Consider the following 54199-nt stretch of genomic DNA (forward strand, 5'->3'; position numbering starts at 1 on the left):
CGGGAACTCCGAGGTTCTGGCAACGAGTTGGCGCGAACCCTCAAGGACCACCGGTTCCGCGACCTGGATATGTCGCAGGCGACGTACAGGCGTTGGGTCGCCGGAACGGTCAGCCGGCCGACCGGCGTGTTCTCCCAGACGATTCAGCACATGTTCAACAAGCCGATCGCCGAACTCCTGGCGCCGCCGCCTGAGGGAGGCCCCACCGCACTATCCCGGCAAGACCTCGAAAGGGAGCTCGCGATGACCGCACGCGAAGCATCCGACCACGCTGCTTCCGTGGCGTCCGCCTTCCTCTCCGACCTCTCCATAGAGCAGGTCCAGGAAGATGTCCGCCGACTCGCCCGTACCTACAACAATCGGCCGCCGTTCGACGTGCTTCGTGAGGCCCGGCAGCTTCGGACGGACACCGAAGCCCTGCTGGACCGCACCCACATCCCCGAGCAGAAGCAGCACCTGCTGATCGCCCTCGGCCAGACGACGGCGCTGCTGGCCATGACCGCCTTCGACCTCGGGGCATTCGGCGAAGCCGGTCGACTGGCCCGCTCCGCAGGCATGTACGCCGAGATCACCCGCTTCACTCCGCTCGCCGCCTTCGCGGCCGGCACACTCGGCATGCTCTCCTACTGGGAAGGCCGGCCGAGCGAAGCGATCCGCTTCATCCGTCAGGCGCATTCCTTTCCCGGTGTCGGTACGGCCGGCCGCGTTCGAATCGCCGCCATCGAAGCCAGGGCCTATGGCCACCTTGGAGATCAGCGACGAGCCGCGGAAGCCGTCGAGCGCTTCCGCGACGTCGACACCGTCGAGCGCGACGATCTCCACGACGAGGTTGCGGGGGAGTTCCTCCACCGTCCCGAGCGGATCGCCCGTTCGCACGGTACGACGCTCCTTCTCCTGCGCGATGGCGCCGGTGCGCAGCGGCACGCACGGCTGGTGCTGGAACTGCAGGCGGGGCTGCCTGCCGGGCAGAGGACTCCCCGGATCGAGGCCGAGGCGCGGGCGGACCTCGCGTCGGCGCTGATCCTCGACGGAGAAGTGGAGGAAGCCGCCGACGTCCTGGAGCCCATCGCGGCGCTTGCTCCGGACCGGCGCGCTGCAGGCCTCGTCGAACGGGTGGTCCACGTCGGCAAGCTGCTGACCACGGAGTCCATCCGGACGTCGCAGGTGGCCAGGGAGCTTCGGGAGGTGCTGGAGGAGTACACCCGAGTCGCTGCGCCGAGGCAGTTCGGCGGCAGCGTCGGGCGACTGGCCATCGAGTAGGTCACGGCTACCCCAGCGGGGTGGGGCGGGCCGGCAGGTGCCGGTCCGCCCCACCCCGCTTTCCTTCACCGCAAGGAACTGGCAGCGGCAAGGATCGTTCGTTCCCGGTCCGCGTCAATTCCGTGGGCGGATGCCCGGGGATGCGGAACCGGCACATTGCCGGCCTGGAGCCACTCCCAGGTGTCCCGCACCGTCTCCTCAAGGGGACGGCAAACGAATCCTGCGGCGTACGCCGAGCTGGAGTCGACAAGCCAGACGCCATCGTTCGTCCGCCACAGCGGCAGCTCCGTCCACTGCCGGACGCTGTGCTCCAGCAGGACCCTGTCCGGAACCCAGCGCAGCTCGCCCCGGCCGCCCGTGGCCTCTACGCACGCCTGAAGGAAGCTGGCCATCGTGTCCCGTCCGATCGGTGCGGTCACGTTGTGGACCCCGCCGCCAGGGCGCTCGGCAAGCTCGACGGCGAAGTGCGCGACATCGCGGACGTCGACCGGCTGGATTCCCTTGCCTGCCGACCCGGGAGCCAGGATCTGCCCGCCGCGCTCGGCACGCCGAAGCCACCACGGGAGCCGGCCGACATACTCGCCGGGGCCGAGGATCACCCCGGGACGAAGCAGCCACGACCGCTGTTCACCGAAAGCTGCGAGCACCGCCCGCTCGCCGCCCGCCTTCTGGCGCCCGTAGTGAAGATTCGGGCCCAGCCAACCCTCCGGGTCCTTGCCGTACTCGCTGTCGGCGTCGGCAGGGCCGTCCATCAGCCGATCGCCCACCGCCAGCGGGTGGTCCGGCCAACCGGCGTACACCGACACCGTCGAGACGTAGACGTAGCGCTCGGTCGCGCTCTCCAGCGCCCTCGCCCCCGCCAACACCACCCGCGGCGGCTGCTCAGCGGCAGAGGTGTCGATCACTGCGTCCCACGGGCCCTGTGCCGCGAGTCGGGCCAGATCCTCGGACGACGTACGGTCGCCGAGCACCTGCCGCACACCGGGTAGCACCACACCGGACCGGCCCCGGTTGAACGTCGTCACGGCCCAGCCGCGTGCTAGCGCCTCCTCGACAACGGCCTTGCCCAGAAACCAGCCACCGCCGACCACCAAGATATTCATGCCCGGAATCCTGCCGAGAACAGGCGTCCGTTGGCCAGTCCACCACTGCGACGTAGTCGAGACACCGCAGGTCGCGAGCATGATCGTGGCGAAGATGACACCCCGGTGACACTCCCGTGCGAACAGACCGCCGAGATGACAGGCAGAGGGCATGGCCCTGTCACGAGCAGCTCGGAAGACTGGGGCGCTCGGCGGCCCGATCGGAGCAAGGCGCTCTCCGGCGCCCTGAGACGGTGCCGGACACGTCGTCCGTGAGGACCGCCGCGCTCCCTTCCGATTCCCCGGAAGGCCGAGCACGATTCAGCGAGAGGAGACCCGATGGAGAGCACCGCACCCACGGTTCAGCCGAAGGAGGAAGGCGGCCTGCTGGTCGCCGTCCGCGGCATCAGGGCCGCGCGTTCCCGGGCCGACGTACCGTCCGACAACACCGGCGGCCGGTCCGACCAGAACGACACCTGAGAGACCGCCCACGATGCCTGAGACCGCCTCGTGGGTGGCGCGCCTGGGTGGGGACCGGTTCCTCACCCAGGCGCTGCACCGCTCCTACGCCGTCTTCCCCGCAGAAGACGCCGACACCGCTCCACTCCTGTCGTGGGACGATCTGAACTCGATCCTCGCCACCCATCGTCTCGACCCGCCGAGGCTACGGCTGTCGATGGACGGGCAGGCCGTCGCGGTCGGCCGGTACTCGACCCCGAGCACCAACCGGCGCGGGGTGACCTGGAACCGGCTGCACCCCGCCCAGCTCCACGCCCAGCTCGCCGAAGGCGCCTCCCTCGTCGTGGACGCGATCGACGAGATCCACCCGCCGATCCGCGCCGCTGCCGAAGCGCTGGAGCGCTTCATCGGCACGTCGGTGCAGACCAACGTGTACGCCTCGTGGACCGAGCAGGAGGGCTTCGGCCGGCACTGGGACGACCACGCGGTGGTCGTAGTCCAGCAGTATGGGGCGAAGCACTGGCGGCTGTGGGAACCCACCCGGCAGGCCCCAACCTTCCGCGACGTGGAAGCCCCGCAGGAACCCGAGGGCGAGCCGGTCGCGGACTTCGTCCTCCACCCGGGCGACGTCCTGTACCTGCCGCGCGGATGGTGGCACAGCGTCACCGCCGACCAAGGGACCGAATCGCTCCACCTCACCTTCGGACTCGTCGCCCAGACCGGCGCCATCCTCCTCGGTTGGCTGGTGGACGAGCTGCACGAGAGCTCGGCCGTACGGACGGACGTCCCGCTCCACGCCTCGCCGACCGAGAAGGCCGCCTACCTGACCGATCTACGGACCGCGGTGCTCACCGCACTGTCGGATCCCGATCTGATCGACCACTGGGCCAGGTCCACCGGCACCACCCACTTCGGCCGCCCGGCCCCGTCCCTGCCCTACGTGAACTCGCTTCCCCCGGACAGGTCGATCACGGTCCGGATCACCGCCGCGCGCGCCGAACTCACCCGCAACCCGGGAACCGGAACCGTCACCCTGTCCGCCGCCGGTACCGCGTGGGACTTCGCCGAGCGCGCCGCCCCCGCTCTGCAGATCCTGCTGACCGGGGAAGCCTCCACCATCGGCGAACTCGCCGACGCCGCCGGCCTGAAGGCCGCGGACATGGCCGACCTGCTGAATGCCCTCGTCCGGGGCCAGGCCCTCGCCGTCGTCGAGGCCAGCCGATGAGCCCCGTCCTCGGCCTGGGGACCTACCGGGTGCGCGCCGCCGGCGAGGCGGCGCGCACCGCCCTCAGGGCCGGAGCCCGATGGATCGACACCGCCCCCAACTACGCCCACGGCCAGACCCATCACGACCTCGCTTCCGCCCTCGCCGACCACCCGGACGCCAGGGTGACGACGAAGACCGGATTCCACCCGGACGGCCGCCACAGCCTCGCCCCAGAGGACGTCCGCACCCAGACCGAGGAATCGCTCGCCGTCCTCGGCCGCGCCGACCTCGTCTTCGTCCACAACCCCGAGCGGTTGAGCCACAACCGGAAGCAGTTGCACCACACCCTCCGGGCCGCCTTCGCGGTGCTGGAAGAGTTCGCGGCCGCTGGCCGCATCGGGGGCTACGGCGTGGCCACCTGGTCCGGCTTCACCGAGCAGGCGTTCACCGTCGCCGAGCTGACCGGGTTGGCCCGGGACGCCGCGGGATCGACGGACCACCACCTCGCCGGTGTGCAGATGCCGGTCAGCCTCGTCATGGCCGAGCCTCTCGCTTTGGCCCTCGACGGTGACGGGCCGCTGATCCACGCGCGCGACGCCGGGGTCACCACCTTCGGGTCCGCCCCACTGCACGGCGGCGAACTGCCGAGCCTGATGACACCCGAACTGGTGAACCTGATCGCTCAGCGATCGACTCCACACGCCGCCGCGTTCCAGGTCGTCGGAGCGTGCCCGGCGCTGGACGTGGTCCTCGCCTCGACCAGCACCCGGCGCCACTGGGACGATGCCAGGGCGGCTCTAGCCGAACCGATCCCCGACGAGCGACTCAGGACGGTGCTCGATGTCCTTTCAACCGGATGACGAAACCCGGCACAGCCTTACAGCAGCACACCAGAAGGCCGCCGCGTTCCTCGGCCTCGTGTGCACCGGACCGCCGACCTTCGGCACCTCCGGCACCACCGTCGGCCGCCGGGCCGAGAACACCTGGCTCCGCGTCTCCAGAAGCAGCCGCCACCGGGCGCCCCGGCCGACCGGCCAGGGCGCCCTCGGCGCGGAACAGCTCGTCCCCGCCTCCGTTCCCCGACCCCGGCTCCACGACACCACGGACTGGACCGAAGCCGGCTGGTTCTACCAGGCTGACGTCTTCGACCTGGTAGACCCTGCGGTCTCCACCACCCAGGACCTTCGCCACGACCCCGGCCTGGACAACGGCTGGTGGACCGCGCTGAAAGACGCGCTGGCTGGCCTCGCACAGGCACCCGGCACGAAGACCACCCCGCGCCAGGCATGGGTCGAAGAGGCCTTCCCGAAGTACCTCGGCATCCCGGCCCCCGCGAGCATCGAGCGGGTCACCGGCCACGGCGACCTGCAGTGGGCCAACCTGACCGCCAGGCCGCTCATGATCCTCGACTGGGAACGCTGGGGCCTGGTCCCGGTCGGCTACGACCCCGCCGTCCTGTGGGTCAGCAGCCTTCTCGTCCCCGAGGCCGCCGAGCGGACCCGCGAGGAGTTCGCCGACATTCTCGACACCCCCGCCGGACGTGTCGGCCAGCTGATCGCCCTCGCGGAGATGCTCCAGGCCGCCGACCGCGGCTACTACCCCGACCTGACACCTCTGCTCGCCGACCAGGCACGCGAGCTGACCGGGATCACCCCGCCGCAGGCCGCCACCCCCGGACCCGTCCGGTAGGCCGTGGACCTACGGCACGACCCTGTCGAGCACGTACTGGTCCAGGCCGAGCAGCACCTCGACACGCGGCTGGACCGAACCGGTATGGTGCGCAAGCGCCGGACGGTCGGAGTGCCCACCGACCGAGGCAGCTGGGTCCGGGTGGAACGGCGGCCGTGGGCGCGAGCCCTCGAACAGGGCTGGGGCGGAGCAGAAGCCGCCGCAGCACTGGTCGGCGTTGCGATGCCCCGCTGGTCCGGGTCGGCAACGTGGCATGACCCACGAGACCAGGCGATCTGGCGGGTGGACGAGACCTCGCTGCTGCCGGACGGCCCGGTCGGGGCCGCGGTGGTGACCGTCGACCCGGAGCTGCCGGAGGGGTGGTGGTGCTCGCTGAACGCCTCGCTGAACGCACTTGCCGAGCGGCGCACGGCCCGGACGGCGACTCCGGACACCGAGCAGATCACCCGGAAGCTGATCGCCGACACGATCGGGGCTGCCTTCCCCGGAGAGCACGACACCAGGGCGGAACTGTGGTGCCTTGCCCACGCGGACTTGAACTGGGCGAACATCACCGGCCCCGACGAGTTCTGCCTGTTCGACTGAGAGGACTGGGGAATGGCGCCACGCGGACTCGACGCGGCGTCGCTGTACGCCGCCTCTCTCGCCGTACCGGCACTCGCGGAGCGAGTCAGGCGGTAGCGCCGGGCAGACCTTGAGAGCCGGGACGGAATGCTGATGCAGCTCTGTGCGATGGCGAAGATCGTTGGGCCGCACGCGGGCCCGCACGACCCGCGAGCGGGGCCCGCGCGCCGGGAGGCCGCGCGGGTGGTCCACGCTCTTCAAGCAGGTTGAACGCCACCCGCACCGTCGGAAGGAGTAGGCATGGAGCCCACTGTGCGCCCTCCGCGTAGGCACGACGCCGAGGACATCGCCAGCGCGAAGGAGCGAGGCTGGCGCGAGCTGACGCCCATCGACGCCGCCTACGAAGCGGGAGAGAGTCACCGAGTGGCACGCCGCTGTCCTGGACATCATCGGACCGGCCTACCGCAACAGCGACGACCCGCGGGCCCAGTCCAACCACAGGGCGACGAGGCCCGTTGGAGAAAAGCCCGCGGCAGGGGGCTATCTGTGGAATCTTCCGTTAGCGAGGCCGTCGGCGAAGTCGTTGATTTCGGAGGCTGCGAAGATCAAGGAATTTTTGCGCCGGTCACGGAAAGCGGTGATTGCGCGGGGCAGGAAGGCGGTCTCGATGCAGTCGGAGTCGTTGGTGCTCGCCGATTGCCACTGTGCTCCCGCAAGTTGCTGAGCCAGCCAGCCTCGCGGAAGCTCGTTTTTGGTGTCTGCCGTGATGGGGTCAGCGCACAGATGAGTAGCCATGCGGAGCTTGCCGTTGATGATGGTGTGGGCGAAATCCTCGAACTTCTGGTCAGAGAGAACGAGGGGCTCTTGCTGTGGGTTGAGCGAGTCGCGGATCGCTGTGATCGCCTGGGGCAGCCGGGCAACCTCAACGCAGTTGGAGCCGCCGGTGCTTGCGGATTGCCAGTGGGCTGCTGCGAGTTGTTGGGCCAGCCAACCAGCGGTGAGATTTGCCGTGACGGAGTCGGGGTGGTGGGGGGTCATGCGTATTCCTCGGCGAGTTGATCTAGGAAGGCGAGTGACTTCTCGGGCGACAGCGCGTCGTCTGTGAGGTGTTCGCTAACGCGCTGGTACTCGCTGACGACATCGGTCTCGTGGATGTGCAGGGCGGCGCGCCTGCCCTCGATGGTGACGCTCGTGCGGCCGGTCGGAAACGTCATCAACATGAACGGCCCGTCTATCCCGGCGTGCGCCCCGACAGAGAACGGGATCACCAGGATGGTGATCACAGGGCTGCTTCTGGCCAGCGTGGCGAGGTGTTTGATCTGTTGGTGCAGCCCGGCGCGTCCTCCGATCTCTTGCCGGAGTTGGCCTTCGGTGAGCACTGACGTGATCACCAGTGGTGGCTGTCGGGAGAGAACCCGCTTGCGGAGTTCGGAGCGCACGGCGACGAAGCGATCGACGTCGGACTCGTTGTCCCAGGCGCGGCCGGCCTCGATGATCGTGCGCTCGGTAAGCGTTTCCTGGAGTAGTCCGTGTGGTGCTGTCGGTGACCAGAGGAAGGCCGACGAGGCGAGTTCAATGTCGGTGTAGTAGTTCCCGAAAGGGTCATCGGCGTCGCCTGGGAACCGTTCCTTCCAGTCGCTGCTGTTTGCGCTGAGGACCAGCTCGTTCCAGAACGCCTGGGCAGCCGGGTCGGTGATCCCGAGGACGGCCAAGAGGTGCGGGAGCTTCTGGAGGGTGATCTGCTGGTCGCCGGACTCGATCTTGTGGACGGTGCTCGCTGATCTGTAGCCGAGCTGCGTGGCGGCCGCGTCCAGCGACCATCCGAGTTCCTGCCGCCGGTGGCGCACCTCCGCGCCGAGCCGCCGACGTCGGGGGTTGGGTTGGTCGGCCATCAGCACCTCCAGGGTCAGGTTGATCGTAGTGGGTAAGCCCCTCAGCTCTCATGCAGCCTGTCGAGTAGGAAAAATTTTCCAATCACGAAGACTTGCCATCAATCTGACGCAGCGCCATCATCGTGATGCGGTCAGTGTCTGCTCGGCGCAGGCCGCCTTGGCCAGTGGCGCACCTCCACTTCGGCATGCCTTGGTCCTGGCCCCTTCGAGTCAGCGACCCACCTGAAAGCGCTCTGGTCAGCCGCGCGGCAAATCCGGGCAGCGGCCGGTCCACCGCTCACCGCACATTCCCGACGAGGTGCACGGCTGGTCGCCCGAAACCCCCGTCATCTCCTGCGCTGTGCTGAAGCGGCTGACCGGTTCCGGCCTCCGTACGGAACGGCTGACGCGGAGCAGACTCGCCTGCGCCGGACCACTGGAACTGAGGAGGTACTCATGGCCCAGATTGCTGATCCCACGCGTGACGACAGGATCGGCTCGGCAGGCACCATAAGTCGGATCGCGTGGTGCGCCTTCAACGACGTCACTACCCATTCGCTGGAGGAACTGGAAGCATCAATTCCGCGGTTGGACGGCGTGGTCGGCACGGACTCGCCAACCGGGCTCTTGTTGCAAACCTGCCACCGCGTCGAGTGGTACGAGGCCGAGCCCGCGAAAGCGGTCACCGCGCCGTTCTCGATCCGGCTCAGCCGACGGATCGCCGGCCACGAGGCCGCAGCTTCCCGGTTGGCCCGGATCGCCGCTGGCGCGATGTCCCTGATCCTCGGGGAGCAGTTCGTCTTCCAGCAGGTTCACTCGGCCTTCGACCGGCTGCCCGCTGGCCACCCTCTTCGACCGGTGGGGGCAGAGGTACTCCTGCTGGCCAGTCAGGCACGGCGCCGGTTCGGACTCCGGGCCCGGCTCGACTACCGCGACCTTGTCCGAACGCTGCTGGACGCGTCGGCCACCCACTCGCGCAACCTGGTCATCGTCGGCGGCGGCATGCTCGCCCAAGCCGTCGCACATGAACTCGGCGACGACCGCCGAGTCTTCGTCTTGACCCGAAGCCCCAAGAAGCTTCGCCGACTCCTGCGGTCCGGCGCCGCCAAGGCGACCGTTCTGCGGATCACAGAACTACCCGACACCGTACGGGACAGCGGCTTCGACCTGGTGCTCGCGACCTCCGGGCTCACGCCCCAGTATCGCGACCACATCGCGCGCCTCGCGGATTCCGCAGCCCGATCGCTGGTCATCGACCTGTGCGCGACGCCCGTCCTGCACGACCGCTCGAACTACCAGCACCTGCACCACCCGGCCGTGACCGACCTCATCGAGGACGCCAACCGGCCGGCTGTCGAGGCAGCTCGCGCTGCTTCCTTCTGGATCGAGAACCAGTACGGAGGGCACAGTTGACCACGATCGTCGACACGCTGGTGATCGGCGCCGGCCCCGCTGGGCTGATCGCCGCCGATCGCCTCACTGAGAACGGGTCCCGGGTGTTGCTGGTCGATGCCGGCCGCACCCACCTGCGTCGCACCTGCCCGGTGGATCTCCTGCGCTCCTGCAACGGCTGCCAGGGCATCTGCAACGTGATCTCCGGCTTCGGCGGCTCGATCCACTACGGAGACGGGGTCAAGCTCTCGCGGTTCCCCAGCGGCCGGCGGCTGGCCGAACTCCTCGGCGCTGACCGAGCCGAAGAACTCGCCGATCGGGCGCTGCGGAGGCTGTGCGGCGAGGAGGACCTGCCCGCCTTCCACGGAGCCCTCCCCGCCCTCGGACCGTTCACGGTCAAGGACTACCCGGTGGCCTCGCTCAGCGCGGCGCACGTCCGGACGCTGATCGAACGGCTCCACCGTCGGATCACCACCGCTCCTGGCACCGAGTTACGGATGCAGACACAGGTCAGCTGCCTCCAGCCGCTCGGACAAGCGTGGCGGGCCGAAGTCGTCGGCCGGTCCGGCAGCAGCGAGTTTGTGCACGCGAGTTCGGTCGTGGTCGCGGTCGGACGGCGGGGCCAGCGCTGGTGGCAGCAGACCCTCCGCGGCCTCGGAGTTTCGTTCTCCGCACCCGCTCCCTCCGTGGGAGTCCGCTTCGAGGCCCCGACCGCACTGCTGCAGCGCGGGTCCGACATCCACGAGGACTTCAAGACCACCATCGTCACCAACGGCGTGAAAATCAAGACGTTCTGCTTCTGCGCCGGTCCGGGGGGCGGCCGGATCAAGTTCACGGACTACGGCGAGCACACTCTCCTCGACGGCCACGTCATCCCCGAGGCGAAGAGGGGCAGTACGGCGAACTTCGCCCTCCTCGCGCAGCTTCGAGCCTCTGACGGCAGCCCGCGCACCACCGCCTGGGTCGACGAGAACCTCCTCGTCCCGTACCGGGCACTGAGGACCGACCGGCCGGGCAAGCCCGTCCTCCAGTGGTATCCCGACTTCCGCAGCCGTTCCCTCGCCTGCAAGGAACTTGAGCAGTTCGCCAGACTCAGCGGCTTCCACCCCTCGCTGCGCGACTACCAGGTCGCCGACCTCGCGGGCATCCTGCCCCAGGACATCCACACCGCTCTGTGCGATGCCTTCGAAGACCTGATGGCCTACTTCACCGGCGGCGCACTGCCCGGCCGTATCGCCTCCCAGGTCGCGGTGATCGGCCTCGAGCTGGAGAACCTCTGGGACGAGCTGAAGCTCACCGACGGCCTGGAGACCACGGCCCCCGGTCTGTACGCGGCCGGCGACTGCACCGGCCTTGCCCAGGGCATCCTCCAGGCCGCGGTCGGCGGGCTTGCTGCAGCCGAAGCGATCACGGGCCGTCCTGGCCGTTCCACCGGGCTGGCCGCGTGACCGCCCCCCTCGCCGTCACGGAGGCCAGCCGAGCCGCCGTCGAGACCTTCGGCGGCAACCTCCTGTGCTCCTTCGTCGGCGGCTCGTACGCACGCGGCAGCAACAAGCCGACCAGCGACATCGACCAATTCGTCATCACCGTCCGCAGCGACCACGAGCGGGAACGGCTCTTCGCCGAACGCCTGCGCCAGGTCCACCAGGCCGCCGGCCTCGACTTCGACCACTGCGGAGAAATCCTCACCCTCGGAACCCTGAACACCCTGCTGGCCTTCACGGAAGACTGCATCGCAGCCGTGCCGGCGGTTCAGCGGTCCGCCTGTTACCTCGCCGACTGCCCCCTGTCGGTGTTCCGCAAGGGCGACGTGGTTCTCAAGTTCCTCGCCGACCCGAAGATCGCCGTCCACGACCCGGCGGGCCTCCTGCCGGCGCTCGAAGCCCGGGCTGCGGCCTACTTTTCCGCTTGGCCGATGCCCCGGATCCAGGAACACAAAGGCCGGCTGCGACTGCCTCCCGGCAGCCCCCAACAGCGGCTCGCCGACCTGTGGCAGTCCCGTGCCGCCACCGTGGCCTGGACCGACACACCTGTCGGCATCGGCCTGGAACGCTGGTTCGGCACCGAGCTGCCCGCCCGGTTCGAAGCCCTGCACCATGCCGGCCCCGTCACCTCCCCGGCTCTTGACGGCATCGGCTGCCCGCTGCCCGCCGCCGACACCCTCACGGCACCCCTGACCGCTCAGTGCCTCGCCTTCCTCCACTTTGAACCGGAAGGACACCGATGACCGCCGTCTCCCTCGGCATGCCCACCACCCGCCTGCCGATCTACCGGCAGACCCGCGAACGGTTCGTCTTCCTCTACCCCACCACCGCCTGCAGCCTGCGGTGCAAGACCTGCTACGTGGGCAACGACCGCCTCAACGCCGCCAACACCATGAGCGTCGAGCAGGCCGTCAAGATCATGGATTACTTCCGGATCACCGGAGGCCACGACAAGCTCTACCTCCTCGGCGGCGAGCCCACCATGCACCCCGAGCTGCCCACGATCGTCACCGAGGGCCGCAATCGCGGCTACCAGGTCACCATCAGCAGCAACGGCGACTTCGACGACGACCTGTTCGACAAGATCCCCCCGGGCACCCTGAACAGCTTCAACTTCTCCCTGGAGTCCGCCGACCCGCTCATCCACCGCAAGATCCGCGGCAACCCCACCAACTACGACAAGGTCGTTCGCCACATCGCCCAGGCCCGCGAACTCGGCTACCAGGTCCGCGTGATGTGCACCGTCTCGCAGACCAACCGCGAGCGTGCCCTCGACCTCGTCCCCTTCCTCGCCGAACTCGGCGCCCACACCCTCAGCTTCCACAACCTCGGCAAGACCGGCAACGGAGGCCGCTTCCTCCAACCGCTCAGCCCCACCGAGTGGATGGAATTCTGCGCCGAGATCGAAGCCTTCCCGCCCGAGCCGCGCCTGGCGGTCTACTATCCGCCGACCTTCGTGAAGGCGGACGACCAGGAGGCGTGGTTCGACCGCGGATACCCGGGCTGCCCCGCCCGCACCCTCGACCGCCCGCACGTCTACCCGGACGGCACCGTCTTCGCCTGCCCCGTCTTCATGGACGACGGCCGGCACTACGCCACCTTCGACGGCGACCGGCTCGTCCTCAACCCCGACCCGAACAACGAACTCAACGCCTACCTCATCGCCGACCCGGTGTGCACCGGCTGCCCCAACACGGAGACCTGCGGCGGCGGCTGCCCCGCCTACTCCCAGATCCCCGCCTACAAGGATGAGGACTTCTACTCCTGCGACCGCGACACCACCCCGCTGTGCATCCTGTGGACGGTCTCCGCCTGGGGCGCCCGCGAAGCCGACTCGCTGCACGTCCTGCGCTGACCAGGGAGACGAGACCGTGACCGACACCCTCGTACACGCCGCCGGGCATGCCACCGCGGCCAAGGAACCGTTCCTGTTCCTCTACATCACCGAGAAATGCCAACTACGCTGCAAGCACTGCTACATGGGGACCCGACTCGACGCCGAGCGGCGCATGACCCCCGCCATGGTCGAGGACATCCTCTCCAGCCTGCGCGTCGCCTACGGCCAGTACAAGGTCTACCTCCTGGGCGGTGAGCCCACCACCCACCCCCGGTTCGGCGACATCCTCGACATCTGCAAGAAGCAGGGCTACAAGGTGGTCCTGACCTCCAACGGCCTCATCCCCCCGAAGACCTGGCCCCTGCTGCAGGGCTGCCTCGACTCCTTCTCCTTCTCCATGGACGGCGCCCGCCAGGAGACCCACGAGCAGATGCGCGGCGAGAAGACCTGGCGGCCCCTGCTCACCAGCATGAAACGCGCCGTCGCCGACGGCTTCCAGACCCGCGCCATCTTCACCGTCACCACTGCGAACCGGGCTGACGTGTTCGACGCCATCGACCTCGCCGACTCCATCGGCCTGGAGATGCTCTCCTTCCACTACTTCACTCCCACCGGTCTGGGCCTGGACAAGCCCCACCTCCAGATCCCCCCGGACGAGTGGGTGCAGCTGTGCCGCCAGATCCGCGAAGCCTCGGCCGGCCGCCGCGTGCGCGTCTTCTACCCGCCCGCGTTCGCCACCGCCGACCAGCTCCCCGCCCTGCGGGCCGCCGGCTACGGCGGCTGCACCGCCCGAAACCTCGAACGCCTCGCGATCTTCCCCGACGGCAGGGTGTACATCTGCTCGGCGTTCTTCGACACCGAACTCCATTACGGCGAATTCCGCGACGGAGCGATCCACCCCCGCCTCCAGGACGGGATCAGCGAACTCACCCTCGTGAACACCATCTCCGCCAACTGTCGCACCTGTTCGCACAGCTCCACCTGCGGAGGCGGCTGCGCGGCGTACGACCACCTGCAGAAGACCCTGACCAGCAGCGACTGCGACCGCACCACCATCCCGGTCTGCCCGCTGTGGTCCATGCCCGCCGACCCGAAGGGAACCGAGCACCGCCTCGTCGACCTGCGCTGAGCAACCAGACGCCGAACAAGGTCCGCACGCCCACCGGGGCGTGCGGACCTTCGGGCCTGAGAAAGCGTTGGGTAATTGATCAACTCCGTGGCGTGATGCACTGGCGGTGATCGTCGCGGGCGAGGCGTCCGCGACGATCACCGCCATGCGTGTCTGCGCGTGCAAGCCTTCCTGCGACTCGTCGTTGGCGGATGCCCAGTGGCTGGTGATCGAGCCTCTGCTGCCGGAGCGGGATCCGCGTCGGGGAGGGCGGTCGTTGAAGTTCCCGCGCAGGCTGGTCGTGGACACCGTGTTGTACGTGTTGGTCAGCGGGTGTGCGTGGCGGCTGGTGCCGCACGACCTCGCCCCGTGGGACGTGGCCTACCGGTGGTTCCGCGCCTGGACGGCCGACGGCATGTGGAACCGGGTCCACGAGTCACTGCGCGAGCGGGTCCGGGTGGCGGACGGGCGGGATCCGCGCCCTGGGCGCGGGACGGTAGCCCGCCTTCGGCGCGGCCGGCCACCCCCGCCGCTGACACCGTCCCCGATACCCGCCACGTGTGAGGCGAGCGGGTCGGCTGGCGGTCAGGCCGCGAGCGCCAGCACACTGCCCCCTTGGCCGCTGCCCCGGCTCTGCGTGATGGCGGGCTCGATCTTGTGTACGGATCGTCCCCGGCTGTTCCTGGTATGAGGTCAATCGTCGGCCAGCACGGTTCTGACCGTGCGATCCCCGGATCCTCGCATCCGGCAGGGCGGCGGGGGTCGTCATCCTCCGTGGGGTCGACCCGCGGTTCCGTCGTCGTTGGCGCCCGGTCGTGGGTCGTCGTCGTTGAAGGCGACGTCGACTTGCTGTTCGGGGCGGCGTTCCTCTTGGTGGGCGATCGCGCTCAGCACCTGTTCGTCGGCGTCGGTGAGCGGCGGCTGGAGCAGGCTGCGCGGCCACAGGCGGCGGGCGAGGACGACGTTGGTCTCGGCGGCGTACACGGTGATCTCCGCAGCCAGGAAGAGCCAGGAGAGCAGGCCGATCACGGTGGCGAAGAAGCCGTAGACCTGCCCGGCGTGGCGCAGCTCGTGCACGACGAGCAGGGAGCCGAAGGCCTGGAGGACGGTGAACAGCGGGCCCGCGACCGCGCAGCCCGGCCATAGCGCGCGCGTGGGGATCACCCGGGGGGTGAGCACGCGGAAGCAGGCCAGGCACAGGGCGGCGTTCAGGAGCGCGGAGACGATCAGACCGCCGATGCGGGCGGCGGGCCCGCCGAGGGAGGCAGCGACGACCGATGCGGCCCCGGTGCCGACTACCAGGCCGGAGCCGAGCACGAGCAGGAGCAGGAGGCTGCGGACCAGGCGCGGCCAGTAGCCCGGCCGGCGCACGCCGGGGACGTTCCAGATCTCGGCCATGGCGTGCTGGAGCACCTGCGCGATGCCGAGTGCTCCGTAGAGCATGAACAGCATGCCGACGGCCAGGGCGAACCCACTTCCCTGGAGGGAGTGGACGTTCTGGCGGAGTTGGTCGCCGATGATCGGGAAGTCGGCCAGGGCGGAGTTGAGGACGGACTGCTGTGCGCCGGGGCTGCCGTGCAGGACGAATCCGAGGACGGTGCTGAGCAGGAGGAGCAGCGGGATCAGGGAGAGGAAGCCGTAGTAGGTGATGAGCGCGGCGAGTAGTCCGCCGCGGTCGTCGCCGTACTTCTTGATCACGCCGAGGATCATGGCGGTGGGCCGGTGGCGCTGCTGGTAGCCGTCCACCGAGCGCAGTGCGCGTTCGACCGGGTTCATGTCGTCCTCCTCCGCGTGGCGGGCGCGCGGATCGGCCACGGATCGGGCCCGCGTGGATGCGTCTGCCCATTGGGCCGGTCCGTACACCGTGTGGACGTGGACGGCTGGTCAGCCGGCGCCGGGCAGTCGTGCCTCCAGGTGCCCGGAGAGCAATCGGGTCTCGAACACTGGCTGCGGCGAGGTGGCAGGGCCGCTCGCGACCTCGCCGTCACGCAGGCGGAACTCGCTGCCGTGCCACGGGCAGCGCAGGCAGCCGTCGGCCACTGTGCCGTCCGCGAGCGGGCCGGACAGGTGGGCGCAGCGCTCCGCGAGCACGTGGCAGCGCTCGCCCTCGCGGACGACGACCACGGGCAGGTCGCCGGCTATCCTGCGGACGGGTTCGCCCGGTGGGAAGTCGTCGACCGGGCCGAGTCGGCCCCAGTCGGTGGGCGCGAGTCGGGGCGCGGTGGCAGCCCGGTTGGGGCCGGCGGCCTGTCCGTAGGCCAGGTGGCCGCCGAGGACGCCGCCGCCCGAGATGGCGGCAAGCCCCGTTAGGCCGAGCAGTCGGCCGCGGGCGCGTCGACCCAGGCTTGGGCCCGTTGCTCGACGGCGTCGGCCTCCGGATGGATGGCGGCCGGGACGGGGCAGTAGAACGGCAGGGTGTCGAGGGCGGGGGTGCTCACGGTTCCTCGGTGCGCCGTGGCTGGCGGGCGCGCCGCCTCACGCGCTGCAGTGGACGGTGTGGTGGCGATGCGGCGCAGGACGGAGACGACCTCGGTGGGGTGCGATCAGTCGGCGGCGCGCAGCCGGGCGATGGCGGAGTCGATATCAAGGTGGTCGGCTTCCGATCCGGCGGGCACCAGGGTGAACGAGTCTGTGAGGAAGGCGGCCACGGCGTCCTCCGGGGCGCTGAGCACTGCCCGACCGTCTGGGCCCTGCAGGGTGATGAGGACTTCGCCGGCCGATCCGGGGCTGATCTTGACGTCCCCGGTGCCGGTGGGGACGTGGCGCCCCTCGTCCAGCAGGTCCCGGCTGAAGTACCAGCACAACTCGGCGTCGGAGCCGGTACAGCTGCACGGGGTCAGCGGGAACACCAGGCATGCCGCATACGGAAGGGTCGTGTCGAAGCGGAGCTCCACGTCGACCGGGACGTCGGGCAGCGGGCTGTCGGGGAACGTGACGGGCATCGGGCGGACAGCGGACTTCTGCATCGGATCACCCTCCTGCGACGGCTGTGTGCGTCGGCCTCCGGTGGGCCAACGCATGCCAACGCGCCTACCCCAGCGCCCACGCGCCAGTCGGCAGGCCGGATATCTGCACAACTCCCTTGCTTTCGAGGTGTGTTGCATGTCGCTGTCACGTAGGCGGAGCTCGGAAGGCCGGACAGGGCCGCGCGCGCCGAAGCCATCTGCAACGGTGCTTCTCCGCCTGCCGGTAGCGCCAGGAGCACACGGCCGGCGCGGACCACCGGCCCTGTCCGGCAGGTATGCACACCGGGCGGGGCAGGTCCTCCGGCGAACGACTGCTCATCACGGACCTGTGAGAAACGGCGGGCCAGAGCCGCCGCGCGGATCGTCTCCGACGATGTGTGGTGGCATGCTCGGATGATCGCGTCTCGTGTACGGAGGGAGTTTGCTGATGCTCGTGCCGTCCGCTCTGGAGCGGCGCCCGGACGGGTCACGGTGAAGGGCTGGGTGACTGGGGCTGTCGGCGAACCGGGTGAGTGGAAGCGGTTGCTGGTGGTGCTCACCGACGGTCGGCGGCTGGTGACTGGGGAGATCTCCGAGTGGGAGCGGGTGGAGCTCGGGGCGCTGGTCGCCGGGCTGCTTCGGCAGCCGCATCCGGGCGCGCGGTCGATGGTGCGCTGGTTGCATCCGGTGCTGGCCGTCATCGTCGAGCTGGAGGCCGGGCAGGTACGCCGGATCGTGTTGCCTGCGGAAAGCGACTGAGCGATCCGGCGGGGGCAGCGCGCGGTTGTGGTCCGGCGCCGCCGCAGCGCGAAAGCGCCGTTCAGAGTGGGGCCGCGGAGCGTTCGAGGGCTTGGCGCGGGACCGCCGAGGCGATGCCGCGTTCGGCTTTTGGGCCGCTGGCTGGCAGGGCGGTTCACCCGGTTGCGCCGCTTCCGATAGCTCGGAACCTTGTCGGTCCACTATCCGGCTGTTGGGCCCGGCGGCGGGTGGCCGCGAGTCGTCGTAGGTTGCGGGCATGACCAGTGATGAGACAACGATCCCGGCCGTGGGGGTGCGCCTGCTGGACGAGGTGTTCGACGCGATCGAGACCGCCAGTCGGCGCCCCCAGCCCTGGGGCGGGTTCGACCACGGGGTCCTGGGGGCCTACCGGTGGGCCACCGGAGCCCAGATTGCGGCACCGGTCACCGCTGTTGCCGCGCTCGGGGCCACCGGGCCGTGCCGGGCGCAGCTGCTGGCCGAATGCCAGGCCGCCGCGGTCCGTCTTCGCGATGCCCTGGAGGAACGTACGGACGCCGCGTACGCCCTGGGTACCTACCAGGCGCTGGCGTGGCTGTGCGGCCACCACGAGGACCGCCCCTGACCTGCGTCTCTCAGTAACCAGCGCCGGTCCTGGCCGCCGCCGCCTTCACCCCGCTCCATCGCCCCGCCCCATGGCGAGTAACTGCTGCGCGTACGGGTCCGGGCCAGCCGCTACAAGCACCGCCCGTAGGCGGGGAGGATTCGTTGACGAAGAACGACGGCGCACCGGGCCGGGACGAGACGCCCCAGCAGCGGGCCGACCGGCTCTGGAGCGAAATGCTCCAGGAAGTCCGTGTGTGCCAGACCGGCGCACAGATCCTCTTCGGATTCCTCATCGGCGTGGCCTTCACCCCGCGCTTCGCCGCCCTGCCCGACTTCGACAAGAACCTCTACGTCGCCACCGTCGTCCTCGGCGCCGTCGCCACCGGAGCCCTGATCGCGCCCGTGGCCTTCCACCGCCTCCTCACCGGCCACGGCATGAAACCCGAACTGGTCCACGTCGCCAGTCGCCTCATCGCCATCGGACTCACCACCCTGGCCTTGACCATCGCCGCCGCGCTGCTGCTCCTGCTGCGCACCGCCACCGGCAACCCGGCCGCCGCCTGGGGCCTCAGCGCGGCCTGTCTGGTCTGGTTCGCCACCAGCTGGCTCGTCCTGCCCCAGGTCGTGCTGCGCCGCACGGCCGCCGCGCGCCGGGCTGCCGTGTCCGGGCAGGGTGACCTCGGCGGCGGTGGCCGCCCCCCGCGATGACAGCCCCTGCAATCCCGGCCTGCCCGGGCTGCGGGTCCCGTCTCGGCGTCCCGTCCGGCCGACGGCGTCGCGCGGCCTCACCTCCCGCCCGTATCGGCCAGGGCCCGCTGGGCGCCGGCCAGGACGGGTCGCAGCAGCCGGCCAGTCAGGGCTCCCTGGGCGCGCAGCGCGGCGCGGGCGGCGTTCGCGCCGCAGGCGCCGTGCACGCCACCGCCCGGGTGGGCCGAGGCGGAAGCGAGGTAGAGGCGCTGGATGGGGGTCTCGGGCCGCCCCGTGCCGGGTACCGGGCGCAGGAGTGCCTGCTGGTGGAGGGCCGTGGTGCCGCCGTTGATCGCCCCGCCGACCAGGTTCTGGTCCAGGTGTTCCAGTACCGGCGGGGTGAGTACGCGCCGGGCCTGGATCCGGTCGGTGAAGCCGGGGGCGAAGCGTTCGACCTGTGCTTCCAGGCGCCGGGCGATGGCTTCGCTTTCCCTGTCGTCCCAGGACCCGGTGATGCCGTCGGGCCCGAGGTCGTCGGCGATGTGCTGGGGGACGTGGGTGTAGATCCAGGCCGACTCGGTGCCCGCGGGTGAGCGGGACGGGTCGGCGGTGGTCATCTGGCCGAGCAGCCCGAAGGGGCGGGCCGGCAGACGGCCGGTGCTGACCTGGAGTGCGTAGTCGCTCAGTTCCGTCCAGTCGGCGCCGAGGTGGACGGTGCCGGCCCGGTGCGCCTGCTCGGCGGTCCAGGGGATCGGCGCGTCGAGGGCCCAGTCGACTTTGACGGTCGCGAAGTCCCACTGGAAGCGGCGTACGGCGTCGCGGAATCCGGGCGGCAGGTGCCCTTCCTGGACCAGGCGGCCGTACAGGTGCGGGGCGGGCACGTCGGCGAGCACGGCTTGGCGCGCGCGGACGTAGTCCCCCTGGGCGGTGCGGACGCCCAGCGCGCGGCCGGCGCGGACGACGACCTCGCTGACCGGGGTACCGCAGCGGATCGTGCCTCCGCGCGATTCCAGACGCCGCACCAGCGCGCCGCTGAGGGCGCGTGCTCCGCCGACCGGTACCGGCCAGCCGTACTGCTCGCCGAGCATGGCCATGAGCCAGCCGAAGGCGGCGCTGCCCGGCGATTCGGGCAGCAGATCGGCGTGCAGCGCGCAGCCGGCCAGCAGCAGCCCCGGGCCGTCCCGGTCGAACTCCTCCTCGGCCAGTCGCCGTACGGGCAGCGCCGCGAAGCGGGCCAGCCGCAGCAGGCCCGGCGCCCGGAGACGCGAGGCCAGCGCCAGGCCGGCGCGTACCGGCGGGAACGGCGCGAACATCGCCCTCACCAGGTACGGGTCCAGGTCCTGCCAGAGCTGTGACAGCCGTCGCCAGGCGAGTGCGTCCGGCCGGCCGAAGTTCCGCCCGATGTCGTCGCTGTTGGCCTCCGGCCCGCGCTGCAGCAGGGCGCAGCGGCCGTCGGGCAGGGGATGGGCGAGCACGATCGGCGCGTGGCTCCAGGCGAGGCCGTGCTCTTCGAGGCGCAGGGCCGCGATCACCGGCGAGGCGGCCGCCAGCGGGTAGAACGAGCTGAACAGGTCGCTGACGTAGTCGGAGTGGACGCCGCGGTCGCTGCGGACAGCGCCGCCGGCCTGATCCTGGGCCTCCAGCACCTCTACTTTCCAGCCGGCGTCGGCCAGCACGTTCGCGGCGACCAGACCGTTCGGCCCGGCCCCGATCACGACGGCGTCGGCCATGACGGACCTCCCCCCGGCGCGGACGTTTCCAGGTCGGCCGCCCGGGGCGCCTGCTCGACCGTGCGGGCGAGGCGGGCGAGCAGCCGACGGTGGCGCAGATCCAGCACCAGGTCCGCGGGGGCCGTGTGGAGGCTCCCGCCCAGGCCCCGCAGCGGGTGCTCGTCGACGATCACCAGGGTGGCGTCGCCCCACGCGATCAGCTCGATGGCGATCCGGACGGTGCCGAGCCGTCCGGCGAAAGCCTCCAGTTCCAGCCGGTGCCCACTGTCGCACACACGTACGGCGGTGTGGCCTTCGAAGCGGAACGGGCCGGCGCTGACGGTGTAGCGCAGGCTCGACCCGACTGCAGGCCATCGGCCTTCACCCGGGCGGGTTCGCTCCGTGCCGGGCACCCACCGGCCGTACGCGGTCGGATCGCCCAAGACGCTCCACACCGCCTGCGGAGCCCGCTCGATCAGGACGTGTCTCACAGCCATCGGCTTCGCCTCCTCGTGTCCGGTCCCTGACGGACCACCCGTATCTCAAAAAGGCGCATACCCGGCGAATGGCCCTGAACGCGACACTCGCAGCCGCCTGTTCTCGGCCGTGGGGCTGGGCCATCCGTTCCACCGGAACCTCGACCGGTCGCCGCCGGGCCCCCGTCCGGGGCAGCGACTGTGCTGTGCCCGGCATGCCTGCCCGCGGCCTGCGGGCCGGCAGGTGATACTGCGCGGGACACCGGGCGGTTCACCCACGGCGGTTTCATCGCGGCGCGAGCGGTTAGCCGCTCTCCGGGGCTCGTCCGCCCACCAGGAGCCAGCCCGCGCTGTGGAGGAGTTCGGTGATGAAGGTTTCCGACTACGTGCTGGAGCGACTGCGCGACTGGGAGGTGGAGTACGTCTTCGCCTATCCCGGGGACGGCATCAACGGGCTGCTCGCGGCCTGGGGCCGGGCGGAGGACCGGCCGCGGTTCATCCAGGCCAGGCACGAGGAGATGGCCGCTTTCCAGGCCGTCGGGTACGCGAAGTTCTCCGGCCGCACCGGGGTGTGCGTAGCCACCTCCGGGCCGGGTGCGATCCACCTGCTCAACGGCCTCTACGACGCCAAGCTCGACCACGTCCCGGTCGTCGCGATCGTCGGGCAGACGGACCGCAGCGCCATGGGCGGCTCGTACCAGCAGGAGGTCGACCTGCTCAGCCTGTACAAGGACGTGGCCTCGGAGTTCTGCGAGATGGTCACCGTGCCGGCTCAGCTGCCCAACGTGCTGGACCGCGCCATGCGCATCGCGGCGACCCGCCGCACGGTCACCGCGGTGATCATCCCTGCCGACGTCCAGGAACTCGACTACGAGGCGCCGGCGCACGCGTTCAAGCAGGTCCCCTCCAGCCTCGGCGTCCCGCACTACGCCCCGGTACCGGCCGAGGCGGACCTCGCCCGGGCGGCGGAGATCCTCAACGCCGGGGAGAAGGTCGCGATGCTGATCGGGCAGGGCGCCCGCTCGGCCCGGGCCGAGGTCGAGCAGGTCGCCGACCTGCTCGACGCCGGGGTGGCGAAGGCCCTGCTCGGCAAGGACGCGCTGCCCGACACCCTGCCGTACGTCACCGGCTCGATCGGCTTGCTCGGCACCCGCCCGTCCTACGAGATGATGCGCGACTGCGACACCCTCCTCGTGGTCGGCTCCAGCTTCCCCTACACCCAGTTCCTGCCCGAGTTCGACCAGGCACGCGCGGTGCAGATCGACCTGGACCCGTCCATGATCGGGCTGCGCTACCCGTTCGAGGTCAACCTCGTCGGCGACGCCGGCTCGACGCTGCGCCGGCTGCTTCCGCTGCTGGAGCGCAAGTCGGACGGCACATGGCGCAAGACGGTGGAGGACAACACGGCGCGCTGGTGGGAGGTCATGCAGCGCCGAGCCGATGTGTCCGCCGACCCGATCAACCCCGAATACGTCGTCCACACCCTCGACGCGCTGCTGCCCGACAACGCGCTCCTTGCCGCGGATTCGGGGTCCGCGGCGAACTGGTACGCCCGCCACCTGAGGATGCGCGGCGGCATGCGCGGCTCGCTGTCGGGCACGCTGGCGACCATGGGGCCGGGGGTGCCCTACGTGATCGGCGCGAAGTTCGCCCACCCGGACCGGCCCGCGATCGCGATCGTCGGCGACGGCGCCATGCAGATGAACGGCCTCGCGGAGCTGATCACCGCAGCGAAGTACTACCGGGAGTGGGCCGACCCGCGCATGGTCGTCGCGGTGCTGAACAACCACGACCTGAACCAGGTCACCTGGGAGATGCGGGCGATGCAGGGCGCGCCGCAGTTCGAACCCTCGCAGAGCCTTCCGGACGTGCGCTACGCCGACATCGCCCGGACGTTCGGTCTGGGCGGCGTACGGGTGGAGAAGCCGGAGGACGTGGAGCCGGCGTGGCGCCAGGCACTGGCTGCGGACCGGCCGTTCGTCATCGACTTCCGCACCGACCCGGCGGTGCCACCGATCCCGCCGCACGCCACCTGGGACCAGATCAAGGCTGCCGCCCTGTCGGTGCTCAGGGGCGACAGTGACCGGGGATCGGTGGTCCAGCAGGGCGTCAAGGCGAAGGTCCAGGAGTTTCTGCCCGGCAGCGGACGGAGCTGACCGGTGTCCGGGCGCCAGGAGGTGGATCTGGCCGCACTCGAGCGGGCCCTGCGGACCGAGGTGGACGGCGAGGTCCGCTTCGACGCGGGCAGCCGCGGCGCGTACGCCACCGACGGCTCCAACTACCGCCAGGTCCCGCTCGGCGTGGTCGTGCCCCGCACGGTCGAGGCCGGCGCTGCCGCAGTGGGTGTCTGCTCCCGGTTCGCCGCCCCGGTGCTGTCCCGCGGAGGCGGTACCAGTCTCGGGGGGCAGTGCACCAACGAGGCGGTGGTCATCGACTGGACCAAGTACTGCAACCGCCTGGTCTCGGTGGACCCCACAGCACGGACCTGTGTGGTCGAGCCGGGCATCGTCCTGGACGAACTCAACCGCCGACTCGCTCCGCACGGGCTCATGTTCGGGCCGAAGCCGTCCACGCACAGCCACTGCGCGCTGGGCGGCATGATCGGCAACAACAGCTGCGGGGCGTCCGCCCAGGCCTACGGCAAGACCGCCGATAACGTCCACCGCCTGGAAGTCCTCACCTACGAAGGCACCCGGTTCTGGGCCGGCCCCACCAGCGAGGACGAGTACGCGCGGATCGCGGCCGAAGCCGGACCGCGCGCCCGGCTCTACCAAGGGCTGCGGGACATCACCGGGCGCCACCTGGCCGAGATCCGGCGTGGGTACCCGAAGATCCCGCGCCGGGTCTCCGGCTACAACCTGGACGCCCTGCTACCGGAGCACGGTTTCGACGTGGCCCGCGCCTTGGTCGGCAGCGAGGGAACCCTGGTGACGCTCCTGCACGCCGAACTGCACCTGGTCGAGGTGCCGGCGGCGGAGGCCCTGCTGGTCCTGGGCTTCGACGACATCTACAAGGCCGCCGACGCCGTCCCCGACCTGCTCGAGCACAGCCGCCCCACCCAGCTGGAGGCCATCGACGGGCGCATGGCGCAGCTGATGCGCGAGGAGCACGCCTACCTGGACTCGCTGGAGAGCCTGCCCGAGGGCGACAGCTGGCTGCTGGTCCAGTTCACCGGCGACACGAAGCAGGAGGCGGACGCGCGGGCGTACGAGCTGCTGGGGGCGATCGGCCGCGACGAGGGCGACCCGTCGGTGGCGCTGTCCGACGATCCCCCGCGGGAGCAGGAGATGCTCAGGGCCCGCGAGGCGGGTCTGGGCGTGACCGCCCGCCCGCCGGACGGCTCCGAGACGTGGGAGGGCTGGGAGGACTCCGCCGTCGCCCCGGAGAAGCTCGGTGACTACCTGCGCGACCTGGAGCGGCTGTTCGACCGGTACGGCTACCAGCAGGCCTCCCTGTACGGGCACTTCGGGCAGGGCTGCGTCCACACCCGGATCCCGTTCGAGCTGCGCGAGGGCAAGGGCATCGAGGCGTTCCGGGCGTTCCTGTTCGACGCGGCCGACCTGGTCGCCTCCTACGGCGGTTCCTTGTCGGGTGAGCACGGTGACGGGCAGGCCCGCGGCGAACTCCTGCCCCGCATGTTCGGCCCCGCGCTCGTGGAGGCGATGGGCGAGGTCAAGGCCCTGTTCGACCCGGGCGACCGGATGAACCCCGGCAAGGTGGTCCACCCCCACCGCGTCGACGAGAACCTGCGCCTGGGCGCCGGCTGGCGGCCCCAACCGCAGCGGACGCACTTCGCGTATCCCGATGACGGCCACGACTTCACCCGCGCGGTACTGCGCTGCGTGGGCATCGGCAACTGCCGCACCCACCAGGGCGGGGTGATGTGCCCCTCCTACCGGGCGACGGGCGAGGAGGAGCACTCCACCCGCGGCCGGGCACGGCTGCTGTTCGAGATGCTCGGCGGCCACGACGACTCCCCGGTCACCGGCGCATGGCGCTCCACCGAGGTCCGCGACGCACTGGACCTGTGCCTGGCCTGCAAGGGCTGCAAGTCCGACTGCCCGGTCGGCGTCGACATGGCCACCTACAAGGCCGAGTTCCTCGCCCACCACTACCAGGGCCGCGTGCGCCCGGCCGCCCACTACGCGATGGGCTGGCTCCCGCTGTGGGCACGGCTGGCCCGCACGGCGCCGGGCCTGGCCAATGCCGCCCTGCACGCCCCCGGCCTCGCACGGTTGGGAAAGCGGATGGCCGGCATCGACCCGCGCCGCGCCGCACCTCTCTTCGCCGCCGAATCGTTCCAGGAAATCCGGCATCGGCAGGGCTGGGCGGAGCCCGATCCGCGCGATCCGCGCACCGTCCTGCTCTGGCCGGACACCTTCACCAACCACTTCCAGCCGCACGTGGCCGACGCCGCCGTCCGCGTCCTGGAGGACGCCGGCTTCCACGTCGCCGTACCCGAGGGGCCGGTGTGCTGCGGCCTGACCTGGATCTCCACCGGGCAGCTCGCCACCGCCCGTCGCGTCCTCGAACGCACCATCCGGACCCTGCGCCCATGGCTGGAGGCCGGCACCCCGATCATCGGGCTCGAACCCTCCTGCACCGCGGTCTTCCGCGCGGACGCCCCCGACCTGCTCGACGGCGACCAGGACATCGCCCGCCTGGCCGCGCAGACGCGCACCTTCGCCGAACACCTCGTCAACCACACCCCCCACGGCTGGCAACCGCCCCGGATCGGCCGGGCGGCGACCGTGCAGACCCACTGCCACCAGCACGCCGTCCTCGGCACCGACCCCGACCGGGAGCTGATGCGCCGCGCGAGCCTGGACGCGAATGTGCTCGACGCGGGCTGCTGCGGCCTGGCCGGCAACTTCGGCTTTGAGCAAGGTCACTACGACCTGTCCCAGGCCATTGCCGAGCAAGGCGTCCTCCCGGCCGTGCGCGACACCGCCCCCGGCGCCTTCGTCCTGGCCGACGGCTTCAGCTGCCGCACCCAGATCGAACAGTCCTCAACCGGACGGCTGGCCGTGCACGTGGCCGAGGCCCTCGCCCTGGCGCTGGACGGGCCGCTGCCCGCCGACCATCCCGAGAAGACGATCCCGCGCCCGCAACCCCGCGACGCGGTGGCCGGCCTGCTGACCGCAGGTGTCGCGGGCGCGATGACAGGCCTGGCGGCGGCCGGTGCTGCCGCCGTGCGGCGCCATCGCGCCAGGAGGAGGTAGACCATGCGGTCCCTGCACGAGCGGCTCCACCGCGAAGCCCGCGCCTACACCGGCGACAACGACCGCCCGCTCGCGGCCTACACCGGTCTCATGGCCCTTTACGCCACCGCGGTGCTCGGCACCGCCGCAGCCGCCCGGGTCTTTCGCCGAGAGCTGCCCTGCCCGACTCCGTGGGACGTCGCCCTGAACGCGCTGGCCACCCATCAGCTCTCCCGCCTGATCGCCAAGGACCCGGTCACCAGCCCGCTGCGCGCGCCGTTCACCCGCTTCGAAGGCACATCCGGCCCGGCCGAGTTGGAGGAGGACGTGCGCGGCACCGGAGCCCGTAAGGCCGTCGGCGAGCTGGTCACCTGCCCGTTCTGCACCGGCCTGTGGGTCGCCACCGCAGGCACTGCCGGGTCCGTCTTCGCCCCGCGCGCCACCAGGCTCGCCACCGCCACCCTGGCCGCCCTGGCCGGCGCCGACTTCCTGCAGTTCGCCCGCGCCGCCGCCCAGCACGCGGCCGACGAGACGCCATGACCGTCGCCGACACCGTGGAGGCCCTGCACGTGCAGGTCCTCGACGTCCCCACCGACACTCCGGAAGCCGACGGCACTCTCGCCTGGGACTCCACCACCATGATCCTCGTCGGTGCCCGCAGCGGGGACACCACTGGCCTGGGCTGGACCTACGGCGCCCCCGCCACCGCCCAGGTGATCACCGGGCACCTCCGGGACACGGTCATCGGCCGCCCGGCGTTCGACGTCCCGGCCGCCAACGAGGCGATGAGCCGCACGGTGCGCAACGTCGGCCGCCCGGGGCTGGTCGCCGGCGCGATCTCAGCCGTCGACATCGCCCTCTGGGACCTCAAGGCCCGCCTGCTCGGCCTGCCCCTGGTCGACCTGCTCGGCGCCGCCCGCCGCGAGGTTCCCCTCTACGGCAGCGGTGGCTTCACCACCTACACCGACCGGCAACTCGCCGAGCAGCTCGCGGGCTGGGTCGAACAGGGCTTCCACCGATTCAAGATCAAGATCGGCGAGAGCTGGGGTCGCCGGGAACGGCGCGACCTGGAACGCACCGAGCAGGCCCGGCAGGCGGTCGGCGACGACGCCGCCCTGTACGTGGACGCGAACGGCGCCTACACCCGCAAACAGGCCGTCCGCGTCGGACGGGCGCTGGCCGGCCTGGGGGCGAGCTGGTTCGAGGAGCCCGTCTCCTCCGATGACCTCACCGGCCTCGCCCACGTCCGCGACGCCGTCACCTGCGACGTCGCGGCCGGCGAGTACGGATACGACCTGCCCTACTTCGCCCGCATGGCCTCGGCCGTGGACTGCCTGCAGGCGGATGTCACCCGCTGCGGCGGCATCACCGTTTGGCTGCGCGCAGCGGCCCTGGCCCAGGCCCACGGACTCCAACTGTCCGGACACTGCGCCCCGCACGTCCACGCACACGCTGCGGCCGCCGTGCCGAACCTGCGGCACCTGGAATGGTTCCACGACCACGTCCGGATCGAGAACCTCCTCTTCGAGGGAACCCTCAGCCCGGACGGGGGACTGGTCCGCCCGGGCCACAGCGGGGAGCCAGGCCTCGGCCTGGCCCTCCGCACCGAGGTGGCGGAGCGCTACCGTGTCCGCGCCTGAGGAGACCCGGCTCGCTCTCGACGACGGCCGCCGGCCTCCGCAGACCGTGCACGTTCCCGGCGCTCCGCGTCCATCCGGCCGCGGACACGCGGCCCGCACCGCTGTACCCCAGGAGACGAGAACGTGACCGCCCCCATCGAGGGCTCTCCCGCCCCTCACGCCCTGCGTGACTACGCCCTGCTCGCGGACGGCGAGCGCGGCGCCCTGGTCGGACCGCGCGGTGACATCGTGTGGATGTGCGCACCCACCTGGGACAGCGACGCCGTCTTCGCCACCCTGATCGGTGGCCCGGGCTGGTACACCGTCACCCCCACGGACCCGTTCGTCTGGGGCGGCTACTACGAGAGCGGCAGCCTCATCTGGCGCAGCCGCTGGATCACCATCACCGGCGTCGTCGAATGCCGCGAAGCCCTCGCCTACCCCGGCGACCGGCACCGTGCGGTGGTGCTGCGCCGGATCCTGGCGGTCGACGGCGACGCCCGCCTCGACGTCCACCTGCACCCGGCCCCCGGATTCGGCACACACCGGCTGCGCAAGGTGCGCCGGGACGGGCAGGGGCGTTGGACGGCACGGGCCGGAAAACTGTATGTGCGCTGGAGCGGAGCGCCCGACGCCCGGCCGGGCGATACGGCGCTGTCCGCCATGATGCGTCTGGAGACCGGTGAGCACCACGACCTCGTCCTGGAGATCTCCGATCGGCCCCTGCCCGAACCGGAGGCGGCCGACGTGCTGTGGCGGTCCACCGAAGCGGCCTGGACCGCGCGCGTGCCCGACCTAGCGAACACGCTGGGCCGGCGCGACGCCCGGCACGCCTACAGCGTCCTGGCCGGCCTCACAGGTCCCGGAGGCGGCACGGTGGCAGCGGCCACCACCAGCCTGCCCGAACGCGCCGAGACGGGCCGCAACTACGACTACCGGTACGTGTGGATCCGCGACCAGGCCTACATCGGCCAGGCCGTCGCCGCCGCGGGGCCGCACGCGCTGCTGGACGAGTCCGTACGGTTCGTCACCGCCCGTCTGCTCGAACACGGTCCGGCTCTCGCGCCCGCCTACACCGTGACCGGTGCGGCGGTACCCGACCAGCGCACCCTCGACCTGCCCGGCTACCCAGGTGGCTTCGACGTCGTCGGCAACCACGTCAACCGCCAGTTCCAGCTCGACGTGTTCGGGGAGAGCCTGCTGCTGCTTGCCGCCGCCGCCCGCCACGACCGGCTCGACCCCGACGGCTGGCACGCCGCGCTCACCGCCGCCGACGTGATCGCCACCCGGCATCGCGAGCCGGACGCCGGGATCTGGGAACTGCACGACGACCGGTGGGCGCACAGCCGCCTGATCTGCGCGGCCGCCCTTCGAGCGATCGCCGCCGCAGCACCCCGGGCCGGCAGCGGGCGCGCCGCCGGCTGGCAGGCGCTGGCGGATGCGATCCTCGCGGAGACCTCCGCCGACTGCCTGCATCCCACCGGCCGGTGGCAGCGCTCCCCGACCCGGACGGGCGTGGACGCGGCCCTGCTGCTGCCCGCCATCCGCGGCGCCCTGCCTCCCGAAGACCCGCGCACCATCGCCACCCTGCGAGCGGTGCGCGCCGATCTCGTGCAGGACCACTACGTCTACCGGTTCCGCCACGACAGGAGGCCTCTTCAGGACGCCGAGGGTGCCTTCCTGCTGTGCGGATTCGTCATGGCCCTGGCGGAGCATCAGCAGCACAACGACGTGGAAGCGGTGCGCTGGTTCGAACGCAACCGTGCAGCCTGCGGTCCGCCCGGCCTCTATGCGGAGGAGTTCGACGTCGCCCAACGCCAGCTGCGCGGCAACCTGCCCCAAGCGTTCGTTCACGGGTTGGTGCTCGAAGCCGCCGCCACGCTCGCACCCGGTCACTGAGCCCGTCGTGATCCGCCTGACCCGCACGCTGGAGCGCGACGATGCCGCTGGCGAGTCCCGGCGGCATCGTCGCGCCTGCCTGACGGATGGGGAGAGGCTCGCGTCACCGGCAGCAAGGCGACCGGAGTCGGTACGGCCGGCGTCGACGCCAGGTCATACGGAGAACCGGTGCAGGCACACGGCCTGAACCGAACCGTCCACGTGTGCGGCGCATGGCTGGTGTCGTGGCCCAGCAGGGCTGCGCTGCCTCCACGGGGCCAGTGGCTGGTTCGCTGGTGCCTACCAGTAGTGGCGGCGGCCGCCGACCTCGTGGCCGACCGCGCCCATGATCCACAGGATGAGGCCGATGAGGGCCAGGACGATGCCGATGGTCCACAGGATGCCGATTCCGGTGACGAATCCGATGACAAGGAGGATGACTCCGAGGACGATCACCATGACCTCCGTTTCTTCCCCCTCCTCCGATGCGGTCCTTCGCCGATGCGGAGGAAATGCTGCACTTGCTTTCGCGGGTGCCCGGTTTGGGGGCGGGATATCAGCCGCGATGGCGCGACTCCCGGGTTCGGCGCACTACCGAGGTGCGCACCAACCAGCGCGACGGCTACGGCCAGCAGGTGATCCACCCCGGGACGAGCTACGCGCCGAACTCGGTCGGCGGTGGATGCCCGGCCACCCTGGGTGGCGGCCGACTGTCCGAGGGTGTGTTCGAGCACTACCAGGAGCGGGGCGACGGCCGTGCGATCCGTCGCCGCAGCCCCAGCTTCGCCGACCACTACAGTCAGGCCGCGCTGTTCTGGCGCAGTATGGCCGACTGGGAGCGGGAGCACATCATCGCCGCGTTCTCCTTCGAGCTCGGCAAGGTCGGGGACCAGGCCGTGCGGCGCCGGATGGTTGCGAATCTGACCCGCGTGGACGAGGAGCTGGCTGTGGAGGTCGCCTGCCGTATCGGCGAGCCCGCGCCCGATCGGTCCCGCGAGAAGGGCGAGGCCGAAACAGCAGCAGGGGAGCGGGTCTCGCCCGCGCTGAGCCTGGAGAACCTGCGCGGTACGGGCATCCGAACCCGCAAGGTCGCCGTCCTGGTGGCACAGCGTGGACGCCGCCCAGGTGCGTGCCGCGCGCACCGGCCTGCAGGCCGAGGGTGCCACGGTGGAGACTCTGGCCCGGCACGGCGGAGCGTGGGCGGCAGCGACGGCCAAGACGTGGAGGTCGACCGAGCGTTGGCGACCACTGCCTCGGTGCTGTACGACGCCGTGGTCGTCCCGGACGGCACAGAGGACGCGCTCGTCGTGAATCCGGACGCCGTCCGGTTCGTCAACGAGGCACTGCGGCACGGCAAACCGGTGGCCGTGCTCGGCACCGGCGCGGCGCTCGTGCGGGCCGCAGGGGCCCCCGGCGCGGAGCACATCGCCGGAGTTGCCCTCGGTGGCCCGGACCGGCAGCCCGGCCCCTTGTACTGGGACGACTTCGTCCGCCTGATCGAACAGCACCGGTTCCCACAGCGCTGAACCCGAGCCGAATCGCCCGGGAGACCCGCCCGTCCTGGAGGAGTCCCGGTCCCGCTGCGCGGGCAGGCCTGGACGTTGGCGCCAACTGGCCGTCCGTACTCGTCGGGGCGAGGCCAGTGGGCTCTGCCCGTTCGCCGGCTTAACCCGTTTGCGGTCGAGTCCGGTGGCCGTGCGGCGCTGTCAGGGACCACTCGAAGGACCTTCGGCCTAGCGTGGTGGTGGCAGTGCCCGGGTGGCCGCCGCCTCCCGAACGGGGGAGGACGTTCACGAAGGAGCAGATTCCGATTGACCGAGTACGGCTACTTCCTGTCGTGTGAGGAGTTCTCCCCAGCGGAGCTGATCGACCAGGCCCGCCGTGCGCAGCGGGCCGGGTTCACCCGATTGGCGGTCTCCGATCACTTCCATCCGTGGAACGACGCGCAGGGCAACAGCGCGTTCGTGTGGTCGGTGATCGGGGCGTTGTCGCAGGCCGTCTCGCTGCCGGTCACCACGCTGGTGACCTGTCCGACGGTTCGGCTGCATCCGGCGGTGACCGCGCAGGCCGCCGCCACCTCCAGCGTTCTGCTGGATGGGCGCTTCGCTCTCGGTGTCGGGACGGGGGAGGCGTTGAACGAGCACATCCACGGCGATGCGTGGCCGTCGTTCGAGGTGCGGGCCGAGATGCTGGAGGAGGCCGTCGAGGTGATGCGCAAGTTGTTCACCGGTGAACCGGTCAGCCACAGCGGCCGGCACTACACCGTCGACAACGCCCGCCTCTACACCGCCCCCGACCAGCAGCCGCCGGTGTACGTTTCCGCCTTCGGTCCGAAGGCCGCCGAACTGGCCGGCCGGATCGGGGACGGGTTCGTCACCATGACCCCGGACGCCGACCTCGTGAGTGCGTTCCGGGAGGCCGGGGGCCAGGGCAAGAAGGTGGTGGGCGGCGTGAAGGTGTGCTGGAGCAGCAACCGGGAAGCGGCCGTGGACGTGGTGCACCGGCTGTGGCCGACCGAGCTGCTGCCCGGCGAACTCGCCCAGCTCCTGCCCACCCCGGCGCATTTCGAACAGGCAAGTCAGCTCGTCACCCGCGACATGGTCGCCGACGAGGTCACTTGCGGTGACGATGTGGAGGAGCACGTGGAGACAACGCGTGCATATGCGCGCGCCGGGTTCGACGAGGTCTACGTCGGACAGATCGGCCCCGATCAGGAGGTCTTCTTCGACGCCTACCGTGAGCTGGTCCTGCCCGCCCTGAACCGCTGACCGGGGCCGTCCAATCTATGGCGTCCGGCCCCGGCAGGTGCCCCCTTCGGGCGCAGACGCCTTCGGGAGGCCGAGGTGGTTGCGGTGGCACAGCAAGGTACTTCGCGGCGCCGGGACGTTCGGCGCTGGCCGGATGCCTCAGGTTCTGGCGCTTGACCGGCGTGCGAAGGCGTGCCCTGTGAGAGCGGCCTGGCACCGGTTGCGCTCTGTGTGTGGGCGCGCGTGGGGGCGCGGGCGGGAGATCGAGCTGATGCAGCGTTCGCTGGCCTTCGCCGCGCTGTTCTTCGTGACCCTGGTGCCGCTGCTCATGGTCATCGCGGCGGCCTCCCCTGCCCGCGGCAACGGGATCGCCCAGTGGATCACCGACGGCCTGGGGCTGTCGCCACGCGGTGGCCAGGCCGTCGAGACGCTGTTCACTTCACGCGGGCAGGTCCTCAGCACGACCACCGGGTTCAGCCTCGCCGCGTTGGCCTTCTTCGGCGTCTCGCTGACGGGTGCGATGCAGGGCGCCTACGAGCGGATCTGGGGCCTGCCGCGAGGACCGTGGCACCGGGTGGGGCGCCAAGTTGTCGCGCTGGCCGGGCTGACCGGCTATCTCGTCCTCGCGGCGTGGAGCGGCGTGCCGTGGCGGCATGCTGCCGTCCAACCGACCCTGCGGATCCTCGCCACGGTGCTGGGAGGTCTGCTGCTGTTCTGGTGGCTTCCGCGCTTTCTGCTCGGGGCCCGTGCCCCGCGGCGGGGACTGGTGCCCGGGGCGGTGGCCACGATGGTCGCCCTGGCCGGCCTCCGGCTGTTCTCCCGGCTGGTCTTCGCCCCGTTGCTGGTCTCCAACGCCGTCTCCTACGGCACGGTCGGCGCGGTCCTGGTGGTCCAGTCCTGGCTGATCGGGGTGGGCTTCACCGTGTACGGCGGAAGTATTGTGGGGTGGGCGCTGGCCGGCGGCGACCAGTCAGCCGCCGATGACGGTGGTGAGTGACCGGAGCTGGGCTTGTGGTTCATCCGAGTTCCGGTCAAACGCTCGTTGCTGTGGGCCGTCCAGCAGCAGTGGCACCCGGAACGTGATGCCCGCAAGCGGGCGAGGTCGGATCTAGAGAGCGGGGCGGCGAGCCGCCACGAGGTCGGATCCGGGCGCCTGCACAACGTGCAGTCCTGCGGCTTCGAGTTCCTCGGTGAGCCGCTCGGGCGGGGCAGGCCACACGTCGAACGCCTCCCGGGCCTCGCGCAGGAGTGCCCGCTCTCGTTCGACGCGGTAGGTGAAGACCACGCGCAGGACCCCGCGATGGGGCCAGCGGGTGACGTCGGCGCTGTACAGGTCGGGGCCGACCCGCACCGGACCGAGCCGTCCCGCCGCCTCGGACCCTCGCGGCAGGCCGGCGGGCGGCGGATCGAACAGGAGCAGGCCACCGGGCAGGAGGGCTGCCGAGATCGCCTTCCACGTGGCCCGCCTGGTCGGGGGGTCCAGACAGGCGATCACGTTGGAGGCGACGGCCAGGTCCGCCACGGCCGTCAGGCCTGCCGCCGCGAGGGGCTCGGGGTGCACGGTGACACGAGCGCGCTGGTCCGCCCCGAGGTGGGCCAGGCGCGAGAGCAGGGCGGCGCGCATGGCCGGGGCCGGTTCGACGGCGTGGACGGGCACACTGGAGGCGCGCAGCAGGACTTCGGTGGCAGTGCCGGTCCCGGCGCCGACATCAAGGACCGCGTGGCGGGCCCGCGTGGCGGCCGCGGCGAAGCGCCGCTCGGCCAGACGGCGGTCGGTCTCGGCCTGCAGGAGATCGTAGAACTCTGCGGAGACCGCGTACCCGCCGTCGGGGGAGTCGTCCACGGCTGTGCGCTCAGCCGCGTACGGGCTGGAAGTGCGTCGGGTCCGCGAGGGCGCTGGAATCGAGGCGGGCGAGGAGTTCGCCGACATCGGTGTGCACCTCGAGGGCTCCGGCCGAGCGCAGGGCCCGCTCGCCGAAGCCGCCGGAGAGCACCGCCACGCAGGTGACCCGGGCCCCGGCGGCGGCCTGGACGTCCCACGGGGTGTCGCCGACGAACAGCGCCTCGCCCGGCCTGGCGCCGGACGTGGCCAGAGCAGCGTGGACGAGGTCGGGGGCGGGCTTGCTGGCCTCGACGTCGTCCGCACAGGTGGCGTGATCGATCGCGTCGTCGGCGGCCAGCACCCTGCGCATCGCTTCCAGGTCACGCCCCGAGGCAGAGGAGGCGAGGGTGATCGTCCAGCCGCGCCGTCTCAGTTCCCGCAGCAGGTCGCCGGCGCCGTCGAACGGCCGCAGGCGCGGCCAGAACCGGGCGAAGAGCGCTTGGTGCGCCGCGCTGATCGCCTCGTCCTGGCCGTGGTCGCGGCGGTCGCCCAGCACGTGGTCGAGGAGCTGGTCGCCGCCCATGCCGATCGCCCCGTGGACGCGGGCCATCGCCGGGGTGTGGCCGAATTGGGCGAGCGCCTCGGTCCAGGCGACGGTGTGCCAGTAACTGGTGTCGAGCAGTGTGCCGTCGACATCGAACAGTGCTGCGGCCGGCATCGAAGCCTCCCTGACTCACGCCCCCGGCATGTCCACCCTATCGACGCTACGGCTCGACGACCGGCCACGCACGTGGCGTCGGGCCGTTTGCCCCGCTGTTTCCGGGAAACCCGAAGCAGTATGGAAACTGCCTGCCGGACCATCGTCATCACCGGGGCCAGCGGCGGCATCGGCCGCGCGACCGCCGAGGCGTTCGCCGCCCGCGGGGACCGGCTCGCGCTGATCGCCCGCGGCCGGACCGGCCTCGAAGCGGCGGTGCGCGAGGCCGAGCGGGCCGGCGCTGCCAAGGTCATCGCCATCGAGGCCGACGTCGCCGACGCACACGCGGTGGAGGCCGCCGCCGAACGGGCCGAGGAAGAACTCGGGCCGATCGACGTGTGGGTCAACGACGCGTTCGCCTCCGTCTTCGCCCCGTTCACCGAGGTCTCCCCGGAGGAGTTCCGGCGCGTCACCGAGGTCACGTACCTCGGCTACGTCTACGCCACCCGGGCCGCCCTGGCCCGGATGCTGCCCCGGGATGCCGGGGCGATCGTGCAGGTCGGTTCGGCGATCGCCTACCGCGGCATCCCGCTGCAGAGCGCCTACAGCGGCGCCAAGCACGCCATCCAGGGCTTCAACGAGGCGCTGCGCTGCGAACTGCTCGCCTCCGGTACTCGGGTGCGGACCACGATGGTGCAGATGCCGGCCGTCAACACCCCGCAGTTCGACTGGGTCCGGTCCCGCCTGCCCCGTCGGGCGCAGCCGGTTCCGCCGATCTACCAGCCCGAGGTCGCTGCCCGCGCCGTGCTGTTCGCCGCCGACCACCCCGGGCGGCGGGAGTACTGGGTCGGCGGCAGCACGGTGGCGACCCTGGTGGCGAACGCCGTTGTGCCCGGGCTGCTGGACCGCTACCTGGCCCGCACGGGCTTCGACTCCCAGCAGGAGGACCGTCGGCGCCGCGCCACGGACCCGGACAACCTGTTCGAGCCGGTGGATGCCCGGCGGGACTTCGGGGCGCACGGCCGGTTCGATGGCCGGGCCCGGGACCGCAGCCGCCAGCAGCAGGCGGCGCACGCCCTCGGAGCCCTCGCCGACGCGCTGGGGCGCGCGGCTGGACGGGTGCAAGCCGGTTTGCCCGGTGCCGGTAGCGGGTTCCTCTCACGGATGCGGGGAACCCGCACCCCGCAGTCATCGGACAGGAGTGTGTGACCATGCCTCGCGGATCGAGTCCCAAGCGGGAGCGGCAGTACGAGCACATCAAGGACAGTGCGCTGGAGCGCGGTGAGAGCGAGAAGCGTGCCGAGGAGATCGCTGCCCGCACCGTGAACAAGGAGCGGGCCCGGCACGGGGAGTCGAAGACCGCCAGCCGCAGCTCGGTGAAGGACATGTCCTCCTCCCGTCGCGGTGGGCTGCGGTCGCACAGCGGCGCCCAGGGGCCGACGAAGGAGCAGCTCTACAACGAGGCCAGGCAGCGCAACATCCACGGGCGCTCGAAGATGAACAAGAAGGAACTCGAACACGCCCTGGGCCGATAGGAGCTGGTGAACGTGGGTACTGTTCCCGTGCCGCCCGACCCCGACGTCACCCCGGTTCCGCCGTCGCCGGCGCCGCAGCCGCCCAGTCCGCCGGCACCGGTGGAGCCACCGGTGCCGCCGGATCCGCCCGCGCCTCCCGGCTCGCCCGAACCACCCCCTGAACCGCCGGCCCCGCCCGGCCCGGGCGAGCCCACGGAGCCTGCTTCGCCGGAGCCCGGCCACCCCCGCCCGTCGGAGCCTCCCGACTGACCCGGAGGCCATGACACGGCCGGCGTTGGACAGCGCACGTGGAGGCGCCGTCTGCGACGCGGAGCCGCCGGGTGGCCGGCAACCGAAAAATGGCCCGGGGACTACAGGAGGTCCGGTGCTCGCCCGGTTGGTGGAGATCGTGATGTGGGGTGCTGTGCTGACGGGGCTGACGGTGGTGTTCATCGGCTCCGTCTCGCCCGTCGAGCTGCTGGTGGCCGTTCCTGCCGCGTTGGGCGGGGCGGTCGCGGCCCGCAGGATGCGTCTGGCTGCACGCGTCCGCGTCGGAGGAGGGCGTGGCGCGGTGCGTGCGCTCCTCGCGCTGCCGGGCTCGGTCGTGCGCGGTCTGGCCGTGCTGACGGCCGCGATGGCCCCTGATCACCGAGGCGGGAGAGTTCGGCGCATTCGGCTGCGCCCCGGAGCGGGAGCCGGGTGGGCCGGCACGCTGCTCGCCGCCTCCCCGGACACCTGCGTGATCGATGTGCCCCGCGACGACGAGGTCATCGTGCACGCCCTGCGCCCGACCCCGGGACCGGTCGAGGAGGCCGTGGCCCGCACGGACGACGCGCGGTGAACGCCTGGACAGCGGCGGCCCTGGTCCTGCTCGCGATCCCGGCGCCGGCATGCCTGTGGGTCGCGACGCGAGGCACCGCGGTGCGCCGCCTGATCGGGGCGTCGATGCTGTCGACCGTGGCCGGCGCGGTGTTCCTGCTGCTCCCGATGGCGTACGACCGGTCCTCCTACCAGGATCTCGCGCTGATGCTGGCCGTCCTGGCTCCCGCCGGCACCCTCGTCTTCGCCCGCTTCGTCGCCGGCCGCCCCCACGACGCCCACCCGCACGGTTCCACGCCCGAAAACTGATGAGACCGCGCCCCGCCCGGCCGGCCACACCGGGTGCGGGGGAGGGAGTTCGGATTGACGTCACGCCATGTGATCGTGCTCGTGCTGCTGTGGGCCGGAGTGGGGTGCGTGCTGCTGTCCGCGGCCGCGGTGCTACGGCTGCGCGGAGCGCTGACGCGCCTGCACGCCCTGGCCCCGGCCTCGGTGGCCGGTGTGCCGCTGATCGCCGCGGCCGTGGCAGTCGACCAGGGACCGGGCCGGGGGGCGGCCAAGACGCTGTTCATCGGCCTGGTCTTCGCCGTCGGCGGGACGGTCACCACGATTGCCATCGGCCGTGCTACCCGCCAAGCCGAGGCCGAAGAGGTGAGCAGGCCGTGAACGCATGGCTGATCGGAGTTGTCGTCGCCTTCGTCGTCCTCGCCGCCACCACGGCGGTCCTCACCCGTGACCCGGCCCGCCAGGCGGTCGTCCTCTCCGTGCTCGGTCTGGGCCTGGCGGTGCTGTTCGCGGTGCTGCAGGCGCCCGACGTGGCCCTTTCCCAGCTCGCCGTGGGCACCGCGCTGACCCCGCTGCTGATCCTGCTGACCGTACGCAAGGTCACCCGCCGCCCCACCCGCACCAACGACCGGGCCGGTGCCGGCGACAACGGACGGGAACAGGAGTGACGGCCCGCGCCCGGCTGACGATGTTCCTGGCAGCGGCCGCCGTCATCGCCGCGTTCTTCACGGCCGCGTGCACTCACCTCCCGCCGTTCGGAGCGGACAGCCACCCCTACGGGGACCGGGCGGTGGTGGCGGCGTTGGACCGGCGCACCGCCAACGTCGTCTCCGCCGTCAACTTCGACATCCGGGCCTTCGACACCCTCGGCGAGGAGTCCATCCTCTTCGGCACCGTGCTCGGGGCGACCCTGCTGCTGCGCCGGGCCCGCGACGAACGCCACCGACGCGCCGAAGCGGAGCGGGTCACGCCCACGACCCGCCTCTTCGGCGCGCTGCTGCTGCCGGTCACCCTGGTCGTGGGCGTCTACATCGTCGCGCACGGCCAGTTGAGCCCCGGCGGCGGCTTCCAGGGCGGCGTCGTCCTCGCCACCGCTCTGCACCTGGCCTACGTGGCCGCAGACTACCGGGCCCTGAAGCAACTGCGCCCGCTGGCCGTCCTCGACGTCGCGGACTCGCTCGCCGCCGCCTCCTACAGCCTCGTCGGCCTGGCCGGCCTGATCGCCGGCGGAGCGTTCCTCAAGAACGTGCTGCCGCTGGGCACCTTCAACACCATCACCTCTGGCGGCACCGTCCCGGTCCTCAACGCCGCAGTCGGCGTCGAAGTCGCCTGCGCCCTGATCGCCCTGCTCGCACACTTCCTCGACCAGGCCGTCGAACTCACCGACCCCGACCAGCAGAGAGACGGAGACACCTGATGGGAACGTGGGCCTTCCTGGCCGCCGGATGGGTCCTGCTCATCGCCCTGTACGGCCTGGTCACCAGCCGCAACCTCATCCACGCCATCGGCTGCCTCGCCGTCGCCCAGTCCTCCACCTACCTCCTGCTTCTCGCCGTCGGCTACCGGCGCGGCGCGACCGCCCCCGTCTACTCCGACCTCACCCCCGGTACCCGCCCCGTCGTCGACCCCGTCGTGCAGGCCCTCGCCCTGACCGACGTGGTCGTCGGCGCGACCGTCACCGCGTTGTTGCTCGCCCTCACCATCCAACTGCGTAAACGCCACCACACCGTCGACCCGCAGGCCCTCACCGGCCTCAAGGGTTGACCGTGACCGAAGCCGCCCTGCTGCCGCTCGCGGTGGCCATTCCGCTGCTCGGGGCGGCCCTGCTCGCCGTCGCCGGCCGCAGACTACCCCGGGTCGGCTGCGACATCCTGGCCACCACCTGCGCCGGTGCCGAGGCAGTGTGCCTCGCCCTGCTCTGGACACGCACCGACGGGCGCCTCGTTACCGCCGACCTGGGCGGCTGGCCCGCCCGCCTCGGAATCGTGCTCGCCGCCGACCCCATCGGCGCTGGACTCGCGCTGCTCGTCGCCGTCCTGGTCCTCGCGGTCGTCATCTACGCCTGGCGCTACTTCGACGAACCCACCGGCGAGCACGCCGGCACCTTCCCCGCCCTGATCCTGCTGTTCGAAGCCGGCATGGCCGGCTTCGCGCTCACCGGTGACCTGTTCAACGCCTTCGTCTTCTTCGAACTCATGGGAGCCGCCGCCTACGCCCTGACCGGCTACCGCATCGAAGACCCCCGCCCGCTCCACGGGGCGCTCACCTTCGGTATCGTCACCTCCTTCGCCGCCTACTGTTCCCTGCTCGGCATCGGCCTCCTCTACGCCCGCACCGGCGAACTCAACCTCGCCCGCCTCGGCCGGCAGCTCGCGGGCCACCACACCGACGTGCTGACCGTGGCCGCGTTCGCCCTGATCGCCACCGCCCTACTGGTCAAGGCCGCCGCCGTGCCGTTCCACTTCTGGCTGCCCGACGCGCACGCGGTGGCGCCCACCCCGGTGTGCATGCTGATGTCCGGCGCCATGGTCGAACTCGGCGTCTACGGCATCGCCCGCGTCTACTGGACCGTCTTCTCCGGCCCGGGCGGCATCCCCCACCAGGCCTTCCGCACCACCTTCACCGCGATCGGTGTGCTGACCGCACTCCTCGGCGCCCTGATGTGCTGGCAGCAGCGCCACCTCAAGCGTCTGCTCGCGTTCTCCACCATCAGCCACGTCGGCCTGTTCCTCATCGCCGTCGCCCTGCTCACCCCCGACGGCGCCACCGGCACCGCGGTGTACGTCGCCGCGCACGGCCTGGTGAAGGCCGCGCTGTTCGCCCTCACCGGTGTACTTCTGGACCGCTACGGCTCCGTCGATGAACACGGCCTGCACGGCAAGGCGCGCGACCTGCGCACCGTCGGCGTGCTGTTCGTGGCCGGCGCCCTGGCCCTGGCCGGCATGCCGCCGTTCGGTACCGGCCTTGGCAAGGCCCTGAGCGAGGACGCCGCCGCCCACTGGCAGCCGTGGCTGCCCGCCGTGTTCGTCGCGGCCTCCGCCACCACCGGCGCAGCCGCTCTCCGCGCGGCCCTGCGGATCTTCTTCGGGGCCGGCCCGGCCCCACACAGCCGACCGGACGAGGACGAGACCACCGGCGAGGGCGAGGAACCCGAGATCCGCTCCCCGCAGCGCGCCGTGCCGCACACCATGACGGTCGTCCCGGCCGGTCTGCTCGGCCTCGCCGTCCTTGTCGGTTCCCTGCCCGCCATCCCCGCCGCCCTGGCCCGTGGGGCGGCCGTCTTCACCGACCCCGACGGCTACACCGCCGTCGTCCTCACCCACGCCAACACGCCGCCCGGACCCGTGCCGGTCGCGGACTGGACCGTGACCGGGGTGCTGCTGGGCCTGCTGTCCGCGGCCGTCGCTCTCGCCCTGGCCACGGCCGCCCTCCGCCGGCCTGCCGCCGACCGGCACGTGGCTGCCCGAGCCCTGCGGGCGCTGCGCCGCCTGCACTCCGGACACGTCGGCGACTACCTCGCCTGGCTCGCCCTCGGCGTCGCGGCGCTGTGCGTCGCGATCGCCGCCCAGACCTGAATCCTCCCAGGCCCCTACAGCCGCTCCTCCATCCCGATGGCTGCCTTCAGATCCTCGTAAGCCTGACCGCGCTTGCCTTCGTGCTGCTCCAGCATCGCCCGGACGATCGCATCCAGCTTGCGCTGGATGGCATGCTCGGCCCGCCGCTCGGAGTTCTTCAGCATCGCCAGCAGCAACAGCGTCACCGCGCCCATCGCATCGCCCACCAGAAGCTGCCACCCGATCGGCAGCCCGGCCACGTGCACCACGACGACCGCCCCCACCAAGCACAGGCACAGCGCCGCGAACAGCGGCGAGCTGGTGAAGTTCGACGCCAGCTCCGCGAACTCCTCGAACCGCCCGCGCCGACCGTTCCCATGCTTACGAGCAGGATGCTGAAACGTCATGCCGACGCCCTCTCCGTCCGGTGCGCAAAGACAGCCGCCTCCACTGTCCACCGACACCGTCCTCGGTGGGCCGCGGGCATAGCAACACGCCACACGGGTGCCCTCCGCAGAAGACGATCGCCATCAGCCCGTCGCCCACGGCGTTGCCTGCGGACAGCCGGGGCGGCGAGGCCTCTGGGCAACGAGCATGCGGGTTGGTGGGTTACCCCGACTGGCGCGATGATCCTCAAGAGTGTCGCCGAGGACGGTCGAGCGGTCGACTCCGGCGGCCGCGGCCGGGTGGATTCCGAGCCCATCGGCGGGGCAGGATCATAAGCGGGCGGACAGCTTCCCTCGCGCGCCTCGCCGCCTACGCTGCCGCGACCGCCCTGGTCTTGGCCGCCCCGTTCGAGCAGACCAGGCGCCTGCTGGAGATCACCGACACCCACGAGGTCTTCACCGTCCGCGACCCCGTCCGCGCCGCCCTCAGCGACGCCGGTGCCGCACCTGCAGAATGAGGCCCGCCATGGACACCGCCGAGCGCTACGCGATCACCATGCCGGGCCCACCAGGCGCGCACCGACCGCCCGAGATCGTCGTTGTCCACGCCACCGGCGACAGGACGTCCGACGGCGTCCCGATCTACGCCGACGACACCGGAACCTTCCGGGTGGAGATCCAAGCCAGTGTGGCCAGGCCCCTGGACGCCGCGACGAAAGGGCTCGGCGAGCACACCTGCCTGCAAGCCACCCCGCTGCCCTGACCACAGCATTCCCACCCGTCCTCGGCCGGGACGTCGCGGCCGTGCCCGCGCGATCATCCTCCTTTCAAGCTCCTGTGGTGCGTTGAAGCTGCTCCCCGCAGGCACGCCACCAGGGGACCGCGTCCCGATGCTCCAGTACGAAGCGCCCAGCGGGTTCAGGGAGTGGATCCCCCGGTCAAAGCCCGGGTGCATAGGGGGCGATTCCGATGATGAGGATGTCGCGTCGCCCTTCGTCCCCGTCGTCACCGAGGCGGACCGGGCCGACGTAGTGGCTGACGCGCCGGTCGTGCACTCCGTAGCCGTCCAGCGGCTCGGTCAGCACGAAGCGGTCGTGGATCGCTTCCGGGGGCAGCGCGTCGGGTTGCCGGCCGGCGCTCTCCGGGGTGGCGATGACGTTCTCGCCGCCCTTCACGTTCCGGCGGCCGATCAGGTGGGCGAAGGTGAAGGTGGCCGGTGAACCGCCGTCCTGGTGCAGGCAATTCGGTGAGGACACCGCCTCCTGCTCCTGGTCGTGGACGCTGAGCGAGATCAGATGGATGCCGACGTAGACGGGGACGCGGTGCAGGTCCTCCAGCCACAGTGCGCGGTCCAGGTCGGCGCGGACGAGGGCGTCGAGCAGCCGGTTGCGGTGCAGGGCTTCCGGAATGTCGGGCAGCCGGCGCCGCACCCGGGGGTACTCGGGGTTGTGCTCGTCCTGCGAGTACTCCGTGACGGTGCCGAACTCCTCGTCGGGGGCGCCGGGGATGTAGGAGAGCTCGCCGGTCCAGGGCAGGTGGACGGCGTGCGAGTAGCGGCGGAAGCGGTGGGTCTCACGGGCGTACGGGTCCGGCGGCAGGTCCTGGTAGGAGTCGGCGAGCCGGGTGAAGTCCTCGGCCAGTGCCGCGGTGTCGATGCCGAGGTCGGCAGCGTTCAGGCGGACGTACCCGTCACGGCGCACCCGCCCGCCGCGCTCCGGCGGGCGTCCGTGCTGTTCCGTGCTGTCGTCCATCGGCTTCTCCGGGCGTTCGCGGGCGTCCGTGGACATGGGTCCGCGTGCCCTTCCGGCTTCCTCCACGCTGGCACATCCGTCGGGGTCGTGCCCCTGGGGGTTCTGCCGTGCGGATGACCGGGGCGGGACGGCCTGCGGGGTGGTCATGCAGTTCGCGAGGTCGTCCACGACCGCGGGCAGGCCACCGGCCCGGTGCGCGGCACGCTGGCGGTGGGCGCCGCTGCCCCGGGCGGCCAGCCGGTCGGCGAAAGCGGTGACCCGTTCCAGGTCCCCCAGGCCCTCCAGCGCGGCGCCGATGTGCTCGACCAGCCTCCGTGCGCGCTCCGGGGCCGGCAGGACGCGCCCGGTCAGCGCGTCCGCCCCCGGCCCAGGCCAGCCGTCGCGGGTCGCGTACCAGTACGCGCCGCGCAACAGCTCACCGCGAAGCTGCGGGCCCTTGTCGCCGCGCTCCGCCAGGCGGGCGGAGGTCACCACCAGACCGCGCACGACGGCCGCCAGGGCCACTGAGTCGGCGGACTCGGCCGGAACGTCCATGCATCGCACTTCCAGCGTCGGCAGGCGCGGGTGCGGGCGGGTGTCCCAGAACGGCAGCTCCGCGAAGGAACTCCCGCCGACCGCCGCCATCGAGGCGGCGACGCGCCGGTAGTCGTCGAAGGACTCGACCCAGGGTGGCGGCCCGAGGGAGGGGAAGCGCAGCCGCAGCACCGAGCGCCAGCTCGCGAACCGGGTGTCCCGTCCGGCGTGGAAGGGCGAGTTGGCGCTCATCTCCACCAGCAGCGGCAGCCACGGGCGCAGGTGGTTGCCGACCAGGGCCGCCACTTCGCGGTCGGGCAGGCAGACGTGGACGTGCAGGGCACAGACCGCGAAGTCGTCCATCAAGGTGCGGAACAGCCTCACCCCGTCGCGGTACCGAGGGTGGTCGCCCACCGGCACAGCGTCGCCGCCCCCGATCACGGGTGCCGCACTGGGGCACACCGTCAGGCCCTCGGCCTCGGCGCACGCGGCGAGCGTGCGGCGCAACCGAACCAGCTGGGCGGACAGCTCGCCCATCGTGGCGCACGGCGGAGTCCGCACCTCGATCTGGAGGTCCGCGAACTCACCGGACACCAGGTCCCCCAGCACGCCCGCGGAGCGGGCGGCCAGCCGCGGGCCGCCGGGAACCACGGCCCGGCTTGCGGGGTCCACGACGAAGTACTCCTCCTCCACGCCTACCGTCGGCGGCAGCTCGTGGCCGCGGCCCGTACCGCCCGGGGTGCCGCTGTCGTCCACGTCACCAGGCTCCCTCTCCTTGGTTGTGTCGGCATCACGTGGGTCCGGCGGGCGCGGCGTCAGATGTTCGGCCTCAGTGTGCGCCCCGGCCCCGTCGCGTACGGGTGCCGTGCTCACCGCTGCGGTGCCCGGTGCAGCAGGTGTGAACCGTGTCCCGTCGGGCAGCCGCTCGACATGCTGTTGATTCGCCCGCCCGGGGTCTACGCGCCCCAGGGCGACACCGAACTGCTGGCCGCCTGTGTGCGCCGGGAGCCGCTGGACGGCTCCAGCCGGGTGCTCGACCTGTGCACCGGGACCGGGGCCGTCGCTATCACGGCGGCGCGCAGCGGGGCCCTCGTCACGGCGGTGGACCTGTCCGCCAGGGCGGTGGCCGCCGCTTGGTGCAACGCCCGGCTGCACCGCGACCGGGTCCGGCTGCGCCGGGGCGACCTCCTGGCGCCGTTGCCCGGTGAGCGCTTCGACCTGGTGACCGCGAATCCCCCGTACGTCCCGACGGACCCGGCCGGGGCGGCTCCCGGCCGGGGCGCGGCGCTGGCTTGGGATGCCGGACCGGACGGACGGCTGGTCCTGGACCGGATCTGCCGGACCGTTCCCGGGGCGCTGGCCGAGGGCGGCGTGCTGCTGGTCGTGCAGTCCGCACTCGCGGACGTGCCGGCCACCCTGGCGCTCCTGCACGCAGCCGCACTGCGCACGGAGGTGGCGGCGCGACGGCGGCAGCTCTTCGGGCCCGTCATGACGGCTCGGGCTGCCCTGTTCGAGCGGCTCGGGCTGATCCGGCCGGGCGAGCGCGAGGAGGAACTGGTGGTGGTGCGCGGTGTCCGCGAGCGCTGAGCGCTACGCCACCCGGGTGGTCGTCGTGCCGGGCGGCCCGTTGCTGGTCGAGGGCCCGGTGGAGGTGATCCTGCCGGACGGCACCCGGCGCCTGTCCGACCGTCCGGTGGTGGCTTTGTGCGCCTGCCGGCGCAGCCGCACGTACCCGTTCTGCGACACCAGCCACCGGCGGCACGGGCGGCCGCCGGGGGTTCGGGCGCGGGGCCTGGGCACGTCGGACGGTGCGGCCGGTGAAAGGTAAGCGGACGGACGTCCGCAGTGCTCACCGCGGCCGGCCGCCCGTCCGCTTACCTTTCACCGCGGCGCCGAGCAGTGCCGCACCGCCGGCCGCGCCGTGGTCCGTCTCGGAGTCGCCCGGGGACAAGAGGTTGTTTTGTTCGTCGCCGCGGCGGGGCCGGTCATCCCCCTGCTGGGCGTCGATGCCGGTGCAGGCGAGGTAGCGGTCGAGAAGGCTGGGTGCGAGCGTGTTGGCGACCAGGGTGCCGACGGTGCTGCCCCCCACCCAGTGCTCCCGGCGCCGGGGGTGGTCGGCGGCGAACCGGACGGCGCGGGCGGCGAGTTCGGGCTGGTACACGGGCGCGGCGGGGCGAGCGTGGCCGTGCAGCCGGTTGAGCACCCAGTCGAACTGCGGGGTATTGACGGCCGGCAGCTGGACCATCGTCACGCGGACCGCCGTTCCGCTGGCGGGCAGTTCGCAGCGCACGGCCTCGTGCCAGCCCTGGAGGGCGTGCTTGGCGCCGCTGCAGGCGGTCCGCAGCCCGGGCACAGGGCCGGCCGATGCCGGCGGTGGCTCCGGTGAATGAGGGCCCCGGTGATCCAGCCGGCCAGTGCCGATCCGGTGGCAACCCGCAGCAGGAGCAGCAGGGCCCAGCTGATGGTCAGCGCCAGCAGGAGGAGCCGGGACGGCTACCCGAACGAATCCCGAACGAATATGGAGAAAACGGTAGAAAGACCGATGAAACACGAATTCGATGTCGTGTTTGGGGTAGAAGAGCTCATGTAGCGGCTGCCGACCGATCCAGGCCGCTCCGGCATCCGACGGGTGCCACCAGGGCCGTGCCTGAAGATGCCGGGCACGCCCCCGGGGAACAAACCCGCGACGTGTGAGGATTCGCGCGCACGGGTCCAGGGGGTCCACCCGATGCCAGGAGAAGTCCAGTGTCCATCCGCTTGGGAAAACCCCACCACGCCGCCGACACGACCCCGGACCCGTCACTCGATCTGCCGGCGAGACCGACTCCGGCCGAGTGCCGGGCGATGGGGAAGTACGAGGCGCGGGAGCTGAGCGACGCGTTGTTCGAGCGGTTGGCCGGGCTGGCCCGCGAGACCTACGCCTACAGTTACGTGCGCGGCACGATCATCGAGTTGAACATGCCACTGGTGCGGTTCATCGCGGCCCGCTTCCGGCACCGTGCCGAGGACATGGACGACATCCTCCAGGTCGGCACGATCGGCCTGATCAAGGCCGTCGACGGCTACGACCCGAAGCGAGGGGTCGTGTTCGTCACCTATGCCATCCCCACGATCACCGGGGAGATCAAACGGTTCTTCCGCGACACCTCCTGGCCGGTTCGGGTCCCGCGCAGCACTCAGGAGCTCTACCTCTGCGTCGCCCGCGGCTCCGACCGCCTGGAACAGGAACTCGGCCGCCTCCCGCAGCCCGAGGAGATCGCCGAGGACCTGCACCTCACCGTCGAACAGGCCACTGAGGGAATCGTGGCGGGCCGCGTCTACCGCCCCAACTCCCTGGACGCCCTGCGCGATCAGGACACCGACGAGAGCGGCAGCGCCCTGCTCGACCACCTCGGCGGCTGCGACCCCGGCATCGAACTCGCCGACTTCCGCATCGCGGTGCGCCCGCTGCTGGCCCGGCTGCCCGAACGCGAGCAGACCGTCCTCAAGCTCCGATTCTGGGACGGCTGGACGCAGGCCCGGATAGCGGAGCGCATCGGCGTCTCCCAGATGCACGTCTCCCGGCTGCTGAGTACCACGTTGGCCTGGCTGCGGGAGGAATTGGAGGACCGGGACGCGCCAGGCTGGACCGACACACCGGAGGAACCGGAGTGACTTTCCCGCCGTGGGGCGTTTCCGGCCCCCTGCAACGCCAAGCCGGACCATGTTCCGGTGGTCGCGATCGTCGGGCAGACCGACCGGAGCGTGATGGGGGCACCTACCAGCAGGAGGTGGAGCTGCTCAGCCTGTACAAGGATGTCGCCGTCGTGTACTGCCATATGGTGACCGTCCCCGAACAGCCGCCCAACGTCCTGGACCGGGCGATGCGCACCGCCGGCGCACGGTGACCGTGGTGATCGTGCCCCCGACGTCCAGGAGCTCGACTACAGCCCGCCGGAGCATGCCCGCCTTCAAGATGGTGCCCTCCAGCCTGGGCAGCCCGCAGTGGACGATCGTGCCGGAGCGGGGCAAGCTGCGCCGCCGAGGATGAGGGCGAGCATGCTCCTGATGGTTCAGTGGGTTCTCGGCAGCTGCGTGTGCCCCTTCGGGCCCGGTGCACACGGGATTCCGGGCCGGGAGCGGAGGGGCGCCGTCCCCTGGGGCGGGTTCCGGTGTGACGGTTGTGCGGACCTCGACCGGGTAGGCGCGTGGCATGGAGGACACCGGAAGATCGGCGGACGGCCCGCTCGGCGACGACGCGGAAGCGTTGGACCTGTGCGATCACTGCGGCGAGGCCGTGGCGAGGGCCGACCTGGTCAGCGTGCTGGTGCCGGACTCCTCCGCTCTGCACAGGAGCGATCCGGCGCTCGACGGCCGGCGGGTGCTCAGGGCGTGCTCGGCCGAGCACCTGACGGCCCTGATCGACCGGTACCGTCGCCGCCCCTTCATCCCCGAGGAGCAGTGGGCCGGCAAGGTGTGCCGGACACTCGCCGGCCGCGAAGGGCCGGTTCCGCTGGGCCTGGTCGCCCGGCTGAGCGGCCTGTCGGTCCAGGAGGCGGTCCAGGGCGTCGAATGGCACAACGCCCGCGCACGGGAGTGGCGGGCACAGTACGGCGATCCGGGTTGCGCGTGAGCTGCGGGGCGGGCCCCATGTGGGCGACGGCCACGACGGGTGTTCAGCGCCGCAGGAGGCGTTCAGCGGCCTGCACGGATACCCCCGGCTGTCCGGTGGGTAGTGAGGGTGGACAGGGCGGGCAACCGGCCTCGGCCGTCCGTTCGTTGACGCGGATCGGGTGACCGCCGGCGGCGAGAGCAGTGTCGGTGGAGCAGATCAGGGTGACCCGTGCGGACGGAGCGCTGAGCACCCGGTCGGCCGCCGTCACCAACGTGGGAGACGGCATCCGGCAGCCGCAGCCCTCGTGCGGACTGTGCGGACAGCCGACCCAGACGTCGAGCGGCCCAGCAATGCTTCGCGGCCTGGACGGCCTCCACCCCTGGGCGCGTACGGGGTCTCCGGGGTACGCCGTGCTCCTGCGGGTGCCGCCGCACGGGCGTCAAACGGGCGCCGGAGCACCGGGCGGGGATCGTCGAGCCGGCGCTCAAACGGTGTGAGGGGAACGTGGTGCCCGATACCCGTTGGCACGTCCCGAGTGGCCGGTGGACGCGGTGTCGTCCGGGTGGGGCAGCGGACCGGAGTGCCGCGGTGCGTACTGGTGGGGAACGGGGCAGGGTGGTGCGCACCCGATCTATCGTGGGCCGGCCGGTGCCAGGCGCCGGGGCCCCGTCCTCCCGAGGTGGCACAGTGTCCGGTGAACCGGTGGAGACGTTCATCGCGGTTCGTCCGCGTGCGCAGGTTGCCGCGAGCGCGGACGAACTGGCCAGGCGCTGTGCGGGGGCGGTGGCTGTGGCGGACGCCGGGGGCCTCGCGGTCTACCGGTGGGCGCTGGATCCCGTGGGGCCGGCGCCGGTGACAGGCCGCGTCCTGGATGGCCCTCCGGCCGATGTCGACCTCGCGGTGGAGGAGCGTGCGGCGATCGAGCTCTGGCGCGACCGTGACCGCCCGGGTCCCGAGCGAGCCCGCGCGGAGGGAGCGGCCCATGCCCTGGGCTGGATTCTCGGCTTCGCGCCGATCAGTCGCTGACCGCGGCCTGACGTCCTGCCCCGCCGGGATCAGGTCCGGCTACTCTTCGTGGTTGCGTGGATTCGAGGCGCCGGGCGGCCTCAGCGCAGGAGGGTGGCGAGGAGCTCGGCGATGGTGGGGCCGGCGTCGGCAGGGTGACGCAGCTGCTTGCTGGTGATGACGCTGTAGTGGTTGGAGCGGCCGCGACGCTCGTGGGTGAGGTACCCAGCCTGTTCGAGGTCGACGATGATGCGTTGGACGGCGCGTTCGGTGAGCAGGCAGCTGGCGGCGATGTCACGCACGCGGATGCCCGGGTCACGGGCAATCTGGACCAGCACGCGGGCGTGGTTGGTCAGGAAGGTCCATTGGTGCGCGGTCGTCGTGCTGTTGTCCATTCCTCCACGATAGGACCGCTGTTTCACGGCCACCGAAGCATGACAGTGGATTCGTGCAATGGTTGACATGTCTGGCGGACGGGCGAAGAGTGGAGGAGCCGCGAAGCCGGCGAACGCACCGCGGCGGGCCTTCGCGAACAGGCCCTGGATCTGTGGCGGGACTTGGAACACATCGCCTCCGTACGACCGGAGCGGGACATCGCCGAGGGCGGCGTCGGCGTGTCCGTGCCGTTGAACCCCGGCCCGAAAAGTGGACGGTGCTGCCCTGTCTGACGTCGGAGACCGTCCAGGTCGGTGATGTCCTCGTGTGCGCGTTCATCGGCGACATGATCCTGGACAGCGAGCTCGTCGCGGCCCGGGCACTCACCGCCGCACTCGGGCGGCGTCCCGTCCTGCTCGCGGTCGACCTGGCGGGTGTGGAACTGTTCACCTCCACTGGACTCAACCTGCTTCTCGGTGCCCGTCGGCGCGCGTTGGCGGACGGTGTCCGGCTGGTGCTCGTCGCTCCGTCCAGGCGGACGCTGCGGGTCCTGGAACTCACCGACACCGCTGGGCTGTTCCCCGTCCATGCCACCGTCGAGGACGCCCTTCGACACCGACTGCCGCACACGGCGTACCCCGCCCCGCGGTGACCACTGTCCGCCGTCGTCCGTGCCCGCGTTCCGACGGGCGACCACCGGGACAGATGGTTGGGCCGGTACCGAAGGGGCAGGCGCACGGTACGGCCGGGACGGCCCTGGCCTAACCGTGAGAGGAGTTTCGGATGAGCATGGTGAAGGAGTCCGTGGACGTGGCCGTGCCCCTGCACACCGCCTACAACCAGTGGACGCAGTTCGAGGAGTTCCCGCGCTTCATGGAGGGCGTCGACTCGGTGACCCAACTGGACGACCGCCACAACCACTGGCGGACCAGCATCGGCGGTGTCACCCGCGAGTTCGACACCGAGATCGTCGACCAGAAGCCCGACGAGCGGATCGCCTGGCGGACCGTGGACGGCGAGGTGCACCAGAAGGGCGTGGTGAGCTTCCAACAGATCGACCAGGGGCACACCCGGGTCGCCATGGCCATCGACTTCCGGCCCGAGGGCATGGTGGAGAAGACCGCCGACGTCACGGGAATGGTCGACCGCCGCGTGAAGGGGGACCTGAAGCGGTTCAAGGAGTACATCGAGGAACGCGGCAGGGAGGAAGGCGGTTGGCGCGGCCGGATCAGTCCGGGCTGAATCCGCTGTCGACCGTCCGCGCCACCGGCCGCCAGGGACACCCCTCGGCGGCCGGTCGACGTCCGCGGCCATGCCGGATCAGGAACGATCGGCCCGGTATGGCCGGCGTGCGGCGGGTACCCGCCGTGCTCGGGGTACGCGTTCGCGCACCCGACCGAGGAATCCCGCCGACCAGGAGGAGACATGACCCAGCACGGCAAGGTCCTGGCGATCGTGACGAACTACGGCGTCGAACAGGACGAACTGCTCGTGCCCGTACGGCACCTGCGCGAGAACGGCGTCCACGTCGACATCGCCGCCCCCGAACGGAACGAGATCCGCACCCTGGTCGGGGACAAGGATCCAGGCGAGACGGTCCAACCGACGCTCACCCTCGACGAGATCGACGCCGCCGGCTACGACCTGCTGCTCATCCCGGGCGGCACCATCAATGCGGACACCCTCAGACTTCATCAGGCGGCCGTCGACACGGTGCTCGCCTTCACCACCGCCGGACGGCCCGTCGCCGCCATCTGCCACGGCCCGTGGCTGCTGGCCGAAGCGGGCGTGGCCTACGGCAAGCAGCTCACGTCCTACCCGTCCCTGCGCACCGACCTGGCCAACGCCGGCGCCACCTGGACCGACGAACCGCTGGTCACGGACGACGCCGACAACTGGCGGCTGGTGACTTCACGCAACCCCGGCGACCTCGAACACTTCCTCCGGGGCATCGACACCGCGCTGCGCACCCAGGTCGGGGCCGCCGACGTGCACTGAGTCACGGACGACCGTTTGGCTCCGGGGATCCCGGGGACACGCAGGGCGGCGGAAGTCCGCCATGGAGACGGGCCTTCGCCGCACCGGCGGCGAGCCGGCCGCCGCACCCGGCAAGGACGCAGAACGGAGCATCTGCCGTGTACCACGACGAAGACCTGCTGGAGCAGCTGACCGCCGACCACCGGTCCGTGCTGGTCCACTTCAGCGAACTCAGCGGCATACCCAGTGGGGACCCGCAGCGCAAGGACCTGGCCGACCTCGTGATCGATCAACTGGTTCGCCACACCCGGGCGGAGGAGCAGCACCTCTATCCGCTCGCCCGCGACCGGCTGCCCGACGGGCCGGTCGTGGTGGAACGCGAACTCGCCGACCATCGGGCGGTGGAGGCGTTGTTGGAGGAGCTCCGCCCGACCCACGTCACCTCGCCCCGCTTCGACCGGCTGGTCGCCCGGCTGGTCGAGGAGGTCACCCGGCATGCCGGCGAGGAGGAGGCGCGGCTCTTCCCGGCCGTGAGGGCAGTCGCGAGCGAGGCCGAACTCTGCGACCTCGCGGTCAGGGCACGGGAGACCAAGGAGTCCTCGACCGGCCGGCCCCGTCACGAGCCGCCCACCGCACGTCCGGCGGACCGCCTGCCGCCCCCCGAGCGCTCGGCCTCCGAGCGGATGCGGGACTTCCTGACTTCGGGTGGTCCGCACTGACCCCTTGAGGGCCCGAGGACACCGCGAAGGCCGCACGGGCCCTCCTTCACCGCAAGGAACCCCAGGCGGCTGCCTCGGCGGGCGCAATCCCGCCGACAGCTGCCTGCCGGCCGTCCGGCTCCGGATGGGGCCGGGGCGTTAGCGGCCGCCGATCCGGGGTAGCCGCAGCGGCGGATCTCGGGGGACGGCGTTGTGAGGAGACGGACGAATGGACGGGCGTGAGCGGGTGGAACTGCGCGGGATCGAGCGCGTGCTGCGTGGTGACCACGTTCTGCAGCTGCGGCTGCGCCTCCTCGGGCTCTGTCTGCGCGGCCGGGCTTGGGACGTGTTGCGCGGCGTGCGGCCAAGGATCGTCCTGGCACTTGCGCTGCTGTCGTTTGCCCTGCTCGCGGCAGGCCTGAGAACGTCCGAGGCACCGTTTCTGTGGATCTTCACGGGCTGCTGGGCCCTGACCCTGACCATCGCCTTCGCGGTGCTCTGTGCCTGTGCCGACGGCCGCCGGGAGGAAGAATGAGCGTGCTGCCCGCGCCGCGCGGTCCGCTTTCGGCGGCGGTGCTCGCCCTGCTCACCTCCGGACCGCCCGGTGCCGGCCGTCAGCTCACGCCGCCCGGCCCGTTCGACGAGCCGTGGGGCGAGGACCATCAGCTGGCCCTGCACCTGTGCTACGAACTCCACGGCCGGGGGCTGCCCGGGGTGTCGGACGGCTGGGAGTGGGATAGTGAAATTCTACGATTCCGAGGAGAGTTGGAGCACCCGTTCCTGGCCGTGGTGCGCGCGGAGGCGGAGCCTGTGCCGCCCTTGCGGGAGGCGCTGGAAACACTGCTCGCGGAGCCGCCCGACGGTACCGGACCCTCGCACTTCCTGCTCGCCGAGGGTGAGCGCCGGCACGCTCGTGAGTACCTGGTGCACCGGTCGGTCTACCACCTCAAGGAGGCGGACCCGCAGCTGTGGATGCTGCCGAGGATCCACGGGCCCGCACAGGCGGTGCTGATGACGATCCTCTACGACGAGTACGGCGCCGGACGGCCGGAACGGGCCCACGCCCTGTTGTTCGCCCGGATGATGGCGGCATTCGGCCTCGACTCCGGCTACGGGGGCTACCTGGACCTCGTGCCGGCGCCGACCCTGGCTGTGGTCAACCTGATGACGCTCTTCGGCCTGCACCGGGCGCTGCGCGGCGCGGCCGTCGGGCACTTCGCCACCGTGGAGGTCACCTCATCGCCCGGCTCCGCCCGGCTGGCTGCGGCGCTGGAACGGCTCGGCGGCGGCCCGGACGGCACGCTCTTCTACCGCGAGCACATCGAGGCGGATGCCGTCCACGAGCAGTTGGTGCGTCGCGGGGTCATCGAGGAACTGGTAGCCGCTGAGCCGGAGTTCGCCCGGGACGTGGCGTTCGGTGTCGCTGCGGCCGGGGTGGTCGACGGACGCTTCGCGGACCACCTGCTCGGCCACTGGCGGGTCGGAGGCAACTCGCTGCGCTCCCCGCTGCCGGAAGGTACGGGCTGAGCCGGGACCGCCAGGGACCGTGTGCGCGCTCCGGCCCGGAAGGACGGTCAGTCGGCCGCGGGGAGCCGGATCTCCAGGTGCCCGGAGAGCACCCGGGTCTCCAGCACCGGCTGGGGTGCGGTGGCC

Annotated in this window: 60 protein-coding genes and 3 pseudogenes (2 of these 63 only partly in view); 46 read left to right on the forward strand and 17 right to left on the reverse strand. The window is 71.4% G+C overall.

Annotated features, from left to right (window positions below):
* Positions 1–1260, forward strand: partial view of a DNA-binding protein gene (locus tag ACFVUY_RS21260; protein WP_387731986.1) — the 3' portion only. 66 nt of this gene lie to the left of the window's left edge; only the last 1260 of its 1326 coding nucleotides appear in the window; its start codon lies beyond the left edge, outside the window; the stop codon is at positions 1258–1260.
* A 65-nt stretch (positions 1261–1325) separates the two neighbouring features.
* Here the strand turns inward: ACFVUY_RS21260 and ACFVUY_RS21265 are convergent, their stop codons facing one another.
* The gene (locus ACFVUY_RS21265) at positions 1326–2363 is read right to left on the reverse strand and encodes an NAD-dependent epimerase/dehydratase family protein (protein WP_387731989.1); all 1038 of its coding nucleotides are present in this window, start codon (positions 2361–2363) and stop codon (positions 1326–1328) included.
* A 318-nt stretch (positions 2364–2681) separates the two neighbouring features.
* On the opposite strand from ACFVUY_RS21265, the gene ACFVUY_RS21270 reads away from it, so the two are divergent.
* The 5 genes and pseudogenes from ACFVUY_RS21270 to ACFVUY_RS21290 all read left to right on the forward strand — a co-directional run bounded on the left by ACFVUY_RS21270 (position 2682) and on the right by ACFVUY_RS21290 (position 6531).
* Positions 2682–2822: a hypothetical protein gene (locus ACFVUY_RS21270; RefSeq protein WP_387691066.1), complete on the forward strand. Its 141-nt coding sequence runs from the start codon at positions 2682–2684 to the stop codon at positions 2820–2822.
* A gap of 13 nt (positions 2823–2835) precedes the next feature.
* Positions 2836–4026, forward strand: a complete 1191-nt coding sequence (locus tag ACFVUY_RS21275; RefSeq protein WP_387731992.1) for a cupin domain-containing protein — start codon at positions 2836–2838, stop codon at positions 4024–4026.
* The gene (locus tag ACFVUY_RS21280) at positions 4023–4868 is read left to right on the forward strand and encodes an aldo/keto reductase (protein ID WP_387731995.1); all 846 of its coding nucleotides are present in this window, start codon (positions 4023–4025) and stop codon (positions 4866–4868) included. Before ACFVUY_RS21275 ends, ACFVUY_RS21280 begins: the two co-directional genes overlap by 4 nt.
* Positions 4849–5697, forward strand: coding sequence for a hypothetical protein (locus ACFVUY_RS21285; RefSeq protein WP_387731998.1), 849 nt, complete (start codon positions 4849–4851; stop codon positions 5695–5697). The genes ACFVUY_RS21280 and ACFVUY_RS21285 overlap by 20 nt, the downstream gene beginning before the upstream one ends.
* Before the next feature lie 3 nt (positions 5698–5700).
* Positions 5701–6531 (forward strand): annotated as a pseudogene (locus ACFVUY_RS21290) (hypothetical protein).
* Positions 6532–6801: 270 nt separating this feature from the next.
* Here the strand turns inward: ACFVUY_RS21290 and ACFVUY_RS21295 are convergent.
* Together ACFVUY_RS21295 and ACFVUY_RS21300 are read right to left on the reverse strand one after the other, a co-directional pair.
* Positions 6802–7299 carry a DUF397 domain-containing protein gene (locus tag ACFVUY_RS21295; protein ID WP_387691074.1) on the reverse strand — a complete coding sequence of 166 codons (498 nt, stop codon included), beginning with the start codon at positions 7297–7299 and terminating at the stop codon, positions 6802–6804.
* Positions 7296–8153 carry a helix-turn-helix domain-containing protein gene (locus tag ACFVUY_RS21300; protein WP_387691076.1) on the reverse strand — a complete coding sequence of 286 codons (858 nt, stop codon included), beginning with the start codon at positions 8151–8153 and terminating at the stop codon, positions 7296–7298. Before ACFVUY_RS21300 ends, ACFVUY_RS21295 begins: the two co-directional genes overlap by 4 nt.
* A 435-nt stretch (positions 8154–8588) precedes the next feature.
* Between ACFVUY_RS21300 and ACFVUY_RS21305 the strand changes: the two genes are divergently transcribed.
* The 6 genes and pseudogenes from ACFVUY_RS21305 to ACFVUY_RS21330 all read left to right on the forward strand — a co-directional run.
* Entirely contained in the window at positions 8589–9545 is a 957-nt protein-coding gene (locus tag ACFVUY_RS21305) for a hypothetical protein (protein WP_387732000.1), read from the forward strand.
* On the forward strand, positions 9542–10972 hold the full coding sequence (locus ACFVUY_RS21310; protein WP_387691079.1) for an FAD-dependent oxidoreductase: 1431 nt from the start codon (positions 9542–9544) through the stop codon (positions 10970–10972). The genes ACFVUY_RS21305 and ACFVUY_RS21310 overlap by 4 nt, the downstream gene beginning before the upstream one ends.
* Entirely contained in the window at positions 10969–11751 is a 783-nt protein-coding gene (locus ACFVUY_RS21315) for a nucleotidyltransferase domain-containing protein (RefSeq protein ID WP_387732003.1), read from the forward strand. Before ACFVUY_RS21310 ends, ACFVUY_RS21315 begins: the two co-directional genes overlap by 4 nt.
* Positions 11748–12863 carry a radical SAM protein gene (locus tag ACFVUY_RS21320; RefSeq protein WP_387732006.1) on the forward strand — a complete coding sequence of 372 codons (1116 nt, stop codon included), beginning with the start codon at positions 11748–11750 and terminating at the stop codon, positions 12861–12863. The genes ACFVUY_RS21315 and ACFVUY_RS21320 overlap by 4 nt, the downstream gene beginning before the upstream one ends.
* Positions 12864–12879: 16 nt before the next feature.
* On the forward strand, positions 12880–13974 hold the full coding sequence (locus ACFVUY_RS21325; protein ID WP_387732009.1) for a radical SAM protein: 1095 nt from the start codon (positions 12880–12882) through the stop codon (positions 13972–13974).
* Between the two features lie 145 nt (positions 13975–14119).
* Positions 14120–14437 (forward strand): annotated as a pseudogene (locus tag ACFVUY_RS21330) (transposase); the annotation flags it as partial.
* A 281-nt stretch (positions 14438–14718) separates the two neighbouring features.
* Here the strand turns inward: ACFVUY_RS21330 and ACFVUY_RS21335 are convergent.
* The 4 genes from ACFVUY_RS21335 to ACFVUY_RS21350 form a co-directional block, all read right to left on the reverse strand.
* Positions 14719–15729: a YihY/virulence factor BrkB family protein gene (locus ACFVUY_RS21335; RefSeq protein WP_387691087.1), complete on the reverse strand. Its 1011-nt coding sequence runs from the start codon at positions 15727–15729 to the stop codon at positions 14719–14721.
* 108 nt (positions 15730–15837) lie between these two features.
* A complete protein-coding gene (locus tag ACFVUY_RS21340; protein ID WP_387691235.1) occupies positions 15838–16296 on the reverse strand; it encodes a Rieske (2Fe-2S) protein in 459 nt (152 codons plus the stop codon).
* Positions 16260–16391, reverse strand: a complete 132-nt coding sequence (locus tag ACFVUY_RS21345) for a hypothetical protein (protein WP_387691089.1) — start codon at positions 16389–16391, stop codon at positions 16260–16262. Before ACFVUY_RS21345 ends, ACFVUY_RS21340 begins: the two co-directional genes overlap by 37 nt.
* 105 nt (positions 16392–16496) lie before the next feature.
* Positions 16497–16919: an SsgA family sporulation/cell division regulator gene (locus ACFVUY_RS21350; RefSeq protein WP_387691091.1), complete on the reverse strand. Its 423-nt coding sequence runs from the start codon at positions 16917–16919 to the stop codon at positions 16497–16499.
* A gap of 528 nt (positions 16920–17447) precedes the next feature.
* On the opposite strand from ACFVUY_RS21350, the gene ACFVUY_RS21355 reads away from it, so the two are divergent.
* The 3 genes from ACFVUY_RS21355 to ACFVUY_RS21365 all read left to right on the forward strand — a co-directional run bounded on the left by ACFVUY_RS21355 (position 17448) and on the right by ACFVUY_RS21365 (position 18947).
* On the forward strand, positions 17448–17657 hold the full coding sequence (locus ACFVUY_RS21355; protein ID WP_387732012.1) for a hypothetical protein: 210 nt from the start codon (positions 17448–17450) through the stop codon (positions 17655–17657).
* A 256-nt stretch (positions 17658–17913) separates the two neighbouring features.
* A complete protein-coding gene (locus ACFVUY_RS21360) occupies positions 17914–18258 on the forward strand; it encodes a hypothetical protein (RefSeq protein ID WP_387691095.1) in 345 nt (114 codons plus the stop codon).
* Positions 18259–18401: 143 nt separating this feature from the next.
* Complete coding sequence (locus tag ACFVUY_RS21365; RefSeq protein WP_387691097.1) at positions 18402–18947, forward strand: DUF6328 family protein; 546 nt, start codon at positions 18402–18404, stop codon at positions 18945–18947.
* 77 nt (positions 18948–19024) lie between these two features.
* Here the strand turns inward: ACFVUY_RS21365 and ACFVUY_RS21370 are convergent, their stop codons facing one another.
* Positions 19025–20656 carry a phytoene desaturase family protein gene (locus ACFVUY_RS21370; protein ID WP_387732015.1) on the reverse strand — a complete coding sequence of 544 codons (1632 nt, stop codon included), beginning with the start codon at positions 20654–20656 and terminating at the stop codon, positions 19025–19027.
* Positions 20638–21132, reverse strand: coding sequence for an SRPBCC family protein (locus ACFVUY_RS21375; RefSeq protein ID WP_387691101.1), 495 nt, complete (start codon positions 21130–21132; stop codon positions 20638–20640). The genes ACFVUY_RS21370 and ACFVUY_RS21375 overlap by 19 nt, the downstream gene beginning before the upstream one ends.
* A gap of 347 nt (positions 21133–21479) precedes the next feature.
* Here ACFVUY_RS21375 and ACFVUY_RS21380 point away from each other — a divergent pair, with 347 nt between their 5' ends.
* The 5 genes from ACFVUY_RS21380 (at position 21480) to ACFVUY_RS21400 (ending at position 29830) form a co-directional block, all read left to right on the forward strand.
* Positions 21480–23267, forward strand: coding sequence for a thiamine pyrophosphate-requiring protein (locus ACFVUY_RS21380; RefSeq protein WP_387691103.1), 1788 nt, complete (start codon positions 21480–21482; stop codon positions 23265–23267).
* A gap of 3 nt (positions 23268–23270) precedes the next feature.
* Positions 23271–26333: an FAD-binding and (Fe-S)-binding domain-containing protein gene (locus ACFVUY_RS21385; protein ID WP_387732018.1), complete on the forward strand. Its 3063-nt coding sequence runs from the start codon at positions 23271–23273 to the stop codon at positions 26331–26333.
* A gap of 3 nt (positions 26334–26336) precedes the next feature.
* The gene (locus ACFVUY_RS21390) at positions 26337–26852 is read left to right on the forward strand and encodes a DUF1360 domain-containing protein (protein WP_387691107.1); all 516 of its coding nucleotides are present in this window, start codon (positions 26337–26339) and stop codon (positions 26850–26852) included.
* Positions 26849–27952: an enolase C-terminal domain-like protein gene (locus ACFVUY_RS21395; RefSeq protein ID WP_387691109.1), complete on the forward strand. Its 1104-nt coding sequence runs from the start codon at positions 26849–26851 to the stop codon at positions 27950–27952. The genes ACFVUY_RS21390 and ACFVUY_RS21395 overlap by 4 nt, the downstream gene beginning before the upstream one ends.
* A gap of 123 nt (positions 27953–28075) precedes the next feature.
* Positions 28076–29830: a glycoside hydrolase family 15 protein gene (locus ACFVUY_RS21400; RefSeq protein WP_387732021.1), complete on the forward strand. Its 1755-nt coding sequence runs from the start codon at positions 28076–28078 to the stop codon at positions 29828–29830.
* Between the two features lie 279 nt (positions 29831–30109).
* Here the strand turns inward: ACFVUY_RS21400 and ACFVUY_RS21405 are convergent, their stop codons facing one another.
* Positions 30110–30265 carry a DUF6131 family protein gene (locus ACFVUY_RS21405; protein WP_380460921.1) on the reverse strand — a complete coding sequence of 52 codons (156 nt, stop codon included), beginning with the start codon at positions 30263–30265 and terminating at the stop codon, positions 30110–30112.
* A 29-nt stretch (positions 30266–30294) separates the two neighbouring features.
* Here ACFVUY_RS21405 and ACFVUY_RS21410 point away from each other — a divergent pair, with 29 nt between their 5' ends.
* From ACFVUY_RS21410 to ACFVUY_RS21420, 3 genes are all read left to right on the forward strand, one after another.
* The gene (locus ACFVUY_RS21410; RefSeq protein ID WP_387732024.1) at positions 30295–31335 is read left to right on the forward strand and encodes a catalase-related domain-containing protein; all 1041 of its coding nucleotides are present in this window, start codon (positions 30295–30297) and stop codon (positions 31333–31335) included.
* A 285-nt stretch (positions 31336–31620) separates the two neighbouring features.
* On the forward strand, positions 31621–32577 hold the full coding sequence (locus ACFVUY_RS21415) for a TIGR03557 family F420-dependent LLM class oxidoreductase (RefSeq protein ID WP_387732027.1): 957 nt from the start codon (positions 31621–31623) through the stop codon (positions 32575–32577).
* A 250-nt stretch (positions 32578–32827) separates the two neighbouring features.
* The gene (locus tag ACFVUY_RS21420; protein ID WP_387732030.1) at positions 32828–33553 is read left to right on the forward strand and encodes a ribonuclease BN; all 726 of its coding nucleotides are present in this window, start codon (positions 32828–32830) and stop codon (positions 33551–33553) included.
* A 111-nt stretch (positions 33554–33664) separates the two neighbouring features.
* On the opposite strand, the gene ACFVUY_RS21425 is transcribed toward ACFVUY_RS21420, so the two are convergent.
* On the reverse strand, positions 33665–34399 hold the full coding sequence (locus ACFVUY_RS21425; RefSeq protein ID WP_387732032.1) for a methyltransferase: 735 nt from the start codon (positions 34397–34399) through the stop codon (positions 33665–33667).
* 10 nt (positions 34400–34409) lie between these two features.
* On the reverse strand, positions 34410–35096 hold the full coding sequence (locus ACFVUY_RS21430) for an HAD family hydrolase (protein WP_387732034.1): 687 nt from the start codon (positions 35094–35096) through the stop codon (positions 34410–34412).
* 120 nt (positions 35097–35216) lie between these two features.
* Here ACFVUY_RS21430 and ACFVUY_RS21435 point away from each other — a divergent pair, with 120 nt between their 5' ends.
* The 9 genes from ACFVUY_RS21435 to ACFVUY_RS21475 all read left to right on the forward strand — a co-directional run bounded on the left by ACFVUY_RS21435 (position 35217) and on the right by ACFVUY_RS21475 (position 41268).
* Entirely contained in the window at positions 35217–36284 is a 1068-nt protein-coding gene (locus ACFVUY_RS21435) for an SDR family oxidoreductase (protein WP_387732037.1), read from the forward strand.
* A gap of 2 nt (positions 36285–36286) precedes the next feature.
* Positions 36287–36610 carry a plasmid stabilization protein gene (locus ACFVUY_RS21440; RefSeq protein ID WP_359904079.1) on the forward strand — a complete coding sequence of 108 codons (324 nt, stop codon included), beginning with the start codon at positions 36287–36289 and terminating at the stop codon, positions 36608–36610.
* 364 nt (positions 36611–36974) lie between these two features.
* Positions 36975–37430 carry a hypothetical protein gene (locus ACFVUY_RS21445; RefSeq protein ID WP_387732040.1) on the forward strand — a complete coding sequence of 152 codons (456 nt, stop codon included), beginning with the start codon at positions 36975–36977 and terminating at the stop codon, positions 37428–37430.
* Positions 37427–37717 carry a monovalent cation/H+ antiporter complex subunit F gene (locus tag ACFVUY_RS21450; protein WP_387691124.1) on the forward strand — a complete coding sequence of 97 codons (291 nt, stop codon included), beginning with the start codon at positions 37427–37429 and terminating at the stop codon, positions 37715–37717. Before ACFVUY_RS21445 ends, ACFVUY_RS21450 begins: the two co-directional genes overlap by 4 nt.
* Positions 37718–37771: 54 nt before the next feature.
* Positions 37772–38074 carry a cation:proton antiporter gene (locus tag ACFVUY_RS21455; RefSeq protein ID WP_387691126.1) on the forward strand — a complete coding sequence of 101 codons (303 nt, stop codon included), beginning with the start codon at positions 37772–37774 and terminating at the stop codon, positions 38072–38074.
* Positions 38071–38361 (forward strand): Na(+)/H(+) antiporter subunit B, encoded by a 291-nt coding sequence (locus ACFVUY_RS21460; protein WP_387691128.1) that lies wholly within the window; start codon positions 38071–38073, stop codon positions 38359–38361. The genes ACFVUY_RS21455 and ACFVUY_RS21460 overlap by 4 nt, the downstream gene beginning before the upstream one ends.
* Positions 38358–39110, forward strand: a complete 753-nt coding sequence (locus tag ACFVUY_RS21465; RefSeq protein ID WP_387732043.1) for an MnhB domain-containing protein — start codon at positions 38358–38360, stop codon at positions 39108–39110. The genes ACFVUY_RS21460 and ACFVUY_RS21465 overlap by 4 nt, the downstream gene beginning before the upstream one ends.
* A complete protein-coding gene (locus ACFVUY_RS21470; RefSeq protein WP_387691131.1) occupies positions 39110–39457 on the forward strand; it encodes a sodium:proton antiporter in 348 nt (115 codons plus the stop codon). The genes ACFVUY_RS21465 and ACFVUY_RS21470 overlap by 1 nt, the downstream gene beginning before the upstream one ends.
* A gap of 2 nt (positions 39458–39459) precedes the next feature.
* Entirely contained in the window at positions 39460–41268 is a 1809-nt protein-coding gene (locus tag ACFVUY_RS21475) for a complex I subunit 5 family protein (RefSeq protein WP_387732045.1), read from the forward strand.
* Positions 41269–41282: 14 nt separating this feature from the next.
* Here ACFVUY_RS21475 and ACFVUY_RS21480 read toward each other — a convergent pair whose 3' ends face one another.
* A complete protein-coding gene (locus ACFVUY_RS21480) occupies positions 41283–41654 on the reverse strand; it encodes a low affinity iron permease family protein (protein WP_387691135.1) in 372 nt (123 codons plus the stop codon).
* A gap of 374 nt (positions 41655–42028) precedes the next feature.
* On the opposite strand from ACFVUY_RS21480, the gene ACFVUY_RS21485 reads away from it, so the two are divergent.
* On the forward strand, positions 42029–42151 hold the full coding sequence (locus ACFVUY_RS21485) for a hypothetical protein (protein ID WP_387691137.1): 123 nt from the start codon (positions 42029–42031) through the stop codon (positions 42149–42151).
* Between the two features lie 8 nt (positions 42152–42159).
* Positions 42160–42396 carry a DUF6296 family protein gene (locus ACFVUY_RS21490; protein ID WP_387732048.1) on the forward strand — a complete coding sequence of 79 codons (237 nt, stop codon included), beginning with the start codon at positions 42160–42162 and terminating at the stop codon, positions 42394–42396.
* Positions 42397–42571: 175 nt separating this feature from the next.
* Here the strand turns inward: ACFVUY_RS21490 and ACFVUY_RS21495 are convergent, their stop codons facing one another.
* Positions 42572–44653, reverse strand: a complete 2082-nt coding sequence (locus tag ACFVUY_RS21495; RefSeq protein ID WP_387732051.1) for a YbdK family carboxylate-amine ligase — start codon at positions 44651–44653, stop codon at positions 42572–42574.
* 174 nt (positions 44654–44827) lie between these two features.
* On the opposite strand from ACFVUY_RS21495, the gene ACFVUY_RS21500 reads away from it, so the two are divergent.
* Both ACFVUY_RS21500 and ACFVUY_RS21505 read left to right on the forward strand, forming a co-directional pair.
* Positions 44828–45484: a HemK2/MTQ2 family protein methyltransferase gene (locus ACFVUY_RS21500; protein WP_387691142.1), complete on the forward strand. Its 657-nt coding sequence runs from the start codon at positions 44828–44830 to the stop codon at positions 45482–45484.
* A complete protein-coding gene (locus tag ACFVUY_RS21505) occupies positions 45468–45725 on the forward strand; it encodes a CDGSH iron-sulfur domain-containing protein (RefSeq protein WP_387732054.1) in 258 nt (85 codons plus the stop codon). The genes ACFVUY_RS21500 and ACFVUY_RS21505 overlap by 17 nt, the downstream gene beginning before the upstream one ends.
* A gap of 21 nt (positions 45726–45746) precedes the next feature.
* On the opposite strand, the gene ACFVUY_RS21510 is transcribed toward ACFVUY_RS21505, so the two are convergent.
* Positions 45747–46250 carry a hypothetical protein gene (locus tag ACFVUY_RS21510; protein ID WP_387732057.1) on the reverse strand — a complete coding sequence of 168 codons (504 nt, stop codon included), beginning with the start codon at positions 46248–46250 and terminating at the stop codon, positions 45747–45749.
* 491 nt (positions 46251–46741) lie between these two features.
* Between ACFVUY_RS21510 and ACFVUY_RS21515 the strand changes: the two genes are divergently transcribed.
* The 4 genes and pseudogenes from ACFVUY_RS21515 to ACFVUY_RS21530 all read left to right on the forward strand — a co-directional run bounded on the left by ACFVUY_RS21515 (position 46742) and on the right by ACFVUY_RS21530 (position 49517).
* The gene (locus ACFVUY_RS21515; RefSeq protein ID WP_387732060.1) at positions 46742–47551 is read left to right on the forward strand and encodes a SigB/SigF/SigG family RNA polymerase sigma factor; all 810 of its coding nucleotides are present in this window, start codon (positions 46742–46744) and stop codon (positions 47549–47551) included.
* A 33-nt stretch (positions 47552–47584) separates the two neighbouring features.
* Positions 47585–47918, forward strand: a pseudogene (locus tag ACFVUY_RS21520) (thiamine pyrophosphate-requiring protein); the annotation flags it as partial.
* Positions 47919–48089: 171 nt separating this feature from the next.
* The gene (locus ACFVUY_RS21525) at positions 48090–48509 is read left to right on the forward strand and encodes a hypothetical protein (RefSeq protein ID WP_387732063.1); all 420 of its coding nucleotides are present in this window, start codon (positions 48090–48092) and stop codon (positions 48507–48509) included.
* Between the two features lie 684 nt (positions 48510–49193).
* Entirely contained in the window at positions 49194–49517 is a 324-nt protein-coding gene (locus tag ACFVUY_RS21530) for a hypothetical protein (protein ID WP_387732066.1), read from the forward strand.
* 80 nt (positions 49518–49597) lie between these two features.
* On the opposite strand, the gene ACFVUY_RS21535 is transcribed toward ACFVUY_RS21530, so the two are convergent.
* Positions 49598–49891 (reverse strand): helix-turn-helix transcriptional regulator, encoded by a 294-nt coding sequence (locus tag ACFVUY_RS21535; RefSeq protein ID WP_387732068.1) that lies wholly within the window; start codon positions 49889–49891, stop codon positions 49598–49600.
* 257 nt (positions 49892–50148) lie between these two features.
* Here ACFVUY_RS21535 and ACFVUY_RS21540 point away from each other — a divergent pair, with 257 nt between their 5' ends.
* The 6 genes from ACFVUY_RS21540 to ACFVUY_RS21565 all read left to right on the forward strand — a co-directional run bounded on the left by ACFVUY_RS21540 (position 50149) and on the right by ACFVUY_RS21565 (position 54073).
* The gene (locus ACFVUY_RS21540) at positions 50149–50523 is read left to right on the forward strand and encodes an STAS domain-containing protein (RefSeq protein WP_387732071.1); all 375 of its coding nucleotides are present in this window, start codon (positions 50149–50151) and stop codon (positions 50521–50523) included.
* A 131-nt stretch (positions 50524–50654) separates the two neighbouring features.
* On the forward strand, positions 50655–51113 hold the full coding sequence (locus tag ACFVUY_RS21545; protein ID WP_387732074.1) for an SRPBCC family protein: 459 nt from the start codon (positions 50655–50657) through the stop codon (positions 51111–51113).
* A gap of 183 nt (positions 51114–51296) precedes the next feature.
* A complete protein-coding gene (locus ACFVUY_RS21550) occupies positions 51297–51869 on the forward strand; it encodes a DJ-1/PfpI/YhbO family deglycase/protease (protein WP_387732076.1) in 573 nt (190 codons plus the stop codon).
* A 137-nt stretch (positions 51870–52006) separates the two neighbouring features.
* Positions 52007–52567 carry a hemerythrin domain-containing protein gene (locus ACFVUY_RS21555; protein WP_387732078.1) on the forward strand — a complete coding sequence of 187 codons (561 nt, stop codon included), beginning with the start codon at positions 52007–52009 and terminating at the stop codon, positions 52565–52567.
* 208 nt (positions 52568–52775) lie between these two features.
* Positions 52776–53081 carry a hypothetical protein gene (locus ACFVUY_RS21560; protein WP_387732080.1) on the forward strand — a complete coding sequence of 102 codons (306 nt, stop codon included), beginning with the start codon at positions 52776–52778 and terminating at the stop codon, positions 53079–53081.
* Positions 53078–54073, forward strand: coding sequence for an iron-containing redox enzyme family protein (locus tag ACFVUY_RS21565; RefSeq protein ID WP_387732081.1), 996 nt, complete (start codon positions 53078–53080; stop codon positions 54071–54073). Before ACFVUY_RS21560 ends, ACFVUY_RS21565 begins: the two co-directional genes overlap by 4 nt.
* 47 nt (positions 54074–54120) lie before the next feature.
* Here ACFVUY_RS21565 and ACFVUY_RS21570 read toward each other — a convergent pair whose 3' ends face one another.
* On the reverse strand, positions 54121–54199 hold the 3' portion of the coding sequence (locus ACFVUY_RS21570; protein ID WP_387732083.1) for a Rieske (2Fe-2S) protein. It continues 374 nt past the right edge of the window; 79 of the gene's 453 nt are visible here — the last part of the coding sequence; its start codon lies off the right edge, out of view; it ends in the stop codon at positions 54121–54123.

The organism is Kitasatospora sp. NPDC058063, assembly GCF_042885395.1.
GTDB lineage: Bacteria > Actinomycetota > Actinomycetes > Streptomycetales > Streptomycetaceae > Kitasatospora > Kitasatospora lactacystinica.

What these genes read in the sequence shown, in the direction of transcription:
- ACFVUY_RS21265 (WP_387731989.1), bottom strand. Translation starts at nt 2,363, where the DNA reads ATGAATATCTTGGTGGTCGGCGGTGGCTGGTTTCTGGGCAAGGCCGTT.
- ACFVUY_RS21270 (WP_387691066.1), top strand. Translation starts at nt 2,682, where the DNA reads ATGGAGAGCACCGCACCCACGGTTCAGCCGAAGGAGGAAGGCGGCCTG.
- ACFVUY_RS21275 (WP_387731992.1), top strand. Translation starts at nt 2,836, where the DNA reads ATGCCTGAGACCGCCTCGTGGGTGGCGCGCCTGGGTGGGGACCGGTTC.
- ACFVUY_RS21280 (WP_387731995.1), top strand. Translation starts at nt 4,023, where the DNA reads ATGAGCCCCGTCCTCGGCCTGGGGACCTACCGGGTGCGCGCCGCCGGC.
- ACFVUY_RS21285 (WP_387731998.1), top strand. Translation starts at nt 4,849, where the DNA reads ATGTCCTTTCAACCGGATGACGAAACCCGGCACAGCCTTACAGCAGCA.
- ACFVUY_RS21295 (WP_387691074.1), bottom strand. Translation starts at nt 7,299, where the DNA reads ATGACCCCCCACCACCCCGACTCCGTCACGGCAAATCTCACCGCTGGT.
- ACFVUY_RS21300 (WP_387691076.1), bottom strand. Translation starts at nt 8,153, where the DNA reads ATGGCCGACCAACCCAACCCCCGACGTCGGCGGCTCGGCGCGGAGGTG.
- ACFVUY_RS21305 (WP_387732000.1), top strand. Translation starts at nt 8,589, where the DNA reads ATGGCCCAGATTGCTGATCCCACGCGTGACGACAGGATCGGCTCGGCA.
- ACFVUY_RS21320 (WP_387732006.1), top strand. Translation starts at nt 11,748, where the DNA reads ATGACCGCCGTCTCCCTCGGCATGCCCACCACCCGCCTGCCGATCTAC.
- ACFVUY_RS21335 (WP_387691087.1), bottom strand. Translation starts at nt 15,729, where the DNA reads ATGAACCCGGTCGAACGCGCACTGCGCTCGGTGGACGGCTACCAGCAG.
- ACFVUY_RS21350 (WP_387691091.1), bottom strand. Translation starts at nt 16,919, where the DNA reads ATGCAGAAGTCCGCTGTCCGCCCGATGCCCGTCACGTTCCCCGACAGC.
- ACFVUY_RS21360 (WP_387691095.1), top strand. Translation starts at nt 17,914, where the DNA reads ATGACCAGTGATGAGACAACGATCCCGGCCGTGGGGGTGCGCCTGCTG.
- ACFVUY_RS21370 (WP_387732015.1), bottom strand. Translation starts at nt 20,656, where the DNA reads ATGGCCGACGCCGTCGTGATCGGGGCCGGGCCGAACGGTCTGGTCGCC.
- ACFVUY_RS21375 (WP_387691101.1), bottom strand. Translation starts at nt 21,132, where the DNA reads ATGGCTGTGAGACACGTCCTGATCGAGCGGGCTCCGCAGGCGGTGTGG.
- ACFVUY_RS21380 (WP_387691103.1), top strand. Translation starts at nt 21,480, where the DNA reads ATGAAGGTTTCCGACTACGTGCTGGAGCGACTGCGCGACTGGGAGGTG.
- ACFVUY_RS21390 (WP_387691107.1), top strand. Translation starts at nt 26,337, where the DNA reads ATGCGGTCCCTGCACGAGCGGCTCCACCGCGAAGCCCGCGCCTACACC.
- ACFVUY_RS21395 (WP_387691109.1), top strand. Translation starts at nt 26,849, where the DNA reads ATGACCGTCGCCGACACCGTGGAGGCCCTGCACGTGCAGGTCCTCGAC.
- ACFVUY_RS21410 (WP_387732024.1), top strand. Translation starts at nt 30,295, where the DNA reads ATGCGGTCCTTCGCCGATGCGGAGGAAATGCTGCACTTGCTTTCGCGG.
- ACFVUY_RS21420 (WP_387732030.1), top strand. Translation starts at nt 32,828, where the DNA reads ATGCAGCGTTCGCTGGCCTTCGCCGCGCTGTTCTTCGTGACCCTGGTG.
- ACFVUY_RS21430 (WP_387732034.1), bottom strand. Translation starts at nt 35,096, where the DNA reads ATGCCGGCCGCAGCACTGTTCGATGTCGACGGCACACTGCTCGACACC.
- ACFVUY_RS21435 (WP_387732037.1), top strand. Translation starts at nt 35,217, where the DNA reads ATGGAAACTGCCTGCCGGACCATCGTCATCACCGGGGCCAGCGGCGGC.
- ACFVUY_RS21440 (WP_359904079.1), top strand. Translation starts at nt 36,287, where the DNA reads ATGCCTCGCGGATCGAGTCCCAAGCGGGAGCGGCAGTACGAGCACATC.
- ACFVUY_RS21470 (WP_387691131.1), top strand. Translation starts at nt 39,110, where the DNA reads ATGGGAACGTGGGCCTTCCTGGCCGCCGGATGGGTCCTGCTCATCGCC.
- ACFVUY_RS21480 (WP_387691135.1), bottom strand. Translation starts at nt 41,654, where the DNA reads ATGACGTTTCAGCATCCTGCTCGTAAGCATGGGAACGGTCGGCGCGGG.
- ACFVUY_RS21490 (WP_387732048.1), top strand. Translation starts at nt 42,160, where the DNA reads ATGGACACCGCCGAGCGCTACGCGATCACCATGCCGGGCCCACCAGGC.
- ACFVUY_RS21500 (WP_387691142.1), top strand. Translation starts at nt 44,828, where the DNA reads ATGCTGTTGATTCGCCCGCCCGGGGTCTACGCGCCCCAGGGCGACACC.
- ACFVUY_RS21515 (WP_387732060.1), top strand. Translation starts at nt 46,742, where the DNA reads ATGGGGAAGTACGAGGCGCGGGAGCTGAGCGACGCGTTGTTCGAGCGG.
- ACFVUY_RS21525 (WP_387732063.1), top strand. Translation starts at nt 48,090, where the DNA reads ATGGAGGACACCGGAAGATCGGCGGACGGCCCGCTCGGCGACGACGCG.
- ACFVUY_RS21535 (WP_387732068.1), bottom strand. Translation starts at nt 49,891, where the DNA reads ATGGACAACAGCACGACGACCGCGCACCAATGGACCTTCCTGACCAAC.
- ACFVUY_RS21545 (WP_387732074.1), top strand. Translation starts at nt 50,655, where the DNA reads ATGAGCATGGTGAAGGAGTCCGTGGACGTGGCCGTGCCCCTGCACACC.
- ACFVUY_RS21550 (WP_387732076.1), top strand. Translation starts at nt 51,297, where the DNA reads ATGACCCAGCACGGCAAGGTCCTGGCGATCGTGACGAACTACGGCGTC.
- ACFVUY_RS21560 (WP_387732080.1), top strand. Translation starts at nt 52,776, where the DNA reads ATGGACGGGCGTGAGCGGGTGGAACTGCGCGGGATCGAGCGCGTGCTG.
- ACFVUY_RS21565 (WP_387732081.1), top strand. Translation starts at nt 53,078, where the DNA reads ATGAGCGTGCTGCCCGCGCCGCGCGGTCCGCTTTCGGCGGCGGTGCTC.